Source organism: Pseudomonas sp. HB05, from assembly GCF_016756915.1.
GTDB classification, from domain to species: Bacteria; Pseudomonadota; Gammaproteobacteria; order Pseudomonadales; family Pseudomonadaceae; genus Aquipseudomonas; species Aquipseudomonas alvandae.
On sequence record NZ_JAESPG010000006.1, the window covers coordinates 1 to 57671 of the forward strand.

43 protein-coding genes (1 of these 43 running past the window's edge) are annotated in these 57671 nt (G+C 62.0%); 16 read left to right on the plus strand and 27 right to left on the minus strand.

The genetic code is table 11. The features are described from left to right. Nucleotides 1-38: 38 nt before the first annotated feature. The 3 genes from JMN22_RS08300 to JMN22_RS08310 all read right to left on the minus strand — a co-directional run bounded on the left by JMN22_RS08300 (nt 39) and on the right by JMN22_RS08310 (nt 3830). Nucleotides 39-1292, minus strand: coding sequence for an OprD family porin (locus JMN22_RS08300; RefSeq protein WP_198796827.1), 1254 nt, complete (start codon nt 1290-1292; stop codon nt 39-41). 94 nt (nt 1293-1386) lie between these two features. Further along, complete coding sequence (locus tag JMN22_RS08305) at nt 1387-2691, minus strand: CitMHS family transporter (protein WP_030140630.1); 1305 nt, start codon at nt 2689-2691, stop codon at nt 1387-1389. A gap of 56 nt (nt 2692-2747) precedes the next feature. Next, complete coding sequence (locus tag JMN22_RS08310) at nt 2748-3830, minus strand: 4-oxalomesaconate tautomerase (RefSeq protein ID WP_030140629.1); 1083 nt, start codon at nt 3828-3830, stop codon at nt 2748-2750. 168 nt (nt 3831-3998) lie between these two features. Between JMN22_RS08310 and JMN22_RS08315 the strand changes: the two genes are divergently transcribed. Then, entirely contained in the window at nt 3999-4889 is an 891-nt protein-coding gene (locus JMN22_RS08315; RefSeq protein ID WP_030140628.1) for a LysR family transcriptional regulator, read from the plus strand. Nucleotides 4890-4954: 65 nt separating this feature from the next. Here JMN22_RS08315 and mgtA read toward each other — a convergent pair whose 3' ends face one another. Both mgtA and JMN22_RS08325 read right to left on the minus strand, forming a co-directional pair. After that, complete coding sequence (gene mgtA / locus JMN22_RS08320) at nt 4955-7660, minus strand: magnesium-translocating P-type ATPase (RefSeq protein ID WP_198796826.1); 2706 nt, start codon at nt 7658-7660, stop codon at nt 4955-4957. 474 nt (nt 7661-8134) lie between these two features. Continuing rightward, nucleotides 8135-9067, minus strand: coding sequence for an MBL fold metallo-hydrolase (locus JMN22_RS08325; protein WP_198796825.1), 933 nt, complete (start codon nt 9065-9067; stop codon nt 8135-8137). Between the two features lie 259 nt (nt 9068-9326). On the opposite strand from JMN22_RS08325, the gene JMN22_RS08330 reads away from it, so the two are divergent. Both JMN22_RS08330 and JMN22_RS08335 read left to right on the plus strand, forming a co-directional pair. After that, nucleotides 9327-9800, plus strand: a complete 474-nt coding sequence (locus tag JMN22_RS08330; RefSeq protein WP_198796824.1) for a (2Fe-2S)-binding protein — start codon at nt 9327-9329, stop codon at nt 9798-9800. Nucleotides 9801-9813: 13 nt separating this feature from the next. After that, on the plus strand, nt 9814-12054 hold the full coding sequence (locus tag JMN22_RS08335; protein WP_198796823.1) for a xanthine dehydrogenase family protein molybdopterin-binding subunit: 2241 nt from the start codon (nt 9814-9816) through the stop codon (nt 12052-12054). A 183-nt stretch (nt 12055-12237) separates the two neighbouring features. On the opposite strand, the gene JMN22_RS08340 is transcribed toward JMN22_RS08335, so the two are convergent. Continuing rightward, nucleotides 12238-13311 (minus strand): alpha/beta fold hydrolase, encoded by a 1074-nt coding sequence (locus JMN22_RS08340; RefSeq protein ID WP_198796822.1) that lies wholly within the window; start codon nt 13309-13311, stop codon nt 12238-12240. Between the two features lie 26 nt (nt 13312-13337). Beyond that, entirely contained in the window at nt 13338-13601 is a 264-nt protein-coding gene (locus tag JMN22_RS08345; protein WP_198796821.1) for a DUF2790 domain-containing protein, read from the minus strand. Between the two features lie 238 nt (nt 13602-13839). Here JMN22_RS08345 and JMN22_RS08350 point away from each other — a divergent pair, with 238 nt between their 5' ends. After that, the gene (locus JMN22_RS08350; protein WP_198796820.1) at nt 13840-14988 is read left to right on the plus strand and encodes a MalY/PatB family protein; all 1149 of its coding nucleotides are present in this window, start codon (nt 13840-13842) and stop codon (nt 14986-14988) included. Between the two features lie 131 nt (nt 14989-15119). On the opposite strand, the gene JMN22_RS08355 is transcribed toward JMN22_RS08350, so the two are convergent. Beyond that, complete coding sequence (locus JMN22_RS08355) at nt 15120-15524, minus strand: VOC family protein (protein WP_030140620.1); 405 nt, start codon at nt 15522-15524, stop codon at nt 15120-15122. Between the two features lie 187 nt (nt 15525-15711). Between JMN22_RS08355 and JMN22_RS08360 the strand changes: the two genes are divergently transcribed. Next, nucleotides 15712-16569 carry an SDR family oxidoreductase gene (locus tag JMN22_RS08360; RefSeq protein WP_030140619.1) on the plus strand — a complete coding sequence of 286 codons (858 nt, stop codon included), beginning with the start codon at nt 15712-15714 and terminating at the stop codon, nt 16567-16569. A gap of 61 nt (nt 16570-16630) precedes the next feature. Here the strand turns inward: JMN22_RS08360 and JMN22_RS08365 are convergent, their stop codons facing one another. The 3 genes from JMN22_RS08365 to JMN22_RS08375 are packed head-to-tail and all read right to left on the minus strand — an operon-like array spanning nt 16631 to nt 18112. After that, entirely contained in the window at nt 16631-17074 is a 444-nt protein-coding gene (locus JMN22_RS08365; protein WP_030140618.1) for a DUF421 domain-containing protein, read from the minus strand. 7 nt (nt 17075-17081) lie between these two features. Continuing rightward, nucleotides 17082-17600: a hypothetical protein gene (locus JMN22_RS08370; RefSeq protein WP_198796819.1), complete on the minus strand. Its 519-nt coding sequence runs from the start codon at nt 17598-17600 to the stop codon at nt 17082-17084. A gap of 11 nt (nt 17601-17611) precedes the next feature. Beyond that, on the minus strand, nt 17612-18112 hold the full coding sequence (locus tag JMN22_RS08375; protein WP_198796818.1) for a CinA family protein: 501 nt from the start codon (nt 18110-18112) through the stop codon (nt 17612-17614). 167 nt (nt 18113-18279) lie between these two features. Between JMN22_RS08375 and JMN22_RS08380 the strand changes: the two genes are divergently transcribed. Then, on the plus strand, nt 18280-18891 hold the full coding sequence (locus JMN22_RS08380) for a Yip1 family protein (protein WP_198796817.1): 612 nt from the start codon (nt 18280-18282) through the stop codon (nt 18889-18891). Between the two features lie 154 nt (nt 18892-19045). Further along, nucleotides 19046-23191: a CheR family methyltransferase gene (locus JMN22_RS08385; protein WP_198796816.1), complete on the plus strand. Its 4146-nt coding sequence runs from the start codon at nt 19046-19048 to the stop codon at nt 23189-23191. Between the two features lie 223 nt (nt 23192-23414). Here the strand turns inward: JMN22_RS08385 and ligD are convergent, their stop codons facing one another. The 4 genes from ligD to JMN22_RS08405 are packed head-to-tail and all read right to left on the minus strand — an operon-like array spanning nt 23415 to nt 29558. Then, the gene (gene ligD / locus JMN22_RS08390; RefSeq protein ID WP_198796815.1) at nt 23415-26030 is read right to left on the minus strand and encodes a DNA ligase D; all 2616 of its coding nucleotides are present in this window, start codon (nt 26028-26030) and stop codon (nt 23415-23417) included. Beyond that, nucleotides 26027-27190, minus strand: coding sequence for a carboxylate-amine ligase (locus JMN22_RS08395; protein WP_198796814.1), 1164 nt, complete (start codon nt 27188-27190; stop codon nt 26027-26029). The genes ligD and JMN22_RS08395 overlap by 4 nt, the downstream gene beginning before the upstream one ends. Next, nucleotides 27162-28163, minus strand: a complete 1002-nt coding sequence (locus JMN22_RS08400; protein WP_198796813.1) for a methyltransferase — start codon at nt 28161-28163, stop codon at nt 27162-27164. Before JMN22_RS08400 ends, JMN22_RS08395 begins: the two co-directional genes overlap by 29 nt. 9 nt (nt 28164-28172) lie before the next feature. Then, nucleotides 28173-29558 (minus strand): iron-containing redox enzyme family protein, encoded by a 1386-nt coding sequence (locus tag JMN22_RS08405; RefSeq protein WP_198796812.1) that lies wholly within the window; start codon nt 29556-29558, stop codon nt 28173-28175. Between the two features lie 204 nt (nt 29559-29762). Between JMN22_RS08405 and JMN22_RS08410 the strand changes: the two genes are divergently transcribed. Beyond that, on the plus strand, nt 29763-31124 hold the full coding sequence (locus JMN22_RS08410) for a cation:proton antiporter (protein ID WP_198796811.1): 1362 nt from the start codon (nt 29763-29765) through the stop codon (nt 31122-31124). Here JMN22_RS08410 and JMN22_RS08415 read toward each other — a convergent pair. From JMN22_RS08415 to JMN22_RS08425, 3 genes are all read right to left on the minus strand, one after another. Beyond that, the gene (locus tag JMN22_RS08415) at nt 31105-31641 is read right to left on the minus strand and encodes a hypothetical protein (RefSeq protein WP_030140608.1); all 537 of its coding nucleotides are present in this window, start codon (nt 31639-31641) and stop codon (nt 31105-31107) included. The two genes, JMN22_RS08410 and JMN22_RS08415, sit on opposite strands and share 20 nt — an antisense overlap. Nucleotides 31642-31893: 252 nt before the next feature. Continuing rightward, the gene (locus tag JMN22_RS08420; protein WP_030140607.1) at nt 31894-33186 is read right to left on the minus strand and encodes a PQQ-dependent sugar dehydrogenase; all 1293 of its coding nucleotides are present in this window, start codon (nt 33184-33186) and stop codon (nt 31894-31896) included. After that, complete coding sequence (locus JMN22_RS08425; RefSeq protein ID WP_198796810.1) at nt 33183-33611, minus strand: DUF2231 domain-containing protein; 429 nt, start codon at nt 33609-33611, stop codon at nt 33183-33185. The genes JMN22_RS08420 and JMN22_RS08425 overlap by 4 nt, the downstream gene beginning before the upstream one ends. Nucleotides 33612-33901: 290 nt before the next feature. Between JMN22_RS08425 and JMN22_RS08430 the strand changes: the two genes are divergently transcribed. Next, a complete protein-coding gene (locus JMN22_RS08430) occupies nt 33902-38080 on the plus strand; it encodes a DUF5801 repeats-in-toxin domain-containing protein (RefSeq protein WP_198796809.1) in 4179 nt (1392 codons plus the stop codon). 84 nt (nt 38081-38164) lie between these two features. Here the strand turns inward: JMN22_RS08430 and JMN22_RS08435 are convergent, their stop codons facing one another. From JMN22_RS08435 to JMN22_RS08460, 6 genes are all read right to left on the minus strand, one after another. Next, entirely contained in the window at nt 38165-38884 is a 720-nt protein-coding gene (locus JMN22_RS08435) for a response regulator transcription factor (protein ID WP_198796808.1), read from the minus strand. 542 nt (nt 38885-39426) lie between these two features. Then, a complete protein-coding gene (locus tag JMN22_RS08440; RefSeq protein ID WP_198796807.1) occupies nt 39427-40800 on the minus strand; it encodes a TolC family outer membrane protein in 1374 nt (457 codons plus the stop codon). A gap of 2 nt (nt 40801-40802) precedes the next feature. Beyond that, nucleotides 40803-42128 carry an HlyD family type I secretion periplasmic adaptor subunit gene (locus JMN22_RS08445; RefSeq protein WP_198796806.1) on the minus strand — a complete coding sequence of 442 codons (1326 nt, stop codon included), beginning with the start codon at nt 42126-42128 and terminating at the stop codon, nt 40803-40805. Then, nucleotides 42097-43881 carry a type I secretion system permease/ATPase gene (locus JMN22_RS08450; protein ID WP_198796805.1) on the minus strand — a complete coding sequence of 595 codons (1785 nt, stop codon included), beginning with the start codon at nt 43879-43881 and terminating at the stop codon, nt 42097-42099. Before JMN22_RS08450 ends, JMN22_RS08445 begins: the two co-directional genes overlap by 32 nt. Before the next feature lie 135 nt (nt 43882-44016). Then, the gene (locus JMN22_RS08455; RefSeq protein ID WP_198796804.1) at nt 44017-46023 is read right to left on the minus strand and encodes a M10 family metallopeptidase C-terminal domain-containing protein; all 2007 of its coding nucleotides are present in this window, start codon (nt 46021-46023) and stop codon (nt 44017-44019) included. Nucleotides 46024-46134: 111 nt separating this feature from the next. Beyond that, entirely contained in the window at nt 46135-47058 is a 924-nt protein-coding gene (locus JMN22_RS08460; protein WP_198796803.1) for a LysR family transcriptional regulator, read from the minus strand. A 115-nt stretch (nt 47059-47173) separates the two neighbouring features. Between JMN22_RS08460 and JMN22_RS08465 the strand changes: the two genes are divergently transcribed. The 3 genes from JMN22_RS08465 (at nt 47174) to JMN22_RS08475 (ending at nt 52110) form a co-directional block, all read left to right on the plus strand. Further along, complete coding sequence (locus JMN22_RS08465; protein WP_198796802.1) at nt 47174-48169, plus strand: aldo/keto reductase; 996 nt, start codon at nt 47174-47176, stop codon at nt 48167-48169. A 231-nt stretch (nt 48170-48400) separates the two neighbouring features. Beyond that, on the plus strand, nt 48401-49810 hold the full coding sequence (gene potE, locus JMN22_RS08470) for a putrescine-ornithine antiporter (RefSeq protein WP_198796801.1): 1410 nt from the start codon (nt 48401-48403) through the stop codon (nt 49808-49810). Next, the gene (locus tag JMN22_RS08475; protein ID WP_198796800.1) at nt 49807-52110 is read left to right on the plus strand and encodes an Orn/Lys/Arg decarboxylase N-terminal domain-containing protein; all 2304 of its coding nucleotides are present in this window, start codon (nt 49807-49809) and stop codon (nt 52108-52110) included. Before potE ends, JMN22_RS08475 begins: the two co-directional genes overlap by 4 nt. Nucleotides 52111-52126: 16 nt before the next feature. Here the strand turns inward: JMN22_RS08475 and JMN22_RS08480 are convergent, their stop codons facing one another. Both JMN22_RS08480 and JMN22_RS08485 read right to left on the minus strand, forming a co-directional pair. Further along, on the minus strand, nt 52127-52822 hold the full coding sequence (locus JMN22_RS08480; RefSeq protein ID WP_198796833.1) for a tRNA (adenine(22)-N(1))-methyltransferase: 696 nt from the start codon (nt 52820-52822) through the stop codon (nt 52127-52129). A 49-nt stretch (nt 52823-52871) separates the two neighbouring features. Beyond that, on the minus strand, nt 52872-53783 hold the full coding sequence (locus JMN22_RS08485) for a LysR family transcriptional regulator (protein WP_198796799.1): 912 nt from the start codon (nt 53781-53783) through the stop codon (nt 52872-52874). Between the two features lie 95 nt (nt 53784-53878). On the opposite strand from JMN22_RS08485, the gene JMN22_RS08490 reads away from it, so the two are divergent. The 3 genes from JMN22_RS08490 to JMN22_RS08500 all read left to right on the plus strand — a co-directional run bounded on the left by JMN22_RS08490 (nt 53879) and on the right by JMN22_RS08500 (nt 56129). Continuing rightward, nucleotides 53879-54322 carry an ester cyclase gene (locus JMN22_RS08490; RefSeq protein WP_198796798.1) on the plus strand — a complete coding sequence of 148 codons (444 nt, stop codon included), beginning with the start codon at nt 53879-53881 and terminating at the stop codon, nt 54320-54322. Nucleotides 54323-54350: 28 nt separating this feature from the next. After that, nucleotides 54351-55271 (plus strand): NADP-dependent oxidoreductase, encoded by a 921-nt coding sequence (locus JMN22_RS08495; protein ID WP_198796797.1) that lies wholly within the window; start codon nt 54351-54353, stop codon nt 55269-55271. A 117-nt stretch (nt 55272-55388) separates the two neighbouring features. Further along, nucleotides 55389-56129, plus strand: coding sequence for a substrate-binding periplasmic protein (locus tag JMN22_RS08500; RefSeq protein WP_198796832.1), 741 nt, complete (start codon nt 55389-55391; stop codon nt 56127-56129). A gap of 12 nt (nt 56130-56141) precedes the next feature. Here the strand turns inward: JMN22_RS08500 and JMN22_RS08505 are convergent, their stop codons facing one another. After that, entirely contained in the window at nt 56142-56600 is a 459-nt protein-coding gene (locus JMN22_RS08505; protein WP_030140596.1) for a winged helix-turn-helix transcriptional regulator, read from the minus strand. 205 nt (nt 56601-56805) lie between these two features. Here JMN22_RS08505 and JMN22_RS08510 point away from each other — a divergent pair, with 205 nt between their 5' ends. Beyond that, nucleotides 56806-57671, plus strand: partial view of an MFS transporter gene (locus JMN22_RS08510; protein WP_030140595.1) — the 5' portion only. It continues 331 nt past the right edge of the window; the window shows 866 of its 1197 coding nt (coding positions 1-866); its start codon is at nt 56806-56808; the stop codon falls past the right edge of the window.

The following is a 57671-nucleotide window of genomic DNA, read 5'->3' on the forward strand; positions in this document are numbered from 1 at the left end:
CCACGGGTCCATCATGGTTCTCAAGTGAACAGCATCATCTACCAAAGCGCCACGTCATAGGTCACGTAGATCCGGTTGCTGTCGCGCCCCCGGGAAAAATCGGAGCGATAGACATAGTTGCGCAGTTTCACGCCCAGGCCTTTGAACGTGCCTTGCTGCACGACATAGGCGATTTCGGCATCACGCTCCCACTCCTTCACGGTGCTGTTGGACTTGCCGTCGTTGCCGCTGAGGTAACGGCTGGTCAATGTCAGGCCCGGCATGCCAAGGCGAGCGAAGTCGTAGCCGTAACCGAGCATCCAGGTCTTTTCGTCTTCCTCGATGAACTTGCCGATCCCGACGTTGCTGAAGGAATACACGGTGGCGCCGCTGATGTAGGGCAGCCCCGCTTCGCCGCTGAGTTTCTGGTAGCCCGCGCTGAACGTGTGGCCGGTCACGGCGTACGACAACAGGCCATTGAGCATCTCGTTGTCGACTTTACCGCCGTAGGCCGAGCCGGAATCGGCGCTGTTGAAATAGCGCAGGTCGCTGGTGAGCACGCCGGGGCCCAGCGGCAAATCGTGTTGGATCCCGGCGAAGTGCTGCCGGTAGAAGTTCTCCAGTTCGCCATGGAAATAGCTCAAGCGCAGGTTCTTTGTCAGCTTGTAGTCGCCACCGGCATAGCTGAAATCGCCTGACTGGTCGCCACCATAACCGTCGGGCACGATCGGCATGCTGTCGCTGGAGTCCCGTAGCTTGAAACGCTCCACGTGCCCGCCCGTCAGCGTGAGGTTGTCGATGTCATTGCTACTGATCTGGGTCCCTTGATAGGTCTGGGGCAACAACCGCGCATCGTTGTAGATCAGCACCGGAGTTTTTGGCAGCAAGGTGCCGTATTTGACCGTGGTCTTGGCCAGTCGGGCCTTGGCGGTCATGCCCGCGCTGGCAAATTCGTCGGCGGCACGGCCGTCATCGTGAACCGGTAGCAGACCAGTGCCGCTGCGGCCACGCCCGGAGTCGAGCTTGACCCCGAGCAGGCCCAATGCATCGACCCCGAAGCCGACAGTGCCTGGCGTAAAACCCGATTGGTAGTCGAGCAGGAAGCCCTGGGCCCATTCGGTGCGTTCGCTTTTGGCGGTCCTCGCCGCCCGTGGGCTCATGCCGTGCTCATCACGAAAATTCTCGTTGAAGTACACGTTGCGCAGTTGCAGCTTGAGCTTGCTGTCATCAATGAAACCTTCGGCGCTGGCCGTGGCGAGGGGCAATAGCCCAAGGATCGGAAACAAAGCCCCGCGGGTAAGCAAAGTGTTCATGTCTGGCTACTCATTGTTTTTATTGGGTGCAGGCCAGCCCGCACCCGCGTGCGGAGGGTGCGTCAGGCGATCAGGCAACGTGATGTCGGGTGAATCAGGAGAACAGCGTCAGCGCCCCGGTCAGCAAGGCCAGCGCGGTAATCACCAAGGAGGTGAGCACGGCCCATTGGATGGTGGCTTTCTGGAAGTCACCGAGGTCGCGGTCGACCATGCCCACCAGCAACAAGGTCGAAGCCACCAGCGGGCTCATCAGGTGCACCGGTTGGCCGAGGATGGACGCCCGGGCGATTTCGACCGGATGGATCCCATAGGCGGCAGCGGCGTTTGCGAGGATCGGCACGACCCCGAAGTAGTAGGCGTCGTTGGACAATACGAACGTCAGCGGCATGCTGGTGATTGCCACCACCAGGGGGAACAGATGGCCCCAGGAAGGCGGAATCCAGTCGACCAGGGTTTGCGCCAGGGCGTCGACCATTTTCGTCCCGGAAAATATCCCGGCGAAAATCCCCGCCGCGAATACCAGCAGCACGACGGTCATGGCGTTGCCCGAATGGGCGAGGATGCGCTCCTTCTGGATGTCCAGTTGGGGATAATTGATGACCAGCGCCAGCACGAAGCCGATCAGGAACAGGATTGCCGAGTGCATTATCCCCATCACCAGCGCGACCATCACCGCGACCACCAGCAGCAGGTTGACGTAGGCCAGTTTCGGACGCTTGTGCGGGGTGTCTTCGAGGATCGCCTTGATATAGCAATCACCGCCACCGCTTTGCAGTTGGATATTGCCGATGCGCTTGCGCTCGGCACGGCCCAGTAGGAACGCCGTGAACACCACCCACATCGCGCCACCGATCATGGTCGGCAGCAACGGCACGAAGTACTCGCCGGCATCCAGGCCCAGTGCCGCGATGGCACGGGTCGCCGGGCCACCCCAAGGCGTCATGCCGCTCATGATGCTCAGCGACAACATCGCCACGGTCGCCAGGATCATCGGGTTCATGCCGATGCGCTTGTACAAAGGCAACATCGCCGCGCAGGTGATCATGTAGGTGGTCGTGCCGTCACCGTCCAGTGCCACCAGCAGCGACAACAGGGCCGTGCCCACGGCGATTTTCATCGGATCGCCATTGACCCGCTTGAGGATCTTGCGGATCAGCGGGTCGAACAGGCCGGCGTCGATCATCAGGCCGAAAAACAGGATCGCGAACAGCAGCAACGCGGCCGATGGTGCGACCATCTTCAGGCCGTCCAGCATCATCTTGCCGGTGGTGCCGCCAAAACCACCCATCACCGCGAAGATGATCGGCACGATCGTCAGAGCAACGATCGGCGACAGCCGTTTGGTCATTATCAGGAAGGTGAAGACCACCACCATGGCCAAGCCAAGTAAAGCGAGCATATGTCAGATCTCTTGTTGTTATTGAGTAGCTGATGCAATGACAAGGACTGCCTGGGTTATCCGGCCAGGCGCTGGGAAACCGTGGCGTAGACGAAACCTGAAAAGAGCCTGCGAGCGGTACGGACCACCGAGGCGCGGATGGTCTCACCCTTTTCGCCGGTGTAGGACAACACCACATCGATACCACCGCTGGGGTGCTCGATGCGCACCCGCTGCAAACGCGGCTCTCTGGCGCCACCGATGAGATTGGCCGCGACGCTGCCGTCGGTCACGCAGGCGGTCGCCAAGCCGATGGAGCCGGTGATCGCCAAGGCGCGATGACAGTTGTGCGGCATGAAGTAGCGCACCTGGATCGTCCCGCCGCACTTTGGCGCCGACACCAGCACCGGCTTGGGAATCACCTTGTCGCTGACATCGCCCAGGCCCATGGCGAGCCCGGCTTTGAGTCGCAGGGATTCCAGGCGCTGCAAAAACGCCTTGTCCGCGTCCAGCTCTGCGGGGCTTTCGTCACCGCGCTTGCCCAACTGGCTCGCCTCGACGATCAGCATCGGCATGGCCATGTCGATACAGGTCACCGGGATGCCGTCGATCAGGTCCAGGGATTGCCCGGTGGGAAAGAGCTTGCCCGTCTTGCTGCCCGCCGCATCAAGGAAGGTCAGTTGCACCGGAGCAGCCGTGCCCGGCACGCCGTCGATGGCGGTGTCGCCTTCGTAGCTGACCTTGCCTTCCGGCGTCTGGACCTCGGCATTGACGAACGTTCCGGTATTGAGGTTGCGGATCCGCACACGGGTCAGGTCGCCCGTTGCCTTGACCAAGCCTTGCTCGATGGCAAACGGGCCGACGGCGCACAGCATGTTGCCGCAATTGGGTGCGGTATCGACCCGACGCTGGGAAACCATGACCTGGACGAACAGGTAGTCAACGTCGGCATCGGCGTGCAGCGACGGGCTGACAATCGCCACTTTGCTGGTCTGTGGGCTGCCGCCGCCGATGCCGTCGATTTCCAGCTCATGGCCCGAGCCCATCAGATTCAGCAGCAACTCGTCACGTTCAGGGATCGCTGTCGGCAAATCCCACGCAAGAAACACCGGACCTTTGGAAGTGCCGCCGCGCATGAGTACACAAGGAATTCGTTGCATGAACAGTAACTCTTGTTGATCAATCTGGATAATTGATGTTCAGGACACAAGAGTGGCAGGGTTTAAAAAGTGATTCCAATGCAAAGATCGGAGCTATTATTGCGTTTCACAAAAGAATTATCTTAGGATCCGACGCCAGTCAATCCGCCCATCCCACCGAGAGAAAACATGGAATACGAGCTCCAGGACATCCGATCTTTCGTGAAAATCGCTGAACTTGGCAGCTTCCACGAGGCGGCCGATGCGCTGCACCTGTCGCAACCCGCCTTGAGCCGACGGATGAAAAAACTCGAAGAGGGATTAGGCACCGCCCTGCTCGACCGCACGACACGAAAGGTCAGCCTCACCAGCGTCGGGCGTGATTTCCTGCCCAAGGCGCGGCGCCTGCTGGACGACTTCGACGATTCGATCCTCAACATCCGCGAACTGGCGGAGCGGCAGATCGGCCGCGTGACCTTGGCCTGCATCCCCACGGCGGCGTTCTACTTCTTGCCTTCGGTGATCCGGCTCTATAACGAGCGCTATCCGAAGATCCGCATCCGCCTGCTGGATCTCAGCGCCAACGAAGGATTGGAAGCCGTGCTACGCGGCGAAGCCGATTTCGGTATCAACATGATGAGCGGCCAACACCCGGATATCGAGTTCGTGCCCCTGGTCAACGAACCCTTTGTGCTGGCTTGCCGCCGGGACCATGAACTCGCAGCGCGCAGTGCCGTGACCTGGTCGGAACTCAGCGATTATCGGTTGATCGGGGTTGGACGCCTGAGCGGCAACCGCATGCTGCTCGATCACGCCCTGTCCGGCCTGAGCTGGCGCCCGCAGTGGTTCTACGAAGTGCAGCACCTGTCCACCTCGCTGGGGTTGGTCGAGGCCGGCCTCGGCGTGTCGGCGATGCCCAGCCTGGCAATGCCCGCCGAGGACCATCCCACGTTGGTCAGCGTGCCGCTGATCGAGCCTGTGGTGAACCGCTCGCTGGGCCTGGTCTATCGACGGGGCGCATCGCTGTCTCCGGCGGCGGAGAAGTTTGTCTCGATCCTGTTGGAGCAGTGGCCGCAGTAGGAGCGGCCAGGGCCGAATACGTTTCCCCTGTGAGAGCGAACTTGCTCGTTCCCACGGGGCGGTGATTATTGCCAACCAAACCGGCGGATATAAAACCCTTTCACCGTCTGGGTCAGCGCCATGTACGCCAGCAGGATCAGCGGCAAGAACAGGAAGTACAACCATGGCAATGCCTGCAATTTGAAGTAGTGCGCGAACGGTCCCATCGGCAGGAACACCCCCAGCCCCATGATCAGCCCTGTCATTAACATCAGCGGCATCGCCGCGCGACTTTGCAGGAACGGAATTTTCGGTGTGCGGATCATGTGGACGATCAAGGTCTGGGTCAGCAGCCCCACCACGAACCAGCCCGACTGGAACAGCGTCTGGTGGTCCGGCGTGTTGGCACCAAAGACGAACCACATCATTGCAAACGTGGCGATGTCGAAGATCGAGCTGATCGGTCCGAAAAACAGCATGAAGCGCCCTATTTCACCCGGCTCCCAGCGCTGCGGTTTGCTCAGCATCTGCTCGTCGACGTGATCGAACGGTATGGCGATCTGGGAAACGTCATAAAGCAGGTTCTGGATCAGCAAGTGCATCGGCAGCATCGGCAGGAACGGTATAAACGCGCTCGCCACCAGTACCGAGAACACATTGCCGAAGTTGGAACTGGCGGTCATCTTGATGTACTTGAGCATGTTGGCGAAGGTGCGACGCCCCTCCAGCACGCCCTCCTCCAGGATCATCAGGCTCTTCTCGAGAAGAATGATGTCCGCCGCCTCCTTGGCGATGTCCACGGCGCTGTCCACCGAAATGCCGATATCGGCGGTCCGCAAGGCTGGAGCGTCGTTGATGCCATCGCCCATGAAACCCACCACGTGCCCGTTGGCCTTGAGCACACGCACGATCCGCTCCTTGTGGGATGGTGTCAGCCGGGCAAAGACGTTGGTGCTTTCCACCGCCTTGCCCAACTGGGTGTCGCTCATGTCTTCAATGTCGCTACCCAACAACAAGCCCTGTTGTTCCAGGCCGACTTCGCGGCATATCTTGGCGGTCACTGACTCGTTATCACCGGTCAACACCTTTACCGTCACACCGTGGGTCCTCAACGCCTGCAAGGCTGGAGCGGTGCTTTCCTTCGGCGGGTCAAGGAACGCCACGTAGCCGATCAACGTCAAGTTGCGCTCATCCGCCAGGCTGTACGTGTCGCGCCCGACCGCCATCGGCTGCGCGGCCACCGCAACCACACGCAGGCCTTCCTCGTTGAACGCGGCGGTGACCTGGCGAATCCGCGCCAGCAACGCCTGGCCAAGGGGCTCGTTGGCGTCACCATGGCGCACGCTGTCGCACACCGAGAGGATTTCTTCCACGGCGCCCTTGCAGATCAGCAGATGCGGTTGGCCTTGCTCGGCCACCACCACCGACATGCGCCGGCGATTGAAGTCGAACGGAATTTCGTCAACCTTCTGGAAGGCCGTTCCCACCTTCAGTTGGCGATGGATTTCCACGTGTTCAAGCACGGCCACGTCCAGCAGATTCTTCAGGCCGGTCTGGTAGTAGCTGTTGAGGTAGGCCATTTCCAGGATATCGTCGGATTCTTCGCCCCAGACATCGACGTGTCGCGCCAGGAATATCTTGTCCTGGGTCAAGGTGCCCGTCTTGTCGGTGCACAGCACGTCCATGGCACCGAAGTTCTGGATGGCGTCCAGGCGCTTGACAATGACTTTCTTGCGCGAAAGGAAAACCGCCCCCTTGGCCAGGGTCGAGGTGACAATCATCGGCAACATCTCCGGGGTCAGGCCCACGGCGATCGACAACGCAAAGAGCAGTGCCTCGGTCCAGTCACCCTTGGTGAAACCGTTGATGAACAACACCAGGGGCGCCATCACGAACATGAAACGAATCAACAGCCAACTGACGTTGTTGACGCCCTGCTGGAAGGAGGTCGTGGCGCGGTCAGTGGCACCAACCCGTTGGGCCAGCGCACCGAAATAGGTGCCGTTGCCCGTGGTCAGCACCACTCCGGTGGCGGCACCGGACACCACATTGGTGCCCATGAACAGGATGTTCTCCAAGTCCAACGGGTTGCGGACGCCGGCGTCCCGTTGCAGCGCGAACTTCTCCACGGGCATCGATTCACCCGTCATCGCCGCCTGGCTGACAAACAGGTCCTTGGCATTGAGCACCCGGCAATCGGCAGGGATCATGTCCCCGGCTGACAACACGATCAAGTCGCCGGGCACCAGTTGTTTGATCGGCAATTCCACGCGTTTGACGGCGTCTCGACGCAGCACGGTGGCGGTATTGCTCACCATGGCTTTCAAGGCGTCAGCGGCTTTGTTCGACTTGGCCTCCTGCCAGAAGCGCAGCAGTGTCGAAAGCACGACCATGGAGAAGATCACCGTGGCGGCCTTGATGTCTTCGGTCAGCCAGGAAACCACCGCCAACAGCGTCAGCAGCAGATTGAACGGATTTTTGTAGCAGTGCCACACGTGCGCCCACCACGGCAGCGGTTGCTCATGCTCGACCTCATTGAGGCCGAATTGCAGGCGCAGGGCGTCCGCTTCCTGAACATTCAATCCATCGACACGGCTGCCCAGCGTATTCAGCAACGGAAGGGCATCGCTGTTGGCGGCCGTCACCAGCGTATGCGCCAGGGTCGGTGGGACTTCACGGCTGACGCTGGCGTCAGTCACGCTCTCGAGCATCGCCAGGCGGCGGAAATGGCGGGCAATATGCCGAGTCCGCAGGAACCCGGCGAAGAATTGTTTCAACAGAGTGATGTGCATGGTGCTGCTCCTGCGCGTGGAAACCATCGTGCAGGTACGGCCGCCCGGACCGCGCCAGGTTGAAGGGTGCAGTCAGCCTGGCCCGCCCGCCCCTAAAGGCAGGCGCGTCCGTAGCATCCGGAGGTTTACCGGTGCTGGTCAGCGTCGATGAGAGAGGATCGAGGCAAGGCCAGGTCTGGCCACTGCCGGGATGCCGCTTCTCGCTTTTTGGCGAGACAACGGCATCGAAATGGATGCGCGTTACCTTGCCAAGCAGGTGCCGGTTACCGAGACCGGCCGACAACTGTCACTCGAACAAGTACCCACTGAGGGTCTCCGCTATTGATGAAAACCCGCGAAGATTACGTCCGCGGATACGCGGAGTAAATCGTCCAATGAGTTCTGTTCAGGAACAGTTCAGCCAAGCGTGATCGGGTGAGCAAACCCATCAGGAGAAAGCATGAGCCCGGACGAACACCCGGGCCCAGCCCACGCTCAATAATCCCAGGACCCCGCCACCCAGCGAAACGCATCACCGTTGACCGCCACCCGGCCCACGGAAGGAAACGAAAGGTGAGTGGCCACGAACAGCTCGCCGCTCGCCGCGGCTTCTTGCATCAGCCGTACACGAACGCGCACCGCTTCTTCAGGGTCATGCTCAAAGCCGTTCTGCCAGTCGGGATGGTCGAAGGCCACCGGGAACAAGGCATCGCCAGCAAACGTGAGCTTTTCGCGGCCAGACGTCACGTGCACGACACTGTGCCCTGGGGTATGTCCGCCGGTGCGCTTGACCACGACGCCCGGTGCCACCTCATGTTCCTGCTCGAAGGTGTGCAGTTTGTCGTGGTACGCCTCCATGAATTGCCGCGCGGTGGTGTGCAGCACTTCCGGTATCGGCGAAGGCATGACGGTGCGCGAGAAATCGGGGTTCGCCCAGAACTCGACTTCGGTCGCACACACATGAATCTTCACATCGGGCCGCAAGCTGTTCTTCACCTCATCGACCAGCAGCCCGCCTATGTGGTCCATGTGCATATGGGTGATGACCACGTCGGTGATGGAGGACAGCTCGATACCGGCCGCCTCCAGCCGCTTGGGAAACAGTCCGGCGCGGGGGAAGCCGGGAAACTGCCCGCCCAGTCCGGCATCGACCAGCAGGGTCTGCTCGCCGCTGCGCACCACCAACACGTTCAGCGCCCAATCGAATGCGTCGGGGCCGAGGTACATATCCTTGAACCACGCGGCGCGGGCGGCCGGGTCGACGTTGGTGGACATGGTCGAGGTCGGCAGCGGCAGCACGCCATCGCTGACCACCAGCACATCGATGTCGCCGACCTTCAGTGCGTAGCGCGACGGAACCAGTTCTTCGGTCGCGGATACCCCTTGGATCGCTTGTTTTTGCGCGGTGTCTTGCTGATGCATCGTCATGATCGCTCTCCTGTCATGAATGGGGCGAACCGTCTTTCCTGTGCCAGAAAACGGTTCACCTGGAGAACGAGTGTGCGGCGTGGCGTGGCGCGCTCGATACCATACGAGGGTATGCCGCGCCCACATCTTGGCGTGATCGTTTCAAACAAACGGCTGGTGATTTGCAAGATTGGGCAATCATCGGACCGGATCGTGCAAGCTATCGTCCCCAATGCTTCCTATAGTAATCGGTGCCCAACCATCTGGAGCTGGTCCGACTATGAGCGCCCTCAATATCAATGGCCGTGAGCACACGGTTGACGTAGACCCTGGCACCCCGATCCTGTGGGCCCTGCGCGACACGCTGGGCATGACCGGCACCAAGTTCGGCTGCGGTGCGGCCTTGTGCGGCGCCTGCACCGTTCACCTGGATGGCCAGGCCATCCGGTCCTGCGTGACGCCGGTCGCGGCGGCGGTTGGCAAGAAGATCATCACCATCGAAGCAGCCACCGATGGCAGCGACCCGGTCGGCAGCGCCGTGCACGAAGCCTGGGTCAAGCACGATGTCGCGCAGTGCGGTTACTGCCAAAGCGGCCAGATCATGAGCGCCACCGCATTCCTCAAGGCCCAGCCCAAGGGCAAGCAGCCGACACCGGCCGAGATCGACTCGGCCATGGCCGGCAATATCTGCCGCTGCGGCACCTATGCCCGAATCCGCGCCGCGGTGGCTGATGCCGCCAAAGCCCTCACCTGACAGGGAGTTCGCCATGCTCAACGAGATTTTTCCAACCGAACTTCCGCGTGCCTTGCAGCACCTGCTTGAGCGCGATGATGCGGACGGTCCAGCGACCCTGCCCCGCCGCAGCTTCCTCAAGATCGTCGGCATCGGCGGCCTGGCCTTGGGTGCGTTTCCTCACCTGGCCCTTGGGCAGCAAGCCAATGGCGCGGGCGAAGGCCCCCTCAAGCCGACCCAGCAACCTTCGGCCTTCGTGCAGATCGCGCCGAGCGGCGAAGTGACGGTGACGATCAATCGCCTGGAGTTCGGCCAAGGTGTGCAGACCGGCCTGCCAATGATCCTCGCCGAAGAACTCGACGCCGACTGGAGCCTGGTGCGCACGCGCAACGGCAGCAACGACGCGGCCTACATGGACCCGGCCTTTGGCATCCACCTCACCGGCGGTTCCAATTCGATCAAGAACAGCTACACCCAATACCGCGAGCTGGGCGCCCGCGCCCGGTCGATGCTGCTGGCCGCGGCGGCGGCGCGCTGGAACGTCGACGCCGCCAGCCTGACCACGCAAAACGGCACGGTGTTGGGCCCGGGCGGCCGCAAGGCGACCTACGGCGAGCTGGCCGAAGCCGCCATGGCGATGCCCGTGCCGGAGAAGGTCACGCTCAAGGATCCCAAGGATTTTCGCATCATCGGCCAGGCCACCAACCGCCTCGACGCCAAGGCCAAGAGCAGCGGCCAGCAGGATTTCGGCATCGACGTGCATTTGCCGGGGCAACTCACCGCAGTGGTCGCCCGGCCGCCGGTGTTCGGCGCCCGCATCGCCTCCCTGGACGACAGCGCCGCACGCACCACCAAAGGCGTAAAAGCCGTGCTGCGCGTGCCGCTTGATGGCGGTGCCGAAGGTGTCGCGGTGATCGCCGACGGTTACTGGCAGGCGAAGCTGGGTCGTGACGCGCTGAAAGTCGAATGGGACGCGGCCAAGGTCGAAAAAGTCGACACGGAAAAACAACTGGCCCAGTACCGCGAGCTGGCTGGCCAATCCGGCCCGCTGCACTTCGATGCCGATATGAAGCCCCTGGCCTCCGCGCCGCACCAGTTGGAGGCCGAGTTCGTATTCCCTTATCTGGCCCATGCGCCCATGGAACCGCTGAACTGCACCGTCCAACTGTCCGAGGGCCGTGCCCAATTATGGGTGGGCACACAGTTCCCCGGCGGCGATGGCGCGGCGGCGGCCAAGGTGTTGAACCTCAAGCCCGAGCAAGTCCAGGTGAATGTGCAGACAGCGGGCGGTGGTTTTGGCCGACGCGGCGTGCCCACCAATGATTTTGTCGTGCAGGCCTGCGAAGTCGCCAAGGCCGCCCGCGCCGCCGGGCTCGATGCGCCCATCCGCACCCTGTGGAGCCGGGAAGACGACATCAAGGGCGGCTATTACCGGCCCATGCACCTGCACCGCGCGCGCATCGGCTTCGACGACAGCGGCAAGGTGTTGGCCTGGGACCACGCCCTGGTCGGCCAATCCATCCTCACCGGCACCCTGTTCGCCGGGCAGATGAAAAACGGCATCGACCCCACCGCCACGGAGGGCATGCGCGATCCGTATCCATTGCCGATGCGATTGACCGTGCATCATCCGAAGCTCAACGTGCCCGTGCTCTGGTGGCGCAGCGTCGGCTCGACCCATACCGCTTTCGTGATGGAAACCCTGATCGACGAAATCGCCCGCACCACCAAGCAGGACCCGGTGGCATACCGGATGAAGCTGTTTGGCGAGCAGAGCCCGCGCCATCGTGACGCGCTGCAACTGGCGGTGGACAAGAGCGGCTACGGCAAGCGCCAGCTACCGGCCGGCCAAGCCTGGGGCGTGGCGGTACATGAGTCGTTCAGCTCGGTGGTGGCCTACGTGGTCGAGGCGTCGGTGCAGGATGGCCGTCCGGTGCTCCACAACGTCACGGCAGGCGTGCATTGCAATCTGGCGGTCAACCCGCGCAGCGTCGAAGCCCAGGTACAGGGCGCCGCGCTGATGGGGTTGTCAATGTGCCTGCCTGGTGGCGCGGTGACGTTGAAGGACGGCGTCGTGCAACAAAGCAACTTTGCCGACTTCAGCGTGCCGCGCATCACCGACATGCCGCAGATCGCCGTGCACATCGTCCCCAGCGCCGAGCCGCCGACCGGCATGGGCGAACCCGGCCTGCCGGCCTTGGCGCCGGCGTTTGCCAATGCCATTGCCAGCCTGACGGGCAAGCCACTGCGGCAGTTGCCGTTCAGCCTGGCTTGATTGGAAGTGGATGCCAAACCCGTGGTGAGGGAGCTTGCTCCCGTTGGGTCGCGAAGCGGCCCCAAACCAGCCACCGCTGGGTGTCAGGCTGATCCCAGCTAGCCTTGTGGGGTCTACTGCGCAGCCCAGCGGGAGCAAGCTCCCTCGCCACGGGGACACCGCTTGTCAGCTATTGCGGCGACTTCACAGATGGTCTGCGTCAATCACAGCCTGGGCGAAGGCCTGCGGTGCCTCTTGCGGCAGGTTATGACCCACGCCACCGTCGATCAGTCGATATTGGTATTTACCGGTGAAGCGCTTGGCATAGGCTTCTGCCGGTGGATGCGGCGCACCATTGGCGTCGCCCTCAAGCGTGATCGTCGGCACGGCGATGGACGGAAAGGTCGCGAGTTTCTTTTCGAGCCCTGCGTATTTGGCCTCGCCCTTCAGCAGCCCCAGGCGCCAACGATAGTTGTAGATTGAGACAGCCACGTGATCGGGGTTCTGCAAGGCCGCGGCGCTTCGATCGAAGGTCGCGTCGTCAAAGCTCCACTTCGGCGAGGCCAGTTTCCAGATCAGCTTGGCGAAGTCATGGGTGTTCTTCTCGTAGCCCAGGCGACCACGCTCTGTCGCGAAGTAGAACTGATACCACCATTGCAACTCGGCGGCCGGCGGCAGCGGAGCCTTGCCGGCCTCCTGGCTGCCGATCAGGTAGCCACTCACCGCAACCAGCGCTTTCACACGCTCCGGCCACAATGCTGCGACGATGTCGGCGGTTCGCGCGCCCCAGTCATAGCCGCCGAGCACGGCTTGCTTGATGTTCAGTGCGTCCATGAAATCGATCAGGTCACTGGCCAGCGCCGATGGCTGGCCGTTGCGCAGGGTCTTGCCCGACAGGAAGCGTGTATCGCCGTAGCCCCGGGCATAGGGGATCAGCACGCGATAGCCCTTCTCGGCCAACGCCGGCGCCACATCCGCATAACTGTGAATGTCGTAAGGCCAGCCGTGCAGCAAGATCACCACCGGCCCGTCGGCGGGACCGACTTCAGCGTAGGCGACATCCAACAGGCCAGCCTTGACATGCTTCAACGGCCCGAACGAAGTGTGGCTGCCCGGAATGATCGTGCCGACAGTGGTGGCGGGAACATCGGCCCCATTTGCCTGGAACGATGCCAATCCCAACGCGCCCAGTTGCAGCAGCGCGCATGCGAGGACGGTGGGTGCAAACCGGCGACGGTGGCGCTGTAGGTTTTCTGGCTTCGACAAAGTGGTGTACATGGTAGATCTCCTTGAAGGCCGACGCCTCAGTTGTCCTGGCCGCAATCCTGGGCAATCGCGCTGTAGTCCAGCGCCCGGATCGCGCCGGTGGAGTCCAGGTAGGTCATGCGCGATTCGACGACGCCGCAGCCCGACCCCGCCCCTTGCTTGACCGACAGCACCTTGGCGATGTCCAGGTGATCGCCGTACATGTAGGTGTGCGGCTTGACGGCGTCCTGGGCGCTGGCTGCCACAGCGCCGAGGCTGAGGATGGCAAACAGTGAAGCGATGCTGAGGTGCTTGATGTTCATGGCGATGTCTCCGACGTTTGAGTGAATACCTGGGACGGCGTGTGCTGTCTCGATGGGGCTCATTTGACGCCGGTGAGGTATCTCGGGTGTGTCGCCGATGGGCTTGGAGGAATCGTTTCGTGTCTACGAAGGCTCTGGATACACAGCGATACATTTGCCTCGGGAGGACTTCGATCTTTTCCTGCGGGAAGTTTGCTTTATCATGGCGACCACCCTTCCCCGACCTGATGGAACCACCATGACTTTCGATTTCGACCTGGTGTTCGAGCGCCACGGCACCGGTAGCACCAAGTGGAGCCGCTACCCGGCCGAGGTATTGCCGATGTGGGTGGCCGACATGGATTTCGCCGCGCCACCGGTGGTCGTCGATGCGCTGCGCAAGCGCCTGGAGCATCCGATGCTCGGCTACAGCGTGGCCCAGGACAACCTTCGCGCCGCCATCGTCGCCGACCTCTGGAGCAAATACGCCTGGCGCGTCGAGCCCCAGCAGATCCTCTTCCTGCCAGGGGTCGAGCCGGGCTTCAACATGGCCTTGCATGCGCTGGTGGAACCGCAGCAGAACGTCGTGGTGCAGGTGCCCAACTACCCGCCGCTGCGCAACGCCCCGGGGAACTGGGACCTTAAGAAAGTGGAGCTGCCGTTCAACCCGCTCAACGGCGAATTCCACACGGACCTGACCGGGCTGAAAGCTGCGTTGCACGGCGGCGGCGCGCTGCTGCTGAGCAACCCGCACAACCCGCTGGGCAAGGTGTTCGGCCACAGCGAATTGAAGGCAGTGGCAGACATCTGTGTCGAGCAGGACGCCTGGATCATCTCGGATGAAATCCATGCCGAGCTGTGCTTCGACGGTCGCAAGCACATCCCCACCGCCACCCTTGGCGCAGAGATTGCCGAACGCACCATCACGCTGATGTCCGCCAGCAAGGCTTACAACATCGCCGGCCTGAAGACCTCCTTTGCCATCATCCAGAACGCCAAGCTGCGGGAACGGGTCAACGCGGCCAGGGCCGGCATGGTCGACAGCGTCAACGCCCTCGGCCTCGAGGCCACCCGTGCGGCCTACAGCGAAGCGGGTCCGTGGCTGGAGGCTTTGAAGGACTATCTGCAAGCCAACCGCGATTACCTGGTCGAAGCCGTGAAGACCCGTCTGCCGGGCATCACCATGACCGTGCCCCAAGGCACCTACCTGGCGTGGCTGGATTGCTCCGGGTTGGGCCTGGACGACCCGCAGGGTTTCTTCCTCAAGGAAGCCAAGGTCGGCTTGAGTGCCGGGTTGGATTTCGGCGACGACGCGGGGCAGTTCGTGCGATTGAACTTCGGCTGCCCACGGGCGTTGCTGGAGGAAGGGATTGCGCGGATGGAGCGCAGCCTGAAATCCCGAGCCTGACCGAATCTCTTGTGGCGAGGGGATTTATCCCCGCTCGGTTGCGCAGCGACCGCAAAAAACAGGGCCGCTGCGCGACCGAGCGGGGATAAATCCCCTCGCCACAAAGGCACCAATCTCAGACCATGCTGGTGTCAGTCATGCATGTCCGGCGTATGCACAAAGCACAACTTATTCCCCTCCGGATCACGGCAATAGGCGCCGTAATAGTCCTTCGAATATTGCGGCCTCGGGCCCGGCGCGCCTTCGTCGAAACCGCCCATGTCGAGTGCCGTCTGCCAGGCGTTGCGTACCGCTTCCTGTGATTCAGCAGCGAAACTGACTTGCATGCCATTGCCCCACGTCGCCGGCAGCCCGTTGATGGGCACCTGGACAAACACCTGCGGCCAGTGCTTGCCGGGCTGATGCCAACCCTCCCCCGGTGGCCCCGAGTCATCCTCGCTCTCCATGCGCACCAAGCCCAGGCAGCCGAGCACGGCATCATAGAATGCGACCATTTTCGGCAGGTCCCGCGCGCCAATCTGTATGTGACTGAACATGCTGTTTCTCCTGTTGAATCTTTCCTGACATTTGAATAGACGGCCTTACCCACGTTCACCCGGACGTAGGGTCAGTCGACGAACCGCTGCCGGTCACGCTCATCGACCGACGGGATAATCCAACCGAACTCTGCTGGAAAGCCCGAAGTCCACCCTCCATCGCAAACACTTGCCATGGAGAACGATTATGGCCAATTACCCAACCCCGCCCTTCCCCAAGCAACAACAACCCGTACCGGGCAGCCAGCAGAAAATGGACCCTTACCCGGACTGCGGCGAACAAAGCTATAAAGGCTCCGGACGCCTGGCGAACAAGATCGCGCTGATTACCGGTGCGGACAGCGGCATCGGGCGCGCCGTGGCGATTGCCTTCGCCCGTGAAGGAGCGGACGTGGCGATCTCTTATCTGAACGAGCATGAAGACGCCAAGGAAACCGCTCGTTGGGTCGAAGAAGCTGGGCGCCAATGCCTGTTGCTTCCGGGTGACCTCGCCGATAAGGCCCAGTGCCGCAAGGTCGTCGACGACACCGTCGCGCGCTTCGGGCGTATCGACGTGCTCGTCAATAACGCCGCGTTCCAGATGACCCATGAGAGTCTGGAAGAAATCCCCGACGAGGAATGGGTCCGCACGTTCGATATCAACATCACGGCGATGTTCAGGATCTGCCAGGCCGCAGTTCCGCACATGAAGACCGGTGGCTCGATCATCAACACCACGTCGGTCAATTCCGACATGCCCAAGCCGACATTGCTGGCGTATGCCACGACCAAGGGCGCCATCGCCAACTTCACCGGCGGCCTGGCGCAGATGCTCGGGCCCAAGGGTATCCGCGTGAACAGCGTCGCGCCAGGGCCGATCTGGACGCCGCTGATCGTCGCCACCATGCCCGAGGAAGAAGTGCAGAATTTCGGGTCCCAGACGCCGCTGGGCCGCCCCGGCCAACCGGTGGAAGTGGCACCGATCTTCGTGCTGCTGGCGTCGGATGAGTCCAGCTACATCTCGGGCTCGCGGTATGCGGTGACGGGGGGCAAGCCGATCCTGTAGGCACACGCACATATCCCGTGGCGAGGGAGCTTGCTCCCTCGCCACAGAAGCGTCCTTCGGATCACTCCTTGGCAATCACCGAAATCTTGCCGTTACGCTCGATAATCGCAAACTTGATCTGGTCCAGGGTCTCGATGCCCTGGCTGGAGCGGGCCGCTTCCATGATGTCTGCCTCGATCAGCCGGGCGTGGCGCATGCGCCCCTCCAAGATGCGCCCGTCCTCGACGATGATGGTCGGGCCGCCGTCTATCAGCCGGGACACCCAATCGGAGCGCAGCTTGAGCAACGAAAACCCGACGTCGATGGCAATCAGCGTGACGATGACCATGAATGAGTTGGTCATCGAAAAGTCATCCCCCAGCAACGCCTGCTGGGTCGCCTCGCCGATGATCATCAGCAGCACGAAGTCGAAGGTGGTGATCTCAGCCAGCGAACGACGCCCGGCGATCTTGAACAACACCATCAATACCGCGTACATCGCGGCGGCGCGCAGTACCGAATCCATACGTCACCTAAGGAAAGATGAATTGATTGAACGTCACCACCGCGCCATGGGACGTGGCGATGCGGGTTTGATAGGTGCCAAGGCCTTCGCCGAGCAACGACAGGTGCAGGTTGGCCTGCCCCTCGCCATCCGCCTGCAGCCAGATTTTCATGCCCGGTCCTGCGGCCGCCGAGCGCATGGGCTGCGGCTGTACGCTCTGCACGTCGAACCCTTCCAGCCAGTCACCCCCGAGTTCCACCTCCAGCACGGCGCCAGGCGCGCCCTTCAGGCGAATGATCATCGGGTTGGTCGAGCCGTTGCGGTGGAATTTTTCGTACTCGACACCAATGCTGCCGTCGGCGCTGTGCATTTCGCGGCTACTCAGCGGGCCACGGGAAAACAACCCGAGCAGGGTCAGGATCACCAGCAGCACCAACACGTACCAACCCACCCGTTCGAAACGCCAGACCTTGTGCTGGAACGCCATGTCCTCGCGCACCGGGAACTCGCGGCTACGGTGGTCGTCCTGGTCGTATTCGTCGGTCATGACGGTCCTCCCTATCGACGGTCGCCCGTCAAAGCCCGCTGGTGATAGCCCGGTATCTGTTGCAAGGCGTACTCACTGGAGAGACGTTGTACCTGGGAACGATCGCCGAAGAACCGCTCCCGGCGACTGAACAGCGCGCGTTGCCCGTCCACTTCGAACGCCCAGGCAAAACACACCGTGCCGGCGGGAATGCCGTCCTTGTCGTCCGGCCCGAGCAGGCCGGTGGTGGCGACCGCGACGTTGGCGTTGGCGTCGCGCAGCGCGCCGAGGGCCATTTCCTCGGCGACTTCGCGGCTGGTCAGGTTGAAGGTCTCGATGGTTCGTGGCTTGACCCCGAGCAGGCGCTGCTTGGCTTCGGGGGAATAGACCACATAGCCGCTTTCGATCAGCGAACCGCTGCCCGGCACTTCAGCCAGCAGCGTAACGATCAGCCCCGCGGTGCAGGACTCGGCGGCGGTCAGGCGCAACTCATGTTCGCGCATGTACTCGATCAGGGAATGGGCAACAGTCATGGCATACAGTCCTTCATGGATGCTGATGGGTTGACCCCCGCCGTTTCGAATCATTCCCTTTATCGCGCCGTGGCCCGGACCGGCCAAATAAATGAAACCCCTGGCCAATCCTGTACCTCATAACCGTATGGGCCTCATGCAGAGGCTGTCCTGATCAGGAGGTCGTCATGTCCGTGCTTTTCGTCAAACTGTTCACCCATCCCGAATTCGCCTGGGGGGACATTCGCGAGCAAGAGCAGGCTCATCCCCACCATTACCTGGCGCATTTGCTGTTGCTCGCGTTGATCCCGGCGGTGTGCCTGTTCATCGGCACCACCTGGACCGGTTGGAGCCTGGCCGAAAACGAAACCGTGCGACTCAGTCACGCCAGTGCGCTGCAGCTGTGCGTCTTGCTATACGTGACCATCGTGGTGGGTGTGTCGCTGATGGGATTGTTCATCCGTTGGATGTCGCGCACCTTCGAGGCAAGACCGACGGTCAACCAGTGCATCGGATTCGCCGCCTACACCGCTACCCCGTACTTCCTGGCCGGGATCTTCGGCGTGTATCCGAGCCGCTGGCTGGCGGTTGCGGTCCTGCTGGCCGCTTCGGTCTATTCGACGTTCCTGCTGTTCGTCGGCTTGCCCAGGTTCATGGGCTTGAAGAAGGAACAGGGCCTGCTGTATTCGGCCAGCGTCTGGGGCGTGGGTTTGCTGGTGCTGGTCACGATCCTGGTGGAAATGATCCTGCTGTGGTTCAACTATCTGCAGCCCGAATACCTGCGGGTTCCGGTAGGCTGAATGGCTTTTGAAGGTCCACAATGTGGGTGGCGGCGGCGTAGCGAAGCGTGAGTTTTCGCAATCTTCGCGTAACCCGATTATCCTGCGACTTTTTGCATTCCTGAATCGAGTCGGCAGCGCTGGACCGCCCCGCCGCCCTTAAGGCCAAATTTATATGCCATCTTCAAGCAAACGCTCTCCCAACGTGCCACAGCGACGAGAGCTGAGCCCCAGCAGCCTGGATTTCGCCGTGGTCGGAATCGGTGCTTCCGCGGGCGGGCTACAGGCCATCAAGCAGTTTTTCGAACACATGCCCAAGGACAACGGCATGGCGTTCGTGATCGTTTTGCACCTCTCCCCGGATCATCAGAGCATTGCCGACAAGATCATCCAGGAATCCACCAAGATGCCTGTGTTGCAGGTGACCGAGGCGGTGCCGATCGAGAAGAACCATGTCTACGTAATTTCCCCGGCCCATCAGTTGTCGATGAACGACGGCTACCTGAAGGTTTCCCCGGCCGAGCCGCGCCAGGGCGGGCACGTGGCAATCGACCTGTTCTTTCGGGACCTGGCCGATGTGCACAAGGACCGCGCGTTCTGCCTGGTGCTGTCAGGCACCGGCTCCGACGGCGCGGTGGGCCTGTCGCGCATCAAGGAACAGGGCGGCGTGACCATCGCCCAGTCACCCCAGGACGCCGAGTTCGATGGCATGCCCCAGGCCGCCATCGACACCCAAATGGTCGACCTGGTGCTCCCTGTCGTCGAGATGCCGCAAAAGCTCTTGGAGCTCTGGCGCAACTCCCAGGCCATCCGCCTGCCGACCGCCAACGATCCGGAGATCCATACCCAACCGCCGGCCTCCGAGCGTGAGGCGATCGCCGCCGAGCAATCACTGCATGATGTTCTGGTGCTGCTGCGCGCCGGCACCGGCCATGACTTCAAGCATTACAAGCGCGCCACCGTGCTGCGGCGCATCGAACGGCGCATGCAAGTCACCACCCAACCGGACCTGGGCGCCTACTACAGCTACCTGCAGAATCATCCGGAAGAAACCAAGGCGCTGCTCGGCGACCTGCTGATCGGCGTGACCAACTTCTTCCGTGATCGCGAGGCCTTCGAAGCCCTGGAGCGTGACGTCCTGCCCAACCTGCTCAAGCCGGTGGAACCGGGCAGCGTGCCGCCGGAGGAGATCCGCGTCTGGTCAGCCGGTTGCTCGACCGGCGAAGAGGCCTACACCCTGGCCATGTTGCTCAGCGACCAGCTGCAACACGACGCCAGCAGCGCCAAATTGCAGATATTCGCCACCGATATCGATGAACGGGCGATTACCGTGGGTCGCGGCGGCGCCTATCCGGAAGCGATCATCACCGACGTCCCCCCTACCCGCCTGCGCCAGTACTTCTTGAAGGAAGGCGCCAGTTTCAGGGTTCGCAAGGAAATCCGCGAACGCGTGCTGTTCGCCAAGCACAGCCTGCTGTCGGACCCACCTTTCTCGCAGATTGACCTGATCGTCTGCCGCAACCTGCTGATCTACCTCGACCGCGAGGTGCAGCGGGAAATCCTGCAAATGTTCCACTTTGCCCTGCGTCCTGGCGGTTATTTGTTCCTCGGTTCCTCGGAATCGGCGGATGCGTGCCATGAGCTATTCAGCCCGGTGGACAAGCGCAACCGGATCTTCCGGGCCAAGTACGGCACTGCCAGCAGCCGCCGCACCCCGACCATGCCCCGTGGCGGCTACGTGCGCAGCACCTCGTCCCTGGTCCCCGCCCAGGTCCCGGTGCCGCGCAAGGTGTCGTTTGCCGATATCCACCTGCGCGCCATCGAACAGGCCGCGCCACCCAGCATCATCGTCGACAGCAATGGCGACATCCTGCACATGATCGAAAGTGCCAGGCGTTTCCTGCGCCATGTCGGCGGCGAGATGTCGCGCAACCTGCTCACGCTGATCAATCCGCAACTGCGCCTGGAAATCCGCACCGCGTTGTTCCAGGTCAACCAGAACGGCCAGCCGGTCAAGTCGCGACAGGTCAACATGGAGCGCGATGGGCGACGTTTCCTGGTGGACCTGCTGGTCCAGCCGTATCGCGACGAATTGTCCGATGGCGAGTTCGTGCTCGTGGTGTTCGAAGAGGAAGAAGTCGACCCCAGCCAACAGGTCGGCACCATCACCAGCCAGACCGAAAACCAGGTCCTGGCCAATCTGGAGCGCGAGCTGCAGCGGACCAAGTTGCACCTGCAAGACACCATCGAGCAGGCCGAGGTCTCCAGCGAGGAGCTCAAGGCCTCCAACGAAGAAATGCAGGCCATCAACGAGGAACTGCGCTCCGCCACCGAAGAACTGGAGACCAGCAAGGAAGAGCTACAGTCGATCAACGAAGAACTGCTGACGGTCAATTACGAGCTCAAGACCAAGGTTGAAGAAACCGACAAGATCAACGACTACCTGACCAACCTGATCGCTTCCACCGACATCGCCACGGTGTTCATCGATCGCAGCATGCGCATCAAATGGTTCACGCCTCGGGCCACGGAGATCTTCAGCATGCTTCCGGTGGACACCGGGCGTTCGCTGCTGGACATCACCCATCGCCTGGATTACCCCGACATGGCGGCGGACGCGACCCAGGTGTTCGAATCCCTGAACATGATCGAGCGCGAAGTCAGCAGCAGCGATGCTCGCTGGTACATCGCCCGGCTGCTGCCGTACCGCTCCAGCGAAGACCATATCGACGGCACGGTACTGACGTTCATCGACATCACCAAGCGCCGAGCCGCCGAAGAAGAGCTGCGCCTGGGCGAGGAGCGCATGCGCCTGGTGGCGGAAAGCACCCGCGACTACGCGATCATCCTGCTGGACGAGCACGGCGTGATCACCAGTTGGAACACGGGGGCGGAGCTGATTTTCGGCCACACGAAGGCGGAAGCGGAAGGCAGCTACTACGACTTTGTCTTTACCCCCGAAGACCGCGCCACCGGCGTCCCCGAAACAGAACTGAGCACTGCACGGGCCAAAGGCCGTTGCGAAGACGAGCGCTGGCACCAGCGCAAGGACGGCAGCCGCTTCTTCTGCAGCGGCGAAGTCACGCTGCTCAGCGGCGACTATTTGCAGGGCTACGTGAAGATCGCCCGTGACCTCACCGGCCACAAGCGCTTGCACGAAGAACAGACCCAACGGCTGATGGAAACCCAGAACTCCAGCCATTTGAAGGATGAGTTCTTCGCGGTCATGTCCCACGAGCTCAAGCACCCGTTGAACCTGATCCAGCTCAATGCCGAGCTGCTGCGGCGCCTGCCGGTGACCAAGACCGTCACCGCGGCAGCCCGGGCCGTGAACACCATTTGCGACGCGGTCACCAGCCAGGCGCGCATCATCGACGACCTGCTGGACGTGGCCCGTGTCCGCACCGGCAAGCTCAAGCTCAAGCGCCAGCCGGTCGATCTGGCTCGCGTGCTGCAAGACATCTACACCGTGGTGATCAACGACAATCACCCGAACAAAGTCACCCTTGAGCTGCCTGAGGGCTCCAGCGGCGAGCTGGTCGTCAATGCCGACCCGACCCGGCTGGAGCAGATCATCTGGAACCTGGTGAACAACGCGCTGAAGTTCACTCCGAACGGCGGCCGTGTACAACTGGTCGCCAGTCACGATGACCATATGGCACGCCTGGACGTAAAGGATTCTGGCGTGGGTATCGCGGCGGAGCATTTGAACGAAGTGTTCGACCTGTTCGGCCAGGCCGAGACCCAGCACGCCACCCACCAGCGCGAAGGCCTGGGGATCGGCCTGTCACTGGTCCGGCAATTGACCGAAGCCCACGGCGGCAGTGTCGAGGTCAAGTCCGAAGGGTTGGGCAAAGGCTGCACCTTCACCATTCGCCTGCCCTTGAGCAATGCCGCGATCGAACCTAAACCGCAGTCTTGCGACGAACAGTCCGGGCGCCTGGGCGGTTTAACGATCCTGCTGGTGGATGACTCGCCCGACGTGCTCGACACCCTCAAGCTGCTGCTGGAGATGGAAGACGCCATCGTGGTTGCCTTCGATCAGCCGTTGGAGGCGTTGGAAGCCGCCAAGGATGGCCGTTTCGACGTGGTGATTTCCGACCTCGGGATGCCGGTGATGAACGGCCATGAACTGATGCAGGCCCTGCGCAAGCTGCCCCATATCAAGCACATCCCGGCCATCGCCCTGACCGGCTACGGCGCGTCCACCGACCTGAATAAATCCCAGCAATCGGGCTTCGACCAGCACATCGGCAAGCCGGTGTCCTATGACGAGTTGATTGAAGCGATCGAGCAGTTGCGGCGTTCGCAGGTTTATTAAAACCAGGGCCTGACAGTTAACGGCGATTTATTTGTGGCGAGGGGATTTATCCCCGTTGGGGCGCGAAGCGGCCCTAAAACCTGACACCTCGCTGTGTCTGACAAACAACCAAGGGCTGCTGCGCAGCCCAACGGGGATAAATCCCCTCGCCACAGTGATCCCCTCGCCACAATCGTTCGATCAGCCATGTGGTTCCACCTGTCACAAAAGGCGTCCGCTCAAGCTACTTGACAGTCTTCTTCATCCCAACCCGCCGCCGCATGTCGGCGGTGATGCTCTGGCGGGTCTTGCGCAAGTCCGCCCAAGGCTCATGCCCCACCTCCGCCAGCCGCTCATGGACGTTGTGCACGTTCCACAGGTTGGCGCCCTTGAGCTCGGCCACTTCTTCGCGGTAGATCGGCACCGACACCGGCAACCCCTCGCGGGTACGGGCGGCGTACGCACAAATGGTCGTGGCGCCCAGGCCATTGCGCAGGTAATCGATGAAGATCCGCCCTACCCGGTTCTTCGGCCCCGACACCGCTGAGAAACGATCAGGCAACAGCTTGGCGATGTGGCTGACGATGGCGTGGCTGAAGCCTTTCACCTCGTCCCAGCCCAACTTGCGGGTAATCGGCACGACAATGTGAATGCCCTTGCCGCCGCTGGTCTTCAGGAAGGCCTTCAGGCCCAGTTCATCCAGCACCGACAGGGTCAACTGCGTGGCTTCCACCATGCTTTTCCACGGCAACGCCGGGTCCGGATCAAGGTCCAGGACGAAGCGGTCAGGCTTGTCCAGGTCGGCAGAAGTGCCGTTCCAGGTGTGCAGCTCCACGGTGCTCATCTGCACCGCGCCAATCAGCGCCTCGGCGTTGTTGATGATCATGATGGGTTGCCCGGTCAGGTCCTTGTCCAGGCTGGTGATGCCGGGAATCGCCAGGCGTTCGGGGTTCTTCTGGAAGAACAACTCGCCGGCGATGCCATCCGGCGCCCTGACCAGCGCCACCGGACGGTCGGCCAGCTCCGGCAGGATGAAGTCGGCAACGCTGGCGTAATACTCGGCCAGTTGCATTTTTGTCGTGCCGCTGCTGGCGTCGATCACTCGCTCGGGATGGGTAATGCGGACCTTGCCGTCCAACGTTGGCGACTGCGCAGCCTTGGGCTTGGCTTTGGCTTTCGCCTTGGCCGGCGCCGGTTCTGTATCGTCCTTGGCCGCGGTCTTCTTCACGGTTTTCGGCAATTCCTGAGTGATCGCCTTGGCCGGCTTGTCGTTGCGCAAGCCATGGAACACGGCATGGCGTACCGAGCCTTCCTTGGTCATTTCGGCAAACGCCACTTCCGCCAACAACTCAGGCTTGAGCCAATGCACGCCCTTGGCGTCATAGCCGGTGGGCGGATTGACCACGGCGGCTTTTTTCGTTTCCAGGGGCAACAGCTGCTGATAGATGCTCTTGAGCGTGGTTTCGTTGAAACCGGTGCCGACCTTGCCGGCATAGCGCAACTCGCCGCTGTCGACGTCATGCAGGCCCAGCAACAACGCACCGAACGCGCTGCGGGCGCCCTTCGGGTCACTGAAGCCAACCACGACGAATTCCTGGCGATTCTTGCACTTGAGCTTGATCCAGTCGCTGCTGCGCCGGGACACATAGGCGCTGCCCTGGCGCTTGCCTATCAACCCTTCCATGCGCATCTGGCAGGCGCTGTTGAGCAGCGCTTCGGGGGTCTCCTCGAAAGAGTCCGAGAAGCGCAGCAACGGGTCTTCGTTGGGTTCGAGTACGGCGGCCAATGCGGCACGGCGTTCCTCCACCGGCACTTTGCGCAGGTCCATGCCGTTGAGGTACGGCAGGTCGAACAGGTAATAGGCGATCTTGCCGCTGCTGCCGGCATCGAAAGCGTTTTGCAGGGCCTGAAAATCCGGCACGCCTTGCTCGTTGGCGACGACCATTTCACCGTCGAGCCAGGCCGATTCCAAGCCCAGCGCCGCCAGGGCCTCGGCCTGTTTCGGCAGCTTATGCGTCCAGTCATGGCCGTTGCGGGTGATCAAGCGCACGTCGCCATTGTCGATGCGCGCCATGACCCGGTAACCGTCGAACTTGATCTCGTAGAGCCAGTCGCCGTCCGGGGCGCTTTCCACCAGGGTCGCCAGTTCCGGCTTGAGGGTTTCAGGCATCGGGCCGGCAACGGCGCCGCTGAGGGTGGTCTTTCCAGTTTTTTTCGTCGACTTCGGCTTGGCAGGCTCTTCCGGCTGCTTCACGGCTTTGGCAGCAGCAGCAGCCTTGCCCCGGCGCTTGGGCACGATGGTGCGATCGCTGAGCACGCTGTCAGGCTCGGCCTCCACCACGTCGTACTCGCTTTCCGGCCGGGCCGCGTCGTCCTGATGCTTGATCAGGAACCATTGCTCCTGCTTGCCCGGCATATGGGTGCGCACCAGATTCCACAGGCCCGCGAGCTTTTCCCCGCGCAACTCGAACTTGAGCCGGCCCTTTTCGTAGGCGTCGTGCACATCCCCCTGGGGAATCCACACGCCCCGGTCCCAGACGATGACGTCACCGGCGCCATAATGCCCCTCGGGAATGCTGCCCTCGAAGGACGCATAGTCCAGCGGGTGGTCTTCAACGTGCACCGCCAGGCGCTTGACCTTCGGGTCCAGGGACGGACCCTTGGGCACCGCCCAGCTCTTCAGCGCACCGTCCAGCTCCAAGCGAAAATCGTAATGCAACCGCGTGGCGTCGTGCTTCTGGATGCAGTATTGCAAGGCGTGGGCGGTTTTCGCCGATTTGCGCGAGCGCTTCGCCGCCGGCTCCGGGGTGGCAGCGAAATCGCGCATGCGGTTGTAATCGTCGAGGGTCTTGCTGGTCATGGGCCACCTGCTACTTGCGCAAGGGTCGGATCGGCGACGGGCATTCCGGCGGTTTCCGACAGCAGTTGATCGACCACCCGGCCCAGCGCCTCTTCAGTCGTATCACCCAGCAACAAACCCTGTTCGTAGAGCACCACCTGCCGATCAGCACTGGTGCCCTGTTGAATGATTCGGCGGGCTTGCTTGAACACGTCCTGCACACCCAGCGCCGTCGCGGTTTCGCCGAAGGTCTGCTCGGCGAGGTTCAGCCATTCGCCAATGAGCATGGGTTGTTCCTGGTCCTCGACGATAAACTCCGCGAGGATGCCGTGACGCTTGGCCCGGTAGCGGTTTTCCTTGAGGATCCAGTGGGACATCAAGCTGTAGTGGGCGCCGGGCGCAGGCTGGGCGATGGCGTGGGCAATCATCAGCCGAAACAGCGAAACGAGGCACAACACGTCTTCGATCCGAGGGCAGGCATCACAGATGCGCAGCTCCAGGGTCGGATAACGCGACGACGGCCGGAGCACCCACCAGCAATCGCTCGGCTGGCGGATGGAACCGGTGCGCGTGAGCATGTTGACGTAGCCCTCGAACGCCGGCTCATCCTCGAAGAATTCCGGCACGCCCATGCGCGGCCACTCATCGCAGGCCACCTGGCGATAACTGCTGAAGCCGCTGTAGGCGCCGTTCCAGAAAGGCGACGATGCGCTCAGCGCCAACAGCATCGGCAGCCAGGGCAACACTTCATTCATCACCTTGACCCGATCATGATCGCCCGGCACCTCTACATGCACGTGCAGGCCCGACAGTACGCTGCGCCGCGCCACGCGCTGGTAATCGTCAAACAGTTGCTGGAAGTGCAGTTCGTCGGTGGGCTGCAAGCCGACGGTCGCCATGGGATGGGACCCTGCGCTCAACAGGCCCAGGCCATGGGGCGCCAGCCGCTGGGTCAGGCCACCGCGCACCTGGGCCAGGTAATCGGCGGCCTCGGCCAGGCTGCGGAAGATGGGCGAAGCCATTTCCACCTGGCTCTGGAACATTTCATGGGCGAAATGCTTGCCCAGCTCCTCCCGACAGGCCGCAACCGCTGCCGCGGGCGGCTGCTCGGGCATGCGGCGGGTTTGCAGGTCGGTGATGAAATATTCCTCTTCAATGCCGAACTTCAGACGCCTGTTCATCGATGTTCCCTCCGATACCCGCACCCGTGCGGGTGACAACCAACGCCACCACGGCGATCCTTTCAACGTCCTGATAACCCGGCGTCAGCAGCTCCTCGCCGAATACGTCCGGGTCCAATTCCCTGTAGGTCCAGGCAAACTCCGCCGAATCGCGCCACGCACCCAAGGCTTCGAGGAACGGGTCGCGACCATCGACCATCGCCACGCCGGTGTAGAGCACCAGCGAGCCGCCAGGCGTCAGCCGGGGCAACGCCTGCTCGACGATCCGCAGCGACAACCCGGCGCCCAGCGTTCCGCCGCCATGGCGATACGCGCGCTCGGCGGGGTCGGCCATGTACGGCGGGTTGGCGACGATCAGGTCGAAATCGCCCTCGACGTCCCGGAGCACATCGCTGCGGGCGATCTCGACGTTGGCAACCTCGGCCAGCGCGGCGTTGACGGCACACAGGCGCAACGCCAAGGGGTTGATGTCGACCGCCAGGACCTGGGCCTCGCGGCGGGCACGAGCGATGATCATCGCCCCGACGCCGGCACCGCAGCCGATGTCCACGGCGCGATGCACGGCGGTGAAGTTCTGTTGCAAATGGGTATGGATCAGATGGGCGAAACGGTAGCTGTCGGGGCCGAAGAACACCGCGTCATTGGCCTGGGTCGGGAACTGCGAATGGGCGAACAGCATGCCGTCCAGGCTCGACCAGCGTACGCGGCTGCGCAGCAGGCCATCGCGTTCTTCCAACACTTCGGCTTCCTGCAATTGGCGCTGCTCGTCGGCGGAAATCAGCCCCGGTGCGAAGGGCCGGGACCAGCCGAAGACATCCCGCAGGGTCTTCGAGCGTTCGTTGCCGGGCCGTTGGTTGACCCGTTCATGGGTCAACGGCGTCGGCGTGATAAAACGGTAGCCGTCGGCGTGCAGGCGGCGACCCAGTTGCAGCAGCGCCAGGTCGGGTTCGGACAGGCGATCTTCCTGATTCATGCAGGGCTCCTAACGAAGGGCGGACTTGAGTTCGATGAACCGACGGGTCGCGAACAACCCGGCCGGATGGCTGTGGCAACGGGCCGAAAGCCAGGGCATCAGCATCTGCATTTGCTCACGGGGGGCCTTGCCCCGCAGCGTCTGCTGCAGGTTCAACACATCCGGGTCTTGGGCCGGTGCCGGCGACTCATGCACCCCGCCGTGGGGACGGCGGGCGCCGGGGCGACCGCGTTGATCCAGCCAGTCACCCGCAATCCAATCGTGCAGCAACTGCTTTTCATACGGGCTGAAGACGCCGAACATGGCCGCGCCCGCACCTTCGATCAGGGTCCAGAAGCGGCTGTTCTGCGGGTCTTCGTGGCGCTTGATCCATCCCTTGTTCTGCATGGCGTTCAAAAAACCCTCCAGTTGCCCCGGCTCCGCCAGCCATTGGTTGACGGTCTTGCCTTCGAACTTGCAGTAGTCGGAATGCATGTGCTGGCCGAACGGGCGCTTGCGTTCCAGCATGTCGAGCACTTCACGCTCCAGGTCAAACGATTCGATGATCGCCCGGCTGCCCTGCCCCAAGTCGTTGAGGCGATAGCCCAAGGTGACGCGCTGCCAGAACGATTCACGCCCCGCCTCCATCGGCATCAATTGCAGCAGCGATTGCACGGCCTTGTGAGCGTGACCGGTGCTGGCGTTGTCGATGGTCACGTGGAGGGTGAAGTAATAGGGATCGATGTCGAGTTCGCTCAGCTCATAGGCGCTGATCAGCAGATGCAGCGGCAGTTGCTCGTAACCGAGGTTGTAGCCGATGACTTCGGGCAGGTACTCGTCGCCGGCATAGCCGAGGGCCAATTGAACCGCGCCTTGCAGATAGCGCTCGTCCTCGATGTCGGGCATATCCTGCAAGCCGTGTTCGGCCAGCAGCTTGCGGTAGAGCACGACATGGTTCTGCGCGGGAACGCCATCCCCAAGCTCTTCCAGATAGGTGCACAGCAACCCTTCGAAGCGATGGTCATGCCAGTGTTGGAGTACGCCATACAGCCAGGCGCCGTCCACCAGTTTGGTTGGCGCCACGGCCTGGAGAAAATACAAGGCATGGGCCTTGCTACTGAAGAACTCCCGGGGGCCACCGCTCTTGCGCCGTTCCAGGTAGTCGGCGTATTGCCGGGCCACTCCGGCGCTGTGCTGCTCGACCCAGGCCAGCAATGCCGCGGGGTCGTCGGGGATTTCCTGGGGCAATGCGCTCGCCTCTTCAAGGCAAGGTTGCAGGAAGGCTTGGGCGACAGCTTGCTTGTCAGCATCGTCAGGCCCTTGCAGCAGTCGTTCGTAGCATTGGCGCACATTGCCGGCAGCGGTCATCGGTTGCGCAATGGCAGGCCGGGATTGAAGGGGTGTCAGCGCAGTCATAAGGGCCTCTCGGGTTCTCGGCAGGACGCTGAATCAGCACGTCTCTTCCATTGCAGAGCCTTGCGAACGGCAAAAAATTCCCCTGGACCGAAAAGCGGTCGGATAAACGGGACGCAGGCGATTTGCGGCGGAACCCTCGCTTCGCCGTGGCCCTCGAATGAAGCAAGCCCGTCCAGGTGAAGCACCGTTATCCAAGGAGCAACCATGATCTTCACAGTGTGGGTAGCCGTGCTCGGTGCGGTCTTGCTGACCTTGGCCCTGACCTCCTCCTACCTGCGCTGGATGCCCGTGACCACTTCCGCGGTTTGCCTGGCGCTGGGGGTTGCCATCGGCCCGGCGGGGCTTGGACTGCTGAGGCTGGGAGTCGATGACTCTTCGGTGTGGATGGAGCACCTGACGGAAGTCGCCGTGGTGTTTTCGCTATTCGTCAGCGGGCTCAAGCTGCGTTTGCCGTTGAAGAACCGCAGTTGGCGAGTGGCGTATGGGCTCGCAGGTCCGGTGATGATCCTGACGATTGCCGGGCTCTGCCTGGCGTTGCATTACCTGTTTGGGCTCGGTTGGGCGCTGTCGTTGCTGATCGGCGCGATGCTGGCGCCCACCGATCCAGTGCTGGCGGCGTTGGTGCAGGTCAACGATGCCCGGGATGATGACCGGGTGCGCTTCGGCCTGTCCGGGGAAGCCGGGTTGAACGATGGCACGGCGTTTCCCTTCGTCATCCTGGGTCTGCTGATGTTGCGCGAGGACGACAGCGGGTTTCTCGGCGAATGGGCGTTGCGCAACGTGCTTTGGGCGGTGCCGGTGGGCTTGCTGATCGGCTATTGGCTGGGCCGTGGCATCGGCAAGCTGACCTTGTCGATGCGCATCAAGAACGCCGACAGCACGCTGTCCCCCAACGACTACCTGGCCCTGGCCTTGATCGCCCTGGCCTATGTCGCGGCGGAATCGGTCCAGGGCTACGGTTTTCTCTCGGTTTTCGCCGCGGGCCTGGGGCTACGACAGGCAGAGGTCCAGTCCACCGATGAAAACGCGCCGCCCGCCGAGCACCTGGTGCAGCCGGTGGTCGGCCACGAAGCCGTCGATCCCGAGCAGGCAGTGCACGGCGACACCCAGGCCTTGGATGAAGGCCAACTGGCGGCCGGCGTGATGATGGGCGACATGCTGGCGTTCGGCAGTCTGGTGGAGCGTTCGATGGAAGTGTTCCTGGTGACGCTTCTGGGGGTGGTCCTGGCGAATCATTGGGACTGGCGGGCCCTGGCGATTGGCGCCTTGCTTTTCGCGGTGATTCGCCCGCTGAGTGTGTTGGCGATGCCATGGGGAAGACTGCTGGACCACCCGCAACGGCTGTTGATCGGCTGGTTTGGCATACGCGGCATCGGCAGCCTGTTTTACCTGTTCTATGCCCTGAACCATGACCTGCAGCCCGGCGTGGCACAACTGTGTATCGACCTGACCCTGTCAGTGGTGGCCCTGAGTATCCTGGTCCACGGGGTGAGCACCCAACCTGCGCTGGCCTGGTATGAGCGCCAGCAAAAGCGAGGCTCAGCGATCAACCACCGGGATCGCTGACCTGGATAAACACCGAGTAGACCCCGAGCAACACCCAGAACGCCGCAAAAATCCACGGTGTGCGCACCGAAAACAACAGCGACTTGCGATACCCCTTGTGAGTGGACTCCCGCTCGCTGAACAGCGGCGATTCATCGTACGCCAGGCCCATCAGCGGTTCACTGCGCAGCAATTCGCTTTGCTTGAAATGCCAGTGGTCGATGATTTCGTAGGCCGCGCGAATGCCCGGCCAGGCATTGAGCGAGCTCAGGAACCCGAGCAGCGCCAGGAACGGCGGCACGATCAGCGTAAAGAGCTTGCCCCATTCGGGGTTCAGGTTGGCCATGCACGAAGCGAACGCGATCACCAGGAAGGATTGGGCAGCCAGGTAGGCGTCGGTCCGATTGGCGAGGATGCTGGTTTCGTACTGGATTTCCCGGCGATAGAAATCCAGCCGTTCCTTGGGGGATCCGAAGAGCTTGGCCTTGTGTTCGGTCAGTTCTTCTTCCGGGGTTTGCTGGGTAAGGATTCTGGGCATTGCGCAGCGGGGGCCTTGGGTTTGAATGGATGAATTTGGAACGGCCTATGGGGGGTGAGTTCAAACCGATGGACCGGAGGTGGTCGCCACAGAAGTTCGTTTCCAATGTGTGCTCACCGGCCCCTGTGGGAGCGGGCTTGCCCGCGAAGAGGCCGGTACATCCAGCATTTTCATCGACGGGAACACCGCCTTCGCGAGCAAGCCCGCTCCCACAGGCGAAATGCGGTGCCCTCACCAGAACCAGGTTCAAGCTCACGGCTTGCGGGTAACCCGCCACACGGTATTCGCCAAGTCATCGGCAATGATCAGCGCACCACGCGGATCCACCGTCACCCCCACCGGCCGGCCACGGGTCTTGCCATCGGAGCCGCGGAAGCCCGTCGCGAAATCGACCGGCTCACCCGAAGGCCGACCGTTGCTGAACGGCACGAAGATCACCTTGTAGCCCACCGGCTGGTCACGGTTCCAACTGCCGTGCTCGCCAACGAATGCGCCTTCGGCGAATTTCTCGCCCATGGCCGCAATGGAAAAATCGACACCCAGGGCGGCGACATGGGAGCCCAGGCTGTAATCGGGCTTGACCGCAGCGGCGACTTTTTGCGGATCCTGCGGCTGCGCCCGTGGATCGACGTTCTGCCCCCAATAGCTGTACGGCCAGCCGTAGAACGCGCCTTCGCGCACCGAAGTCAGGTAGTCCGGCACCAGGTCCGGCCCCAGTTCGTCCCGTTCGTTGACCACCGCCCACAACTGCCCGGACCCAGGCTCGATTTTCAACGCCGTCGGGTTGCGCAGGCCAGTCGCATAAGGCCGATGGGCGCCGGTTTCGGCGTCGATCTGCCAGACCATCGCCCGGTCGATCTCGACTTCCATGCCGCGCTCGGTGATGTTGCTGTTCGAGCCGATACCGACATACAGCGAGCGTCCGTCAGGGCTGACGGCCAGCGATTTGGTCCAGTGATGGTTGATCGCCGATGGCAAGTCGGTGACTTTGACGGGCGCCCCGCTCGCCTTGGTCTGGCCGTCCTGGTAGTCGAAGCGAACCAGGGCGTCCTGGTTCGCCACGTACAGCTTGCCGTTCGCGAATGCCAGGCCATAGGGCGCGTTGAGGTTTTCGGCGAAGACCGTCTTCAGTTCGTAAGTGCCGTCGCCATCGGCGTCACGCAACAGTGTCAGGCGGTTGCCGCCCTTGACCTGGGTGTTGCCCTTGGCCTTGATGACGCTGGCGATCACGTCCTTGGGCTTGAGCTTCGCCGCGTTACCACCACGGCCCTCGGCCACCAGGATATCGCCATTGGGCAAGACAAGTGTCTGGCGCGGGATCTTCAGGTCGGTGGCGATGGCGGTAATTTCGTAGCCCTGGGGCACGGTTGGCTTCTGGTCCCCCCAAGCCACCGGCTCGGCAATTTTCATGCTGGGCAAGAGGCTACGCTGAGGCTCCGGCAACTTCGGGTCCGGGCCGCGTGCTTGGGTGGCGTCCCCTTCACCTCCGCAGGCGCTCAGCAAGAGTGCCATGCTCACGGCCGTCAATGCGATGCGAGGCTTCATTGTTCACCTCCCGAACGCAGGCTGGTCAGTCCGACCCAGGCCGCCACGCAGGCCAGCAGGGTCACCACGACGGACAGCGCCAGACCCTGGGGCATCACGGCCCAGGCATCCTTGGCGTGCTCGAAGGCGTTGATCAGCCCCAGCACCCACGTGGCGAGCAATAGCAGGAAATACCCTACCGGACGCCCGGCCTTGCGCTCCGCGCGGATCAGGTTGACCAGCGCGAACAACAACGCCAGCCCACAGAACAGCAGCCCGCCGGCGATCAGCCAGGAAGCGAAGTTGCTCCATTGGATCTGGTAGGTCTTGTAGTAGGCGATATCGCTGAGCAGGCCGCCGAGAAACAGCGGAACCGTGCCGGCAAGCAGGACCGCATGCAGCGGCCCTGGCGTGCTTCGGTAGTAAGGATGGGCGGTAACGGTCATGACAGCTCCTTATCGTTCAGCGTCCCTGGTGGGTATTGCCATAGGAAAATGGCCGGCCTGGGCGCGTTGATTGATACCTAGGAAACTGATCGTGCCGCCAAAGCGATAGTTCCGACATTTTCACGACCGCGAGCCTCCTGGCCCGGCTTGCAACGCCTATCACCGTCCTAGTCCGAAACTCCTGCACCGCTTGGGAGTATCGGCCGATGCGCAATCACCCCGCGCTTATCCATAGTTGCGATCAATGGTCAACGGTCAGGCCTTGATGACCGCATGCTCTGGAGAAAGTCATGACTATTCGCGAGCAAGACTCATCACTGCTGAGTGATCCGACCTCGCTAGACGCGGCAAGCGCCACCGACGATTTGGGCGTCGTGGCAACCGGCGTGAACGTAACACTGGACGAAACCGCCAACTTGCAGAACGCCACCGCCACGCCCGCCCCGTTGGGAGATGCCGACGACAACGACATCCTGGTGGCTTCCCTGCCTTCGACCTTCGCCAGTCGCCTGACCGCACTGGGCGCTGGCACGGCGACCGGCGCGGCCCTGAGTGGCTATACCGGCGCGGTAGGCAACACCGGCAGCGATGCCTTCACCCTTAACGCCGCCCCCGGAGCCGTTGTCACCGGCATCAGTTTCGTCGGCAGCGATGGTGCGCCGCTCAATGGCGTCGACAGTGGGCTGGATACGCTCAGCGGTGCCGATATCCTTCTGTACACCGATACCAACGACAACATCGTCCTCGGTCGGGCCGGCGGACCCAGCGGTGCGATTGTCTTCGCCGCGTACATCGACGAAACCGCCACCGGCGGCAAGATCTGGACCGTGCTCTACCAACCGCTGGCGCAACCGGACACCACCAACCCTGACGACGCGGTCAATCTGCTCGACAAAGTCTTCGTCGGTGCCAGCCAGGACCTGGAATTCAGTCTCGCCAACGCCCCCTCCGGCCAGAATCTGTTCCTGATGTTCACCACCGCGAATCCGACGACCGAGCTGGTCGACGGCGTGCTGCGGATCACCGAGCCCACCATCATCGCCACCGGCAAGAACCCGGCCGACCAGTCCACCGGCGTTAATATCAATACCGGCGACACCATCAATACCAGCCAGGCTGGTGGGCCGACCACGTTCGGCACCAACAATCAGATGATCGTCGAGCAGGAAGGGATTCGTTACTCCTTCGTCACCGGTGCCCGGCAGGACATGACCATCCCCAACCTTGACCAGAACGAAGCGGACGTGGAGTCCAACATCGATTTCACCGATGTCTTCGATACGAAGATGGCCAACTTCGACGTGGTGCAGTTGCAAAGCGGCAAGACGGCGGTGGTGAAGATCAGCGCCTTCAGCACCGCGGCGGAATCCGGAACGAATTTCGTCAACGGTTATGTCGGTGATGCCTCCGTGGCGATTACCAACGTGCGCGTCATCAACATCGCCACGGGTGTGGTCGTCGAGAACTCGGACGGTACGGCCAACGACGCGGGCATCGTCATCAGCTTCGCCTCTGGGGTAGCAACCATCACCGGGGTCCAGGCCGGCTACCAGATCGAATACACCACGACGGCGGACCACAATCGGGTATTGATCGAAAACGGCGCAGCGCTCGATGCCAAGGGCAATAACCACGCTGACTTCGATATCGGTGGCTTCACGTTGGTCCAGGCGTCGGTGGCTAAAACCGAAATCGGCTCGAAGATCATCTTCGAAGACGATGGACCCAGCATCAGCACCACCGGCACCGAGCCCACGCTGACGGTGGACGAGACCGTCCTGGCCACCAATGCTACGCAAAACTTCGCCGCTAACTTCGTCTCCGCGTACGGGGCCGACGGGGCCGGTACGCTGGCCTACGCCCTGAGCGTGGTAGCCGGCGCTTCCGGGTTGACGGACACCGCCACCGGCGAGGCGGTCAACCTGTCCCTCAACGGCACGGTGGTGGAAGGCCGAACGGCGACGACCCATGAGCTGGTGTTCACGGTCAGCGTCGCCAGCAATGGCGATGTCACGCTGGACCAGCTCCGGGCCGTGGTGCATCCCGATACCACTAATCCCGATGACGCCACGACGCTGACCTCCGACGATCTGGTCAAACTCACGGCGACCAAGACCGACGGTGATGGCGACAGCGTCCAGGCGACGCTCAACATCGGCCAGAACCTTTCGTTCAAAGACGACGGTCCAAGCGTCAATACGACGGGCTCGGAGCCAACGCTGACGGTGGACGAGACGGCCCTGGCGACTGACGCCACCCAGAACTACGCCGCCAATTTCAATCCATCCTACGGCGCCGACGGTGCCGGCACGCTGACCTATGCCTTGGGCGTGGTGGCGGGCGCTTCCGGACTGACCGACACGGCGACGGGCGAAGCGGTCAACCTGTCCCTCAACGGCACAGTGGTGGAAGGTCGCACGGCCACCACCAATGCGCTGGTGTTCACTGTCAGCGTCGCCGCCAATGGCGACGTCACGCTGGATCAGATCCGGGCGGTCGTGCACCCCGACACCAACAATCCCGACGATGCCAAGACCTTGACCTCGGATAACCTGGTCACGCTGACCGCAACCATCACCGACAAGGACGGCGACAGCGCCCAGACGACGCTCAACATCGGCCAGAACCTCTCGTTCAAGGATGACGGCCCCAGCGTCAGCACCACGGGTACGGAACCAACGCTGACAGTAGACGAGACCGTATTGGCGACCAATGCCACGCAGAACTTCGCCGCCAACTTTCTCTCAGCGTATGGCGCCGACGGCGCCGGCACGCTGACCTACGCCTTGGGCGTGGTGGCGGGGCCTTCCGGCATGACCGACACGGCCACGGGCGAAGCGATCAACCTGTCGCTCAATGGCAATGTGGTGGAAGGCCGAACGGCCACTACCAACCTGTTGGCGTTTACCGTCAGCGTCGCCGCTAATGGCGACGTGACGCTGGACCAGATCCGGGCGATGGTGCATCCCGACCCGACCAACCCCGATGACGCTAAAAGCCTGTCCTCGGACAACCTGGTCACGCTCACGGCGATCAAGTCCGACAAGGACGGCGACAGCGCCCAGGCGACACTGAACATCGGCCAGAACCTGGTATTCGAGGACGACGGCCCATCCGTCGCGTTCGGCAACCTGATCGGTACCGGAAGCGTCCTGCCGCAGTACGGCTTCTGGAACCAGTCCGCCGGTGCCGATGGACTCGGTGCGGCCGGTCTGGACATTTCCTTGGTGAACGGCCAGTTCACCCTGGTCAGGCCCGACGACACGACCACCACCGGAACCGGTACGCTCACCGAACAGGCGCCCTCCCCGGACGGCAACGGCGCCTACCACTTCGCGGGCACGCTGACCGGTGACTTCGACAACAATGCCGCCACCGCGGACACCTCGGTCGACTACACACTCACCGCCTACGCCAATGGCAGCTACGCGCTGGACCTGGTGCAGGGTTTCAGTTCGACCATCGTGCGCAGCAGCGCGGACGGCTCCCTCGGTGCAGGCGGCCCGGATCCGGTGCGCACCTTGCTGATCCCGGAAACCAATAACCCGGCCATTCCTTCTGCCTCCGAGGAAATCGTATTCTTCTCGGCAAAAGCCCTCGCCTCGCCGACGGACATCCTCGCCGGCATCGGCGTCGGACTCGCCGATCCCACCGAAGCCGCCCTGCAAACCACGCCATTGCCGTCATACATCGACCCGGCGGCGATGAACGTCAGCACCTCCGGCATCGGGGTTTCCAACAACCTGCTCCAGGGCGACAACCTGGTGGCGATCGGCGCGGCGGATGAGAGCTTCGTGATCAACCCGGAAAGCCTGGTCTCGGGCATGAAGATCTTCATCGACAACTCCGTGGCCGGCTATAACACCGCGACCGAAGACCTGTATTTCCGGATCTACTACGAGGACGGCACCTTCTCCAATCTCATCGAGGTGAACACCCTGACGCCGGAGGCCGGCGGACAGGTGTCCTTCGACATCGAGCGCGAGGGCACGGCGATGATCGACGCCGTCCAGCTCACGATGGGCCGTGGCGCGATCAAGATCCCGGTGATCCAGTTCATCCAGGAAACCGAGAACCTGGCCAGCGATGTCCAGTTGAGCTTCAACGCGACATTGACGGACAAGGACGGTGACACGGCAACGAGCGCCTTCGATGCCAACCTCTTCGCCGATAATCCCGACGACGCGCTGTTCAGCTACACGCTGGCAGGCACGGGCGGCGAGCACGATGCCTTCAACGTCGACCTGTCATTCACCGAGAATACGTACCAGGTCACCGGCTTCGATGTCAGCCAAAACCTGCGCGATACCTTGGTGCTCGACGGCGATCAGGGCGCGGTGGTGCAGTCAATCGACAACGCCGGAGCCGACAGCATCGTGACGGTCGCCGAGACGGGAGGACAGATCACCACCATCACGCTGGTCGGCGTGGACCTGCTCAGCAGTGATGTGGTGCTGGGCGCCGCTTGACTGTAACGCACGCATGAAAAATGCGGGGGGCCTGGTAAGCCTCCCCGCATTGTTTTGGTAATCAACTCATCTGTCCGACCCGGCTCAGTCCAACTCGACCCAAGTAGACTCGGGCGGCTCCTCGTTATGGGTCAGCCCATGCTTGAGGGCGTACATCAGCAAGTCGATCCGATTGATGAGATCGAGCTTCTGGTAGATGTTGCTGAGGTGGTTGTGCACCGTGTGCTCGCTGATGCCCAGGCGTCCCGCGATGCTGATGTACTTGGCGGACGGATCGCCGACGATGGCTCGGATCAGCTCTTTCTCCCGCAGTGTCAGTCGCGCCTGTTTCGCCTGCTCCAGGTTGCACTGGGTGGGTACGTGGCCGATCGAGGCATAACCTGAGAGGCCTCCAGCCCAGGCCCTGTCCGACCCGCTGTCACGGTGATGAACCTTGATGATCGCGCGGATGATCGATTCGGTCGGGTCCTCGGCCAGCACCACGCCACGGGCACCGGCCTCGATCGCCTGGGCAACCGGGACGGCTTCGTAGAGTCCCTTGAGTACCAGCACTTTCATCTCGGCACTGCGGGTAAGCCCGGCAACAACTTCTAGCGGATTGAGCGCGTCCGGAAAGAAACTGAAGAAAATTACGTTGGGCCGCAACTGGTCGGCCAGATCCAGGGCGTTGGTGTAGGTAGACGCCTGGCCGCTCACTTCCATCTGTGGCTTTCTGGCATTGATCAGGTCGTGAAGGCCTCGGAGCACGAGGGGGCGACAGTCGATCAATAACACACGTATGGGGTCCCTGTGGTCCGGTCTCATATTGATACCCCCCTGAACAACAAACGGTGGGGTTCGTCCTGTGAACCAGCGGCGGATGTGCCTGTGTGAGGAAGCCGAACAAGACCATTGAAACCATCTAAACAGGAATAGTTATCAACGACTTACACATGATCATGCGTTGCTCTCGAGTCCGTAGGCTGAGTCTAGGCCAGCGTAACGCAACGCCGGTTCCGCACGCGGGCGTTAGGTGACGCGGCTTGGCACTCGCAGGAAGAAGGCTTTAAGGAGAACTTGAGAATCGGCTAGAAAATCAATGAGATAACGTTGGTAATGGGAAATGGGTAGCGGGATTACATCGTTCCTGACTCGTCAATTAATCGACGAGCGGTGTATCAGCATTGGTAACTACGATGATGACGTCAATTAATCGGCATTATTGGCAGCGTTGTCCCGTTTCCCTGTGGGAGCGAGCCTGCTCGCGAAGGCGGCTTCACGGCAGAAATGCCGTCCGCTTGAAGCCGCCGACAGCTCCCTCGCCACGGACATCAGCCAAACGAGAGAAACGCGCGGGGGGATTTCGATCAACGAAAATCCTGTCCAGCGCTGCCGGGGCTCAACCACCCATTCACATTTTCGATGCTGTCGGCCGGCGGTCTGCCTGCCCAGCGGTTGAGCGTCAGGACATTGCTGAGAAAATCATACTGGGTCTTGAGCAGATCCCGCCGGGCACGGAACTCGTTGCGTACGCTAGCCAGCACATCGACTGAATTGACCATCCCGTAGCTCAGCGCTTTTTCCGCGGCCACCCTGGACAGCTGCGCCGACTCCAGCGCCAACCGGTTCGCACCGATTTTTTCACCATTGGAATTGGCAGTCAGGTAGGCACTGGTGATTTCCTTGACCACCCGCCGCCGCACGGCTTCCATCTGCTGCTCGGCGACCACCTGATCCTCATACAGCCCACGGACCCGCGCCGAGGTCGATCCGCCGCTGTACAGCGGCACTTGCAGGCCGATTCCCGCGACGTAGCTGTCGGTGCGGGGGGCCAGCGAATTGTTGTAGCCCTCGTTGGTTTGTTGCGCGCTCAGGTTCAGGCTCAGGGTCGGATAATGCCCGCCTTTGCCGCTGCGCAACGCCGCACCCGCCGCTTCGACGCCGCTTTCGTTGGCCTTCAGCGCCGGATTCAAGGCGATGCCATCGCGAACCCAGCTCTCCAGGCTCTGCGCCGACACCTGCAATTGCCGATCACCGCGGACCCGGTTGAGCCGTTCCTTGACCGGTCGACCGACAATCTCCGCCAGCGCCTCGCGGCTGAGGCTGGCCTGGTTGCGGGCGTCCAGTTCCTGCGCTGAAAGCAGATCCACCCGGGCCTTCAAGTCCAGCTGATCGGTGATCAAGGCCAGTTGTTTCTCGTACAACGCATTGACCCGGTCCAGGCTCTTTTGCGTGGTGCGACGCTCCGCCCTCACCAGTTCCAATTCGTCCTCGGCGGCCAACGCGGTGAAATAGCGCTGCGCCAGTTCGACGGAGGCTTCGGCCTGGGTGTCCTGCGCTTGCGATTCGGACTGCCGGGCCAGGCTCTTGAATTTTTGATAGTTCTCCCAAGCGGCCTTGTTGTAGAGGTATTGGCGCAACACCAGGCCGTAGCTCTCGCTGTCGAAACTGCGTTGCACCAGGTCGCTTTCCTGATGGATCCGATTCGAACCGGCATTGAACGACAGTTGCGGCAGCAGTGCGCCCATCGCCTCGCGCTGGTGCTCGGTTCCCGCCTTTGCCTGCGCATAGGAGGCGATCACGTGCGGGTCCTCCAGCCGCGCTTCGCGATACAACTGCATGAGGTCGGTGGAATACGTCGAGGCGTTTACCTCGGTGGGCACCGCGACCTCGGTTTGCGCCACGGCGACGCCTACCGCCAACGCCCAGACACTGCCCAGCAAAGCGGCCGACGCAACCATGGTCATTCCTCGATCATCGATTGGGAAAGAGCATTGCGAGCCGGCTGCATCAAGTACTGCAGCAGCGTGCGTTGCCCTGTGATAATCAACACATCCGCCGGCATCCCCGGCAGCAATTTGCGCTGGCCCAGGGTCCGCGCGCCTTCCTGGGTCACTCGCACTCGCGTCAGGTAGTAGGCCGTCCCGGTTTTTTCGTTGGTCGTGCGGTCGGCCGACACGCTGCTGACCTCGCCTTCGATCACTGGCGTGGTCGCACTGTCGAAGGCGCCGAAACGGATGTCGGCCCGTTTGCCGATGGCGATGCGATCGATATCCACCGGCGCCACCTGGGCTTCGATCACCAGGTCGGAAATCGACGGGACGATGTCCAGTAACGGCGTCGCTGGCCGCACGATGCCGCCGATGGTGTGCACCGTCATGTCGATCACCATGCCCGCCTCGGGCGCGCGGATGACTATGCGGCTGAGCCGATCCTCCAGGGCCGAGGTTTTTTCCTGCAGGTCGTATATCTTCGTCTGCACCTCGGCCAGTTGCTTGACCACGTCGGCGCTGAACTCGTTGTCGATCTGCAGGATCTGCAGCTGTGTCTCGTTGATTTGCAAGCGCGTGCGGTCGATGGTCGAGCGATGATCGGCGACCTCGGAACGCAACAATCCCAACTTGCGTTCCTGTTCGAGCAAGCGCTGCTTGTCGACGAATCCTTGCTTGAGCAGTTCGGACAGCTCGCCGATTTCGCCACTGTAGGATCTCTCCAGCTGGACCTTGGTGCCGACCATCGATTCCAGGCCCTTGATCTGCTGGCGGTACTGCCCAATGCGCTCGCGCAGCACGGCGATCTGGCCCAGGCGCGAGCCCTGCCGGGCGCTGAATACCCGGCGCTCGCCCTGGCGCGCCTCCATTCCCCGTACATTCTCAGGCTCGGTAATGTCGCCAAAGCCCACCGTCGAGGCCATGTCCCGCTCGGCAATCAGCCGCGCCTCCATGGCCTTGGCGGCGATCAGTTGGCTTCGGGTCATCTCGTATTCGAAACGCAGTTGCGCATCGTCGAGGATGATCAGCGGATCATCCCGCTTGACGACGTCGCCGTCGTGAGCCAACACCGCTTTGACGATGCCGCCTTCCAGGTGCTGGACGGTCTTGCGATAGGCCTGCACGGTGACGACACCTGGCGCATACGCCGCACCATCGAGCGGTGCGAAGGCCGCCCAGGTGCCGAACAGGCCGAAGATCAGCCCGACGATAATCACACCGAGGCGGCGTATCTTGTGGTCGGCTGTTGGCAGGTCGGCGAAGCTTTCAATTTGACGACTGGGCACCACAGGGTTCATCGGAATCACCCTTGCCGGCATCGACCGAAGCCACGCCGGAGGTTGCGGGCACGGCTGGCGTCTGTGCCTGCTGTCGCTGCGCGTTGAGTTCGGCCAGGACATGCTCGCGAGGCCCATAGATGCTGATGACACCGGCGTTCAACACCATCAACCGGTCAAGCTGCGACACGATGTTGGTCCGGTGGGTAATGACGAACAACGTCGCGCCAGTCAGCTTGAGCTGCTGCACGGCACCGGCGAGGGCGCGGTCGCCGACATCGTCCAGATTGGAGTTGGGCTCGTCGAGGATGATCAGTCGCGGGCTTCCATACAGCGCCCGCGCCAAGCCGATGCGCTGGCGTTGTCCGGCCGAGAGCATGATGCCTTCGCTACCGATGACGGTGTCGTAGCCGTCGGGTAGCAGCAGGATCATCTCGTGGACCCCGGCGGTCATCGCCGCCAGGATGACTTTCGCCGAATCGACCTCGGCGAAACGGGCGATGTTCTCGCCGACGGTGCCTTCGAACAATTCGATGTCCTGGGGCAAGTAACCGATATAGGGACCCAACTCCTGTTTGTCCCAGGCGCTGATGTCCGCACCATCGAGCCGAACCACCCCGTGTTGCGGCGGCCAAACGCCGATCAACGCCCTGGCCAGGGTCGACTTTCCCGCCGCGCTGGGGCCGATGATGCCGACCGTGCAGCCGGCCGGCGCGCTGAAGCTGATGTTCTTGATGATCGGCGTCCTGGAGCCCGGCGCCGCGACAACCAGGTTTTCGACCTGGACATGCCCTTGGGGCGCTGGCAGAGACATGCGCTCGGGTTGCGCTTGCAGCTTGTCCAGAACGTCGTTCAAGCGGCCATATTGTGAGCGCGCGGCGATAAACCCCTTCCAACTGCCGATGATCAGGTCGATGGGGGCCAGTGCGCGCCCCAGCAGTATCGATCCCGCGAACACCAGCCCCGCCCCCACTTGATGGTCCACCGCCAGGTACGCCCCGAGCCCCAGTACCAGCGATTGCACGAGGAGCCGGAAGGTCCGCGAAAGCGTGCTGATGATGGCGCCTCGGTCGCTGGCCAACGACTGCAGGAGCAGCACGTTGCGCTGCCGCCGTCCCCAACGGTCCATCAGGGTTTCAAGCATGCCCATGGATTCGATGACTTCGGCGTTGCGCAGATTCTTCGTCGTGTGGAGCGTGGCCCCGATATGCTCCTTGTTGGCCTGGGCCAGCGCCGGTCCCGTCAGCCGCTCGTTGAGCACGGCGAGCGCCAGCAGCAACAGCGCGCTGCCTGTCGCCACCCAGCCAAACCAGGGATGGAAAAGAAACATCACAGCGATATAGATCGGCAGCCAGGGCGCATCGAAAAACGCGAACAACCCGTTACCTGAAAGAAACTGCCGCAAGCCGGTCAAGTCGTTGAGGGATTGGGCTGACGCATCCATCCCGCCACTGTCCAGGGCCCGTTTGAAGCTGGCCCTGTAGACCTGGCGACTGAGCAGCACATCCAGGCGGGTACTGACCCGCACCATGATCCGTGAGCGAATCCATTCCAGGGAGCCGAGCGTAATCACCAGGGCGGTCATGATCAGCGTCAGCATCGCCAAGGTCGTGAGGCTTCCACTGGTGATCACGCGTCCATACACCTGGAGCATGTAGAAGGTCGGGACCAGCATCAGCGCGTTGATGAAAAAGCTGAAAAACCCGACAGAAATGAAACTCTCCCGGCAGGCTTTCAGCGCTTTCTTCAGACTGCTTTCAGGTGCGCTTCGCATTGAAACCCCCTGCCCGGATAACCCTCCTCTGGAGCGTAGATCATGCCGGACAGGGGCGTGTAGCAATTGGCCAGAATGTTTTCGGATCCAGTCCCCGGCGACAATCGGGGACCAGGACACGGGATGGCCGGTCGTCTAGCCGAATTGCTCCGGTGCCGCTACGCCCAGGAGCTGAAACTCGGCAGAAGCGTCCTCGCCGGAAGCAAAGATGAAGTTATTGTCGCTCAATTGCGAAGCCACATTGCCCTCCAGGGTGATCTCGAATCGCCGTCCTTCTTCATCGGCGTTGTAGCTTTTCAGGTAGGTCCGCTGGCCGTCTTCGCTGACCACCGCTCGCAGCGATGTGTAGTAACCGCTCCAGAGCTCGGTGAAGCCCAACGCAGACACATCGATCTTGTCGGTGAGCGGATTGAAGTCAGTGATCCGATCCTGGAAGTTGCCGTCGGCCGTGCGAAAGCTGTCCGCCAGGGCGTCGTAGCGAAAGACATCCGAACCTTCGCCGCCCGTGAGCACATCACGTCCCTGGCCGCCTTCGATGACATCGTGCCCATTGCCGCCCGAAACGACATCGTTGCCCGCCCCGGCGATGATCCGGTCGCCGACCACCGAGCCCACCAAGCGATCGGCCGATTCCGTGCCCTGGATCAGGTGCGGCGCAAAGATCACGTTGGTCTCATTGAGGGCCTGGGTCAGGTCGCCGTCCAAGGCCAGTTCGAAACGATGCCCCTGCCAGTCCGGTTCGAAGCTTTTCAGATAGGTTCGCGTCCCGGCCTCGTTGACTTGCACCGCCAGGGTTCCGTCCAATCCATTGCCGAACCCGCTGAACCCCAGCGACGTCAAATCGATGCGATCCAGGTTGGCGTCGAAGTCGGCAATGCGATCACTCACGACTTGGCCGTCGATGCGATAGCTGTCGCCGATCGTGTTGATCCGAAAGACATCGGCACCGGCGCCGCCCTCCAGCACGTCCCGTTGCCCCGCGCCGTCAAGCAGGTCGTCACCGTCGTGGCCGCTGAGTCGTTCCGGGACATAAGTGCCTGACAGGACATCATCGCCCTGCCCCCCGTCGATACGCGGCAACACGCCCTCAAGTGCACCGAAGGTGGTGTCGAGCGTGCCGTCGGGGTTAAGCCGGATGAGGCTGAAATCAAAGTTGCCGTAATACGTGCTCTGTCCCGTCACGAGGATTTTTCCGTCCTCCAGCACGGCAATGTCCCGCACCGAATCCCGGTCGCCGGCCAGGTCGAACACCGCGACGCCAGCATCGCCAAAGCTTGTGTCCAGGGTCCCGTCGTGATTCAGCCTGATGATTTTGAAGTCAAACCCCGTACCGTCTGACTGGACGCTACCCGCCACCAGGATCTTGCCGTCGGCCTGGACACGGATCGAATCAGCCAGGCCCGCGACCGAAATGTCTGCGGTGCCGTCCGTGCCGAAACTGCTGTCCGGACTACCGTCGGCATTCAATCGCGCCACCACGAAGTTACCGTTGTAACCCGGCACGAGGATTTTCCCGTCCGCTTGCAGCGTGAGGCCAAAACCTTCCGGTGCCGTGAGATCGGGCACGGTGAAATTCACTGAATCGCCGCCATTGAAACCCGTGTCGAGCGTGCCATCGGCGTTGAGTCGATTGACCGAAAACAGCCTCTCGTAGGAGTCGTAATTGGAAACGAGGATCTTCCCATTCGGTTGCACAGTCGCGCCGGCGAAATCTCCCCATGCCGCCGGCGCCGAGGCAGTGCCGTTGACGCCGAAGCTTTGATCCACCGAACCGTCGAGGTTCAGGCGAACCATGGCGACGGTGGATGAAGGTGTTTGCGGATAAACCATCAGAAACTTGCCGTCCGGCTGGACGGTCGCACTGTAGCCTTCCCCCGGGTAGACATCGCGGGCAAGCAGTGTCTTGCCGTCGTCGCTGAAAGAGGTATCGAGCGTGCCGTCGGCGTTGAGCCGAATCAGCGAAGCCCTATAGCCTTCGTATTCCTGGTCCGGGTTGTTCACCCCGGTCATCCCGGCCAGCCAGATCTTGCCATCCGGGGCCACGGCTATCCCCGCCGTGTTGTTGTAGCCATCCAGGTCCACGAAGGATTTCCCGGTACCGGCGCGCGCGGCCGATCCCGTGTCGATGTATGAGTGGTTCATGCTGGACCTCGCCATGACGAAGGAAACTCCAAAAAATCGGGCACCTTCTAAAATAGCCCGTCAGGCCGGGTTCGCCAGCTTTGGATCCAGTCACCTAAGCCGAGCGGCTCCCTAGACCCTCACCATCAAGGTGCCTTGGGCATCCGCCGCGCCATGCAGCAACTCGATGACCCAGTCGATGAACACCCGCACCCTGGGCGACAGCTGTCGATGGGGCGGATAAACCATCGAAATCGGCCAGGACGGCACGGGATGATCGCTCAACACTTGCACCAATCGCCCTTCGGCCAACTGCCGCTGGACGTGGTAACGCGGCGCCTGGATCAAGCCGAAGCCGGCTTCACAGGCTGCCACATAGGCATCGGCATTGTTGAGGATCAGATCTCCCGGCAGCTGCATCTCGCGAACCCGCCCCGCCACCTCGAATTCGAACGGAAAGAACCGCCCATTGCCGGACGCAAAGGCGATCGCGCTATGGGCCGACAGTTCTTCCAACCGTCGGGGCGTGCCTGAGCGAGCCAGGTAGCCAGGGCTGGCACACGTCACCTGGTGCAATCGCACGACCGGTCGCGCCACCAGCGCCTGATCCGTGATATTCCCGGCCCGGATGGCGCAATCGACGCCCTCGCGTTGCAGGTGTACCTGCCGGTCGTGGAAACCGATGTCCAGCTGGAGCTGCGGATAACGTCGATAGAAATCCGGCAGGTTCGGCACGATCCAGGTGCAACCGAAGGCGATGGGCATGTCCACGCACAACGTGCCACGGGGTTGGCTGCGTTGCGCCGAAAGCGAGGTTTCGAGGTCGTCCAGTTCATCCAGCAACTGGCCGCAGCGCTGGTAATAGGCTTCGCCATCGAGGGTGGCGCGCACTTGCCGTGTGGTGCGCTGCAACAGTTGCACGCCCAAGTGGCTTTCCAATTGCTGGATCAACAGGCTGACGGTGGCGCGAGGCAGCCCCAGGTCGTCGGCCGCCTTGCCAAACCCGCCCAGCTCGACGATGCGCCGGAACACCTGCATTGCCTGTAATCGGTCCATCGATGCCTTCCACTGTTTAGAAATTACGAATAGTTAAACCAAAAATCGCGGGTTTATCCAGAAAATCCCTTGCTTGAGACTGCGCTGGTCGTTCAATCCAAGGAGTCAAATCATCATGATCACCCGCCAACTCGGCCATCAGGGCCCACACGTCAGCGCGATCGGCCTGGGCTGCATGGGCATGTCGGATTTCTACACCACCGGTACCGACGAGCGAGAATCGATCGCCACCCTCCACCGCGCCGTGGAGCTGGGCGTGACGCTGTTCGACACGGCAGACATGTACGGACCGCACACCAACGAAGAACTGCTCGGACGGGCCCTGCGCGGTAAACGTGAAGGGATCTATCTGGCGAGCAAGTTCGGCCTGGTGCGCAGCGACGATCCCCATGCTCGGGGCGTCAACGGTCACCCCGAGTATGTCCGCCAATCCATCGAAGGCAGCCTGAAGCGCCTCGGCACCGATTACCTCGATCTGTACTACCAACACCGCATCGACCCGCAGGTGCCGGTGGAGGAAACGGTCGGCGCCATGGCCGAGCTGGTCAAGGCCGGCAAGGTCCGCCACATCGGCATCTCGGAGGCCAGCGCCGAGACCATCCAACGAGCCCACGCCGTGCATCCGTTGGCGGCGGTGCAAAGCGAATATTCGTTGTGGTCCAGGGAACCGGAACACAACGGCGTGCTCGACACCTGCCGGCACCTGGGGATCGCTTTTGTCGCCTACAGCCCTTTGGGGCGCGGCTTCCTGACGGGCGAGCTGAAAACCCCCGAGGATTTTGCCGCTGACGATTATCGGCGCTTCAACCCGCGTTTCCAGGCCGATAACTTCTATCGCAACCTCGAGCTGGTCGAACGCGTCCGGGCCATGGCCGAGCAGAAGCAAATCAGCGCCGCGCAACTGGCTCTGGGTTGGGTGCTGGCCCAGGGAAGCAATGTCATCCCGATCCCGGGCACCAAGCAGCGTCGGTACCTGGAAAGCAACGTCGCCGCCGCCAGCGTTTTCCTGAGCGACGATGACTTGAACCAGTTGGACGCCATTTTCGGCCCTGAAGGCGCCGTGGCCGGCGAGCGCTACAGTGCCGAGGTGATGACCTTGCTCGACGGCTGATCGTCGTAGACCCGGGGGACCTCACAATCCGTGGCGAGGGAGCTTGCTCCCTCGCCACGGGGCCATCGTTTTCCTTGAGTGACCAGCATTACCCTCGCCACGGGATGATTCGATACATCGAGTTCATCCCTGAGCGCTAACGAGAGCCAGATCCTGATACGACTCATTCTTGCTTACTGAGAATCCTCTGCTATGACTTAACCGGTCACTTCAAGTCTGTGAGGCAAGGGAATGTCAGCCGCCAAGAAAATGAGCGTGGGGCAGCTGACCATGCTGACCGCCGTCAACATGCTGGGATCGGGCATTGTCCTGTTGCCCACCAAACTCGCCGAAGTCGGCGGTATCTCGATCCTGTCCTGGCTGATCACCGCCACGGGCTCGCTGGCATTGGCCTATGCGTTCGCCCGCTGCGGCATGCTCAGTCGCAAGACCGGCGGCATGGGCGGCTACGCCGAATACACCTTCGGCAAATCCGGCAACTACATCACCAACTACACCTATGGCCTTTCGCTGCTGATTGCCAACGTGGCGATCAGCATCACTGCCGTCGGTTATATCCAGACGCTCTTTGGAATAAAGCTCGACTCGGTCCAGGTTGGCCTGGCCACCATCGCGCTGTTGTGGCTGACCACCTTCGCCAATTTCGGTGGCGCACGCATTACCGGCAAGATCGGCGCCGTCACCGTATGGGGCGTGATTGCCCCGGTGGTGCTGGTCTCGACCGTCGGTTGGTTCTGGTTCGACAGCAGCGTCTACGCGGCCGGGTGGAACCCCCACGACAAGACCTGGTACGAAGCGGCGGGCGCTTCGGTGGCGATCACCCTCTGGGCGTTCCTCGGGCTGGAGTCGGCGTGCGCCAACGGTGACGCGGTGGAAAATCCCGAGAAGAACGTGCCGATCGCCGTCCTTGGCGGGACGCTCGGCGCCGCCGTGATCTACATCGTTTCGACCAACGTCATCGCCGGCATCGTCGACAACGCCGAGCTGGTCTCCTCCACCGCACCGTTCGGCCTGGTGTTCGCCAAGATGTTCACGCCCCTGGTGGGCAACATCGTCATGGGCCTGATGGTGCTGGCGTGCGTCGGCTCGCTCCTGGGCTGGCAATTCACCGTCGCACAGGTTTTCAAGAGCTCAGCGGATACCGGCTACTTCCTGCCGATCTTCGCCAAGGCCAACAAGCACGGTGTGCCGATCATCAGCATGTTGATCCTGCTGGCGATGCAGACCGCGATGGCGCTGCTGACCATCAGCCCCGACCTCGCCAAGCAGTTCGACACCCTGGTGAACCTCGCCGTGGTCACCAACCTGGTGCCGTACATTCTTTCCATGGCGACGCTGGTGACCTTGCAAAAGGTTTCCAATGTGCCGGCGAACAAGGCCCTGGTGACCAACATCGTCGCGGGCATTGCCGCGGCCTACAGCTACCTGGCGCTCTACAGCTCGGGCGAACAAGCGTTGATGCTCGGCGGCGTCGCGGTCATCGTCGGCTACACGCTGTTCGGCTACGTCAACACCCGCCTGATTCGCCTGGAAGCCATGAACAACAGCGTACCGACCCAGACCGTCGCGGCGCAGCACATCGTTGGCGAGGCGATTCCCGTCAACCACTTGAAGGCGGCTAACCTGGAGGCACTGCCATGACGGAACATCGAAATCTATTGGGCATGCTGGCCTTGCTCGTCTCCAACGCACCCGACAAGCGCAGCGTATTCGGCCGGGCCCTGCTCCAGTTGATCAGCGACGTGGAGGAACGCGCCGTCAACGTGCTGACCTCGGAAACCCTGAGCGACGCCAAGTCGATCCTCAGTTCCGACCCGGCGATCCAGTGCGTATTGATCAGTTGGGAAATGGACACCAGCGACGACCACCGTGAATGCATCGACCTGCTCACGACGCTGCGCGAGCGCAACACCCGTGTGCCGGTGTTCCTGATCAGCGATCGCAGCACCGCATCCAACGTGCCGCTGATCGTCATGCAGCACGCCGACGACTTCATCTGGCTGCCCGAAGACACCAGCCGCTTCCTGAGCGGACGGATCCTTGCGGCCATCGAGCGCTATCGCCAGGCGGTGTTGCCGCCGATGTTCGGCGCCCTGCTGAAATTCGCCCGCAACTACGAGTATTCGTGGCATACACCAGGCCACGCCGGCGGCACGGCGTTCCTGAAAAGCACCGCTGGCCGGGCATTCTATGAATTCTTCGGGGAAAACCTGCTGCGCTCGGACCTGTCGATCTCCGTCGGCGAGCTGGGTTCGCTGCTCGACCACAGTGGCCCCATCGGCCAGGGCGAGCGTTATGCCGCCAAGGTGTTTGGCGCCCATCGCACCTACTACGTGACCAACGGCTCGTCGATGTCCAACCGGGTCATCCTGATGGCCAGCGTGACGCGGGACCAGATTGCCTTGTGCGATCGCAACTGCCACAAGTCCGCCGAACATGCGATGACGCTGTCCGGGGCGATTCCGACCTACCTGGTGCCGACCCGCAACCGCTACGGCATCATCGGCCCGATCCTGCCGCAGACCCTGAGCGCCGAAGGCGTGAAGGCGGCCATCGCGAGCAATCCGCTGGTCAGGAGTCACATCGACCCCACGCCAGTGCACGCGATCATCACCAACTCCACTTATGACGGCCTGACCTACAACGTGACGCGCGTCGAGGAACTGCTGGGCGAAAGCGTCGATCGCCTGCATTTCGACGAAGCCTGGTACGGCTACGCGCGGTTCAATCCGTTGTACAAGGATCGCTTTGCCATGCATGGCAGCCCGGACGACCACGACCCGTCGAAACCCACCGTGTTCGCCACCCAGTCCACCCATAAATTGCTGGCCGCGCTGTCCCAGGCTTCGATGATTCATGTGCGCAACGGCCGCAACGCAATTCCCCATGGGCGCTTCAACGAGTCGTTCATGATGCACGCCTCGACCTCACCGAACTACGCGATCATGGCCTCGTGCGATGTCAGCTCGGCGATGATGGAGGCACCCAGCGGGCAGATCCTCACCAGCGAATCGATTGAGGAAGCCGTCGCCTTCCGCCAGGTCATTTCCCACATGCAGAGCGAGATGCACAGCCAGGACGATTGGTTCTTCTCCTGCTGGCAGCCGCCATCGATCAGGGTGGATGGACAGGCGATGCCGTTTCACAAGGTCGACCCGACCCGGCTGAGGACCGACCCGAGCTGCTGGGTGCTGCACCCCAATGAAATCTGGCACGGCTTCGGTGACATCGAAGACGGCTATTGCATGCTTGACCCGATCAAGGTCTCGATCCTCACCCCCGGGATGGGCGACGACGGCAACCTGCTGGATTTCGGTATTCCTGCGTACGTACTCAGCGCCTACCTGGGCACCCAGGGCATCGTGGTGGAGAAAACCACGGATTTCACCATCCTGTTCCTGTTTTCCATCGGCATCACCAAAGGCAAATGGGGCACGTTGGTCAACGCCCTGCTCGACTTCAAGCGTGACTACGATGCCAACCTGGAACTGGAGCTGTGCCTGCCCGACCTGTTGAGCGCCAACCAGCAGCGCTACGCGGGGATGGGCCTCAAGGACCTGGCCGAAGAAATCTTCACCGCGATGAAAAAAATCAAGACCACCGCGGCGATGGCCAAGGCGTTCGGTACGCTGCCCAAGGCACAGTTCAGCCCGGTGCAAGCGTACGAAAAACTGGTCAGGAACGACGTCGAACTGGTGACACTGGACGAGGCTGCCGGGCGGATCGCGGCAACGGGTGTCGTGCCGTATCCGCCGGGGATTCCCCTGTTGATGCCAGGCGAAAACGCCGGCCCCCTGGACGGGCCAGTGCTGAACTACCTCAAGGCGCTAGAGACTTTCGACCGGTCATTCCCGGGGTTCACCCATGACACCCACGGGATCGAGAGCGATTCGGGCACCTATCGGATGCTGGTGCTGAAACAAGGTTCGACGCAACAGTGAGGTCAATCCCGCCGGCCTAGGCCAGCAGTTCGGTGATCCACCGGACCTGCCGGGCAATCTCCTGGGTCTTTTCCTCGGGCACTGCTTGCTGCGCCCGGGCAAAGTTCGCCAAGGTCTTCTGCTTCAGGCGCAGCATGCGTTGCCACTTCGCCAGGAATACCGGGCTGCGGGCTTGCAGTTGCAACGGGCCGAAGTACAGCGCCTCGGCGCTGTACTTCACGGGCCCGTCGCGCTCGGCAACGATGATTTCGTAGTAGAAGCGGTTCTCCCGCAGCACGTCCTCATGCAGGATGCGGTAGCCGTTGTCCATCAACCACTGGCGCAGCGGTTGTTCGCCGCCGTTGGGCTGCAGGATCAGGCGTTCCCGACCACTGAGGCGAGCCTTGCCGACGGCGAGGATGTCGCGAATCGTCTCGCCGCCCATGCCGCACAGACTGATCGCCGTAATCCCATCGGCCGGCTCGATCGCCGCCAGGCCGTTGGCCATGCGCACGGTAACCCGCTCCTCCAGGCCGCTTTCACGCACGGTGCGCTCGGCCGAACGGAACGGCGTCAACGCCACCTCCCCGGCCACCGCCGCCGTGATCACGCCACGCTTGATAAGCGCCACCGGCAAGTAGCCATGGTCCGAGCCGATATCGGCCAGGCGCGCCCCTGTCGGCACCAGCTCCGCCACACGCTCCAGGCGCATGGACAATGTCTGTTCGTTCAAACGTCCCATCCCTATTTCATCATTTTTGGGGCTTTGCCCTGGCGAGGTTTCACACTGTATCGGCGACAGACGCAATCAGCTCCCGGAACCACCGCTGCGCCGGATGCGTGTCGCTGCGCCTGTGCCAGATCAGGTCGAATTGCATGTGCGGCAGCACAACGGGCGGAGCAAACATCACCAACTTGCTGCTGCCCGATGCGCCTGTCGCCACGCGCTTCAGGACCGTTGCCGTAAAACGGCTGCGGGCAATCAACGCGGGAACGGCAAACATCTGCGGCAGGGTCAACGCCAGCGCCCGCCGCTCACCCAGTTGCGCCAGGGCATGATCCACGACGCCGTGCAGTTCGCCTTCGGGAGAAACCAGGACGTGGCGCAGCGACAGGTACGCTTGCAGGGTCATGCCACGTCGTGCGACCGGATGATCATTGGCGACGATGGTCACGAACTCGTCCGTGAGCAGCATGCGCCCGAGAATCCTGGCATCGGCGTGGGTAGGCGGCACGCCGATGGCCGCGTCGATCATGCCGGCGTCGAGCAAATCCACCGCATGGTCCCGGTCGTTGAACGCATGGACATTCAGCGATACCCCTGGGGCCTGTTCGGCGAGTGCCTCCATCAACGGCGGCAACAGCACGTAGGCCGGGTAATCGGACAACCCGAGCTTGAAGACCATTGACGCTTTTTCGGGATCGAACTCCGGCCGGCTGACCAAGGTAGTTTCCAGCTGCCGCAGCGCTTGGGAGATCGGCTCCGCCAACTCACGGGCCCGCGGCGTTGGCAGCAGGCCATCGGCGCTGCGGGCGAAAAGCGAATCGCCCAGGAGCGTGCGCAGCCGACCCAGGGCGGCGCTCATTGCCGGTTGACTCACGCCTACCCGAGCGGCCGCGCGCGTGACATTGCGCTCGTTCATCAGCGCATCGAAGGCCACGAGCAGATTCAGATCGATCCCGTGAAAATCCATAAATCAAATAATCATCTATATCGTTTATTTGTTAGACGGATTGTAGCCCGCGACCGGACAATTTCGCCATCGAACCCAACCGCCGCGAGAACATCATGCAAGCGAATCCTGACCTGACTGAACAATTGAAGCGTGAACGCGTAGCCGTCGAGACACTGTATCGAGCCTTCAACGAACAGAATCCCGATCTGGTAGACGATGTGCTCTCGCCCCAGTGGGATGACATTCCCCTCGCCCCCGGCCAGGTGCCTGGCCCTGAAGGCATCAAGCCAATCATCCGCAGCTTCGTCCAAGCCTTCCCGGATGTCCGGATCACCGTCCACGACATGGTCCAGGAGCCCGGAAAAATCGGCGTGCGCGCGGAAATTACCGGGACCCATCAAGGCGAGTTTTTCGGCATCGCGGCCACCGGCACGAAGGTCGGTTTCCGCATCCATGAATTCCACGTGCTGGATAACGCCAAGCTGACCACGACCTGGCACATGGAAGACTGGTTCGGCCTGTTTCTCCAACTCGGTCAATTTCCTGCACAAGCCTGATAACACGCGGATTAAGGGGAGTCTCTTGATGAAAAACGCTTTGATTAAAACCTTCGGCAGCCCGGATGTCGTCGAGGAAGGTGAACGTACGTTGCCTGCGATTCAACCTCACGAGGTCGTGGTCCGCGTCGAAGCGGCCAGCGTCAACCCGCTGGATGTGAAGATTATTGCCGGATACATGCAAGCTATCTTTCCAGTCGATTTGCCTTACGTGCCGGGTACGGATTTCAGCGGTGTGGTCGAGTCCGTCGGCGAACAGGTGAGCGACCTCCAGCCGGGCGACCGCGTGGTGGGCCGGACCGCGCCGAGTGCCGGTGGAGCATTCGCCAGGGCGCTGGTCATCGCCGCCTCGGAACTTTGTCTCATCCCACCACAGATGAGTTTCGAGCAGGCCGCCGCCCTGCCCACTGCCTACGGCACGGCGGCGCTGGCATTGTTCGAGGTCGGCCGGCTGCGACGCAACCAGCGCGTATTGATTCACGCCGGTGCCGGTGGCGTCGGCAGCATGGCCGTGCAACTGGCCCACCTTGCGGGCTGCCATGTGATAGCGACAGCGTCTGCAAAAAACATCGAGCGGGTGAAAAGCCTGGGCGCCGATGAGGTCATTGACTACAGGACCCAGAGCCTCGAACACGTGCGTGATATTGACCTGGTACTCGATACCCTCGGAGACGACACCCTCGAAGCCTCCTGGCATGTGTTGGGCGCCGGAGGCCGGATCGCCTCGCTGGTGGACTTCGACATAACGTCCCGGGACGAGCATGCCGGCGAGTTCGTATTCTTCTCGACCGCAGTGCCGTTCCTGCCCAAGGCGATCGAACAATTCCAGGCCGGCGACCTGCAGGTCCTTATAGATTCGACGCTCCCGCTGGCCGAGGCACGTGGGGCCGTGGAAAAAGTGGCCACCGCGCATGCTTGCGGCAAGGTGCTGATTCGTCCGGGCGTTTAAGAGGTTGTTCGCATAACGCGGCTGCGGCAGTCGTCAGGCACGTGTTTGGGTCTATGCTTGTCTTGGGTTCGCTCAGGAAGAGCGAACCGCCCATCAGGAGAACACGTGAAGCATTCGATGCCTGCCGCAGCGCTGCTCTGTCTGTTGCTCGGCCCTGCGACCGCAAACGAGCAATATCAGGTCGTCACCGAGGAATGGGCGCCCTACAACTATGTCGAGCACGATCAGCTCACGGGCATGACCACGGAAATCGTGCGGGCCATCATGGCGCTGACCGGGGATAAATTCGAAGTGCTGTTGCAACCCAGCATGCGCGCCACGCAGATACTGAAAAACCGCCCCAAGACCATCATGTATTCGTTATTCCGCACGCCGGAGCGCGAGCCTTTGTACAAGTGGGTCGGACCGATCGTGGAAGAATCCATCCATGCCTACCAGTTGGCCAGCGCACCGCCGATCAATTCCCTGGAACAGTTGCTGCACGCCCCGCAGATCACCACCCGACATGCAGGCCTGGTGCCGCAGACGCTGCAGTCGCTGGGGTTCAACAACCTGGACAAAAGCGCAACCGAAAGCAAGCTGCTCTACCGCATGCTGCTCGCCGGACGAACCAGCATCATCGTCGGCGACACGGCTGCAGGGGTGGCTTATTACAGCCGGCAATTGGAGATTCCGCCGGGCACCCTGAGGCAGATTCCCATCGAGCTCTACCGCTCGTCCTTGTACATCGCCTTCAGCACCGACAGTGACGATGAATTGATCGCCGCATGGAATCGCGCACTGGAGCAGCTACGCCGGTCCGGCGAGTTGTCCCGCATCCAGCGGCGCTATGAACAACAACCTGCCCAGCCAGAATAGGCCGGCGCGCATTCATGACTCGCTGACGATACGTCTCACCCTGTGGCAATCCCCGGGCTGCACGACCTGGCCGGTCGATGAGCGAACCTCCATCGGCATCAGCGGCTGCCCTGACGCGTTGTCCAGCAGTACCGACCTTGTCTCTTCTTCGGCGAACAGAAACCGCTCGCCCCACTGCCTCAAGCTGATCACGATCGGAAAGACCTGCTGGCCTTTTTCCGTGAGGACATATTCCTTGTAGGCGCTTCCGTCCGATGCCGGTTGTACCTGGAATACGCCGGCCTCGACCAGGGCCTTGAGGCGCGAGGCGAGGATGTTCTTGGCGACGCCGAGGCTTTTCTGGAATTCGCTGAAGCGGCGGATGCCGTCGAAGGCGTCGCGGATGATCATCAGAGACCAGCGGTCGCCGATGATGTCCAGTGTTCGGGCTACCGGGCATTCGTTATTCGTTGATGGAGCGTGTCCTGACATCGTGTTGACCTGTTTGAGTTCTTGTAGGAGCGAGCCTGCTCGCGAAGAGGCCTGTACATCCAGCACCTTCATCGAAAATGACACCGCGTTCGCGAGCAGGCTCGCTCCCACAGGGAACGGCGGTGTAGATAATCTGGTTGCAATTAAAAACCTAATCGCGCAAAAATGAAACAGGTTTCTAATTGCAACCGGATCAAGGAGCACCATGACCGCCTACACCCACCTCCCCCAAGGCCTGTCACCCCGCCTGACGTTCCTCTTCTCGATCACCTGCGCCCTGGCCGTCGCCAACGTGTATTTCGCTCAACCACTCCTCGCTTCAATGGCAGAAAGCCTCGACGTCGCCCCCGCCTCGATCGGCAGCGTAGTAACCGCCACGCAGCTCGGATACGCCTTGGGATTGCTCTCCATCGTCCCGCTGGGCGACCGGATCGACGGCAAACGGTTGATCCTCACTCTGGTTACGTTATCGGTGATTGCCCTGGCGGGCGTCGGCGCATCACAGCATTGGCTGGTCCTGCTGGGTGCCATGATCGTCACGGGTTTGCTGGCCGTGGTCGTCCAGGTGCTCGTCGCCTATGCCGCCACGCTGGCTGCCCCAGCCCAACGTGGGCAGGCGGTCGGAACGCTCACCAGCGCGATTGTGCTGGGCATTCTCCTGGCACGGTTCATATCTGGATTGATTGCCGACCTGGCAGGTTGGCGGGCGGTTTATCTGGTGTCGTCGGGACTGATGCTGGTCATCGCGGCGGTGTTCTGGAAAGTGGCGCCCACCGTCGTGTCATCCCCTGACCGACAGTCTTACCCGGCATTGATCCGCTCGTTGTTCCAACTGTTCATGACCGAACCGCTCTTGCGGATCAGGGGCCTGTTCGCCCTGCTGATCTTCGCCGCGTTTTCCGTACTGTGGACCGCCATGGTCCTGCCGCTGAGCGCCCCGCCGCTGTCGCTTTCCCACACCGCCATCGGCCTGTTTGGCCTGGCCGGCGTTGCGGGGGCGCTGGCGGCTCGACGTGCCGGGCGCTGGGCCGATCGAGGGTTCGGACAACGCGTCACCGGCCTGTCGCTGGC

Bases quoted from the DNA above. Each gene is read 5' to 3' on its own strand.
- potE (WP_198796801.1), top strand. From the start codon at position 48,401: ATGTCAGCCGCCAAGAAAATGAGCGTGGGGCAGCTGACCATGCTGACC.
- JMN22_RS08440 (WP_198796807.1), bottom strand. From the start codon at position 40,800: ATGGTTGCGTCGGCCGCTTTGCTGGGCAGTGTCTGGGCGTTGGCGGTA.
- JMN22_RS08485 (WP_198796799.1), bottom strand. From the start codon at position 53,783: ATGGATTTTCACGGGATCGATCTGAATCTGCTCGTGGCCTTCGATGCG.
- JMN22_RS08385 (WP_198796816.1), top strand. From the start codon at position 19,046: ATGCCATCTTCAAGCAAACGCTCTCCCAACGTGCCACAGCGACGAGAG.
- JMN22_RS08400 (WP_198796813.1), bottom strand. From the start codon at position 28,163: ATGAATCAGGAAGATCGCCTGTCCGAACCCGACCTGGCGCTGCTGCAA.
- JMN22_RS08435 (WP_198796808.1), bottom strand. From the start codon at position 38,884: ATGAGACCGGACCACAGGGACCCCATACGTGTGTTATTGATCGACTGT.
- JMN22_RS08345 (WP_198796821.1), bottom strand. From the start codon at position 13,601: ATGAACATCAAGCACCTCAGCATCGCTTCACTGTTTGCCATCCTCAGC.
- JMN22_RS08360 (WP_030140619.1), top strand. From the start codon at position 15,712: ATGGCCAATTACCCAACCCCGCCCTTCCCCAAGCAACAACAACCCGTA.
- JMN22_RS08380 (WP_198796817.1), top strand. From the start codon at position 18,280: ATGTCCGTGCTTTTCGTCAAACTGTTCACCCATCCCGAATTCGCCTGG.
- JMN22_RS08395 (WP_198796814.1), bottom strand. From the start codon at position 27,190: ATGAACAGGCGTCTGAAGTTCGGCATTGAAGAGGAATATTTCATCACC.
- JMN22_RS08415 (WP_030140608.1), bottom strand. From the start codon at position 31,641: ATGCCCAGAATCCTTACCCAGCAAACCCCGGAAGAAGAACTGACCGAA.
- JMN22_RS08405 (WP_198796812.1), bottom strand. From the start codon at position 29,558: ATGACTGCGCTGACACCCCTTCAATCCCGGCCTGCCATTGCGCAACCG.
- JMN22_RS08335 (WP_198796823.1), top strand. From the start codon at position 9,814: ATGCTCAACGAGATTTTTCCAACCGAACTTCCGCGTGCCTTGCAGCAC.
- JMN22_RS08450 (WP_198796805.1), bottom strand. From the start codon at position 43,881: ATGCGAAGCGCACCTGAAAGCAGTCTGAAGAAAGCGCTGAAAGCCTGC.
- JMN22_RS08375 (WP_198796818.1), bottom strand. From the start codon at position 18,112: ATGACTGTTGCCCATTCCCTGATCGAGTACATGCGCGAACATGAGTTG.
- JMN22_RS08370 (WP_198796819.1), bottom strand. From the start codon at position 17,600: ATGACCGACGAATACGACCAGGACGACCACCGTAGCCGCGAGTTCCCG.
- JMN22_RS08465 (WP_198796802.1), top strand. From the start codon at position 47,174: ATGATCACCCGCCAACTCGGCCATCAGGGCCCACACGTCAGCGCGATC.
- JMN22_RS08445 (WP_198796806.1), bottom strand. From the start codon at position 42,128: ATGAACCCTGTGGTGCCCAGTCGTCAAATTGAAAGCTTCGCCGACCTG.
- JMN22_RS08315 (WP_030140628.1), top strand. From the start codon at position 3,999: ATGGAATACGAGCTCCAGGACATCCGATCTTTCGTGAAAATCGCTGAA.
- JMN22_RS08350 (WP_198796820.1), top strand. From the start codon at position 13,840: ATGACTTTCGATTTCGACCTGGTGTTCGAGCGCCACGGCACCGGTAGC.
- mgtA (WP_198796826.1), bottom strand. From the start codon at position 7,660: ATGCACATCACTCTGTTGAAACAATTCTTCGCCGGGTTCCTGCGGACT.
- JMN22_RS08430 (WP_198796809.1), top strand. From the start codon at position 33,902: ATGACTATTCGCGAGCAAGACTCATCACTGCTGAGTGATCCGACCTCG.
- JMN22_RS08490 (WP_198796798.1), top strand. From the start codon at position 53,879: ATGCAAGCGAATCCTGACCTGACTGAACAATTGAAGCGTGAACGCGTA.
- JMN22_RS08340 (WP_198796822.1), bottom strand. From the start codon at position 13,311: ATGTACACCACTTTGTCGAAGCCAGAAAACCTACAGCGCCACCGTCGC.
- JMN22_RS08505 (WP_030140596.1), bottom strand. From the start codon at position 56,600: ATGTCAGGACACGCTCCATCAACGAATAACGAATGCCCGGTAGCCCGA.
- JMN22_RS08305 (WP_030140630.1), bottom strand. From the start codon at position 2,691: ATGCTCGCTTTACTTGGCTTGGCCATGGTGGTGGTCTTCACCTTCCTG.
- JMN22_RS08410 (WP_198796811.1), top strand. From the start codon at position 29,763: ATGATCTTCACAGTGTGGGTAGCCGTGCTCGGTGCGGTCTTGCTGACC.
- JMN22_RS08330 (WP_198796824.1), top strand. From the start codon at position 9,327: ATGAGCGCCCTCAATATCAATGGCCGTGAGCACACGGTTGACGTAGAC.
- JMN22_RS08460 (WP_198796803.1), bottom strand. From the start codon at position 47,058: ATGGACCGATTACAGGCAATGCAGGTGTTCCGGCGCATCGTCGAGCTG.
- JMN22_RS08300 (WP_198796827.1), bottom strand. From the start codon at position 1,292: ATGAACACTTTGCTTACCCGCGGGGCTTTGTTTCCGATCCTTGGGCTA.
- JMN22_RS08495 (WP_198796797.1), top strand. From the start codon at position 54,351: ATGAAAAACGCTTTGATTAAAACCTTCGGCAGCCCGGATGTCGTCGAG.
- JMN22_RS08365 (WP_030140618.1), bottom strand. From the start codon at position 17,074: ATGGATTCGGTACTGCGCGCCGCCGCGATGTACGCGGTATTGATGGTG.
- JMN22_RS08425 (WP_198796810.1), bottom strand. From the start codon at position 33,611: ATGACCGTTACCGCCCATCCTTACTACCGAAGCACGCCAGGGCCGCTG.
- JMN22_RS08355 (WP_030140620.1), bottom strand. From the start codon at position 15,524: ATGTTCAGTCACATACAGATTGGCGCGCGGGACCTGCCGAAAATGGTC.
- JMN22_RS08475 (WP_198796800.1), top strand. From the start codon at position 49,807: ATGACGGAACATCGAAATCTATTGGGCATGCTGGCCTTGCTCGTCTCC.
- JMN22_RS08500 (WP_198796832.1), top strand. From the start codon at position 55,389: ATGCCTGCCGCAGCGCTGCTCTGTCTGTTGCTCGGCCCTGCGACCGCA.
- JMN22_RS08310 (WP_030140629.1), bottom strand. From the start codon at position 3,830: ATGCAACGAATTCCTTGTGTACTCATGCGCGGCGGCACTTCCAAAGGT.
- ligD (WP_198796815.1), bottom strand. From the start codon at position 26,030: ATGACCAGCAAGACCCTCGACGATTACAACCGCATGCGCGATTTCGCT.
- JMN22_RS08455 (WP_198796804.1), bottom strand. From the start codon at position 46,023: ATGAACCACTCATACATCGACACGGGATCGGCCGCGCGCGCCGGTACC.
- JMN22_RS08325 (WP_198796825.1), bottom strand. From the start codon at position 9,067: ATGACGATGCATCAGCAAGACACCGCGCAAAAACAAGCGATCCAAGGG.
- JMN22_RS08420 (WP_030140607.1), bottom strand. From the start codon at position 33,186: ATGAAGCCTCGCATCGCATTGACGGCCGTGAGCATGGCACTCTTGCTG.